The organism is Streptomyces polyasparticus (genome assembly GCF_014493765.1).
In the GTDB taxonomy this organism is placed as follows: Bacteria; Actinomycetota; Actinomycetes; order Streptomycetales; family Streptomycetaceae; genus Streptomyces; species Streptomyces polyasparticus.
Map to the genome: position 1 here is coordinate 683,349 of NZ_JACTVJ010000006.1, position 55,341 is coordinate 738,689.

Below are 55,341 nucleotides of genomic sequence, written 5' to 3' on the forward strand. Positions count from 1 at the left end.
GGACTGTGACGACGGCTGCGGCTGGTCGGAGGGTCTTCCACGGTGGTCGCCGAGCCGGTGAGTGAGCCAGACCAGCACAAGTGCGAGCAGGAGAACGGCCGGCGTCAAGGGCGAGACCGACGAGGGTGCTGCCGACCGTGAAGGCCAGGAACATGAGCATCGCCGCGAGTGCGTACAGCACCGCCTGGGCCGCCTACTCCGGAAGACGCGCAAGGGATGTCATGATGCCCTCCTCCAGGGAGGCCGTGTCTCCCAGCGTCGGCGACGGTGGACGGAGGAGGAAGCGGCCGACCGGCCCCACCGTCCCGCTGTCCGGTTCAGCCTGGGTCCTTGCGGTCGGATCTCCATCAACTCCGTGTCAAGTCTGGGCCGTTCGCCTCTGGCGCGGCCACTCGGGGCGGCTGCACTCTGAGGGCGGAGCGCATGGACGCGGCTCACCCGCTGAGCCGGTCCGGCCCGGCGCCCCGCACGGGTGACGCCCGCTGTCATTCAGGCGCCGGAAACAGGAGGGCGAGATCGATGGAAGCCAGAGGGTGGAGCATTCGGATTCTCGTCACTGAAGACGGGCGCGACGCTCTTGCCCGAGCCGTGCTGACCGCTTCGGACGATTCCACACTGACCGGACGAGATGCGGCCAGGCCCCCCTCGTCCGACTGCCCTCCGTCGACGATCAATGACGAACTGGCCGTCAGTCGCGCACTGGAGGATCTCGCTGTCCGCCTGCGCAGGGTCGCCGTGGAGGACCCGCACCTGACCGGCCTCAACCGGTGCACACCGTACGGATCGGGGGCGTAGTGATGAAGGAACTTTCGCCAGACATGCAGGTGGTCCTGCGGGTACTGCCCCTGCCGGGCGGTGACCTGGAGGACCTGGCGCGGGACACCGGGTTTCTGAGCGCCGAACTCGCCGATATGCCGGATGTATTGGTCCGCCCGCTGCCCGATGGGGCCGTTCCCGAGGACGCGATGGGCCTGGGCTCGGTCGTGGGCTGGCTGCTGGTGGATCTGCCGGCGAGCGGCGCCCTGACGGCCTTGCTCACCCTGGTGCACGACTGGGCCGGCCGCGTCCACCGCACGGTCGACATCGAGGTGAACGGGCACACCCTGAAAGCTACGGGCCTGACGGCAAAACAACTGGACGCGGTGATCCATGGCTACTTCGCCCGACTTGACGCCGGATGAGGGAGCTACGGCCTCCCGCAAGGACACCGAGGGGCCCAGGAGGGCCTTGGTGGTCGCGACGTCCCACTACGCGGACGCAGAGCTGAGCACCTTACGGGCGCCCGCGGGGAGCGCCGCCGCGCTGTACGACGTCCTGGGCGATCCGAGCATCTGTGGCTTCGAGGTCACCCGCGCGGTCGACCAGCCATGCGACCGCCTCCTGAAGACCATCGAACGCTTCCTGAAGCGTTGCGCGCGAGAGGATCTGGTGCTGCTGTACGTGTCGTGCCACGGTCTGCTGGACGCGCGCGGTCAGCTGTACTTCGCCGCCGCGGACACACACAAGGATGACCTCCTGTCCACCGCGATGTCCTCCACGTGGCTTCGCAATTGCCTGGGCGCCTGCGATGCCAACCGCCAAGTCCTGATTCTGGACTGCTGCTTCAGCGGCGCCTACGTGCGCGGGGTCATGGGGCCGCGGGAAGTTCCCGTGATCGCGAAGTTTGCCACCGCATCCCGCGGCCGTGCCGTCCTGACGGCATCCCGCGCCACCGAGTACTCCCTGGAGGGTGAGCCAGTGCCGGGCAAGGTCCAGCCCTCCGTCTACACGCGGCACCTCATCGACGGCATCCGGACAGGCGAGGCCGACCGGGACGGCGACGGTGTCATCGCCGTGGCCGACGCGCACGAGTACGTGGAGCGGCGCCTGCGCGAGGAGGATGTCGACCAGCACCCGGCTCTCCTGCTGTACGAGTCCGGGAACAAGCTCGAGCTCGCCCATTGCCGCCCTCGCGGCGCGCTGCCGCCCCCGAGCCCCTGGCCGGTCGTTGCGGGCAGGTGGCGCCTGCTGCGCAGGACCTGGGTCAGGGCAGCTCTGGCCACGGCCGTGATCGCCACGCTCACCGCCCTCGGCCTCATGCTCTTTGCACTGACTCGCCCAGATTCTGGTCCTGGCCGTGAAGGCGGCGACACAACCCCGTCCCCGCTGATGGTTTCGGGCGAGAGTGTGGTGTTCAGCCCCGATGGCCGGGTCCTGGCCGCCACCCACCCGGGGCGCGCCGACAGTTTGGGACTGACCAACAATGACAGCATCCGGCTGTCGAACCCCCGGACCGGGAAGGCCGTCAGGACCCTGGACAGTGACGACCACGACCCGGTCGCCTTGGCCTTCAGCCCCGACGGGCGCACTCTCGCCAGCGCGGGCTGGGACGGCCGGGTACTCCTGTGGGATCCGGCGAACGGCCGCATCATTCGCACCATGTCCGGCCACAGCCAGGTCAACGAGGTCGCCTTCAGCCCCGACGGCCGCCTTCTGGCCAGCGTTGGTGACAACAGGGAGGTACGCCTGTGGGATCCGCGTACCGGCAAGCTGGTGAGCTCCATCGTCGCCCATGCGGCCGGTGTCAGCAGCGTGGCCTTCTCTCCGGACGGCGCGCTGCTCGCCACGTCCGCCGACACCCTGCTGTACGAGGGCGACACGTCGGTACGCCTGTGGAATCCGGCCACCGGCACCAGGGTGCGTACCCTGTCCGGCCTCGAAGAGGGCATCCAGCGCCTGGCGTTCAGCCCGGACGGCCGCACTCTGGCCGGAGCGAGTTGGGACGGCTCCGTCCATGTGTGGAACACCGCAACCGGCAAGCAGGCCGAGGCAATCGATGCCGATGACCATCTGCCGGGCGCTATCGCCTTCAGCCCCGACGGTCGGGTCCTCGCCGGTGGCGGCTTCGACGGCACGGTGTCGCTCTGGGACCCCGCCACGGGCCGTGCCCTGCGCACCCTCACCGGCCACCAAGGAGCCGTCAACAGCGTGGCGTTCAGCGCCGACGGCGCCCTGCTCGCGACCGGCAGTGACGACCGGACGGTACGGGTGTGGAACCCTGATACCGGCAAGCTGCTTCGCACCCTGTGAGGCCTGACACGGGTTGGCCCGAGGGCACTCGTGCGGCACAACGGCGACCGGGCACGCGGGAGCCCGGCGCCGCGTCCTTCTGCCTACCCGGGCGCAAAACCCTCGGTATCGACTGCCGTACGCCGTCACGCCCGCCGCTCTCCGCAAGTCTGAGACCGACGGTGTGGAGGGTCTGATCGAGGCCGGAGCCGGATGCGCCTCTTGAAGACGTGGTGCCCGCGATGACCGGGAGAGATCACGCAGACGCCGTACTGCGGGCCGGTGGGAGGACGCCTATGGGCGAGGGGACCGGGGGTCTGGGCAGTTGCCGTGGTGGCGGGCGCGTCTTGATGAGCTGCTCGAAGAGCTGCACGTGTGGATCGCTGCCGTGCACGGAACCCGGGACCGGCTGCTGAGCCTGCTCGAGGCGGTTCCTCCGGTGGGTCGTGAGCTGGATCTCGCGCAGGTGCTGCGGCGCATCGTGGAGACCGCGGTGTTGTTGGTGGAGTCGGAGTAGGGCGCGTTCCCGAGTGGTCGCGCCCGGCGAGGTGTTCCCACCAGGGTCGGTGTCCGGTGAGCCGGTGTCGCCGCTGGCTCCGCGAGGATCCGTGGTGCCCGTACGGGAGTTGTCCGCAGGAGGTCCCGCCGTGCCGCTCTCGCTTCCGCACACGGACACCGCGAGCGGAAGGATCATGGTGGTCGGACTGCTCGCCGAGGCGCTCCGGGTCAGTAGAGCGAGCCGGGCCAGTTGAGCGCCACCGCGGTGATGACGCCAGCGTCGAGCAGCACGCCGAGGGACAGCCAGGGATGGAACCACAGGGCCTTGAGTGCCAATCCGGATGCGGCGGCAGTGAGCGCGGCGGCCGTCCAGCCGTTGGCCTGGGCGGCGGCCGCCGCACCCGCGATGAGGTAGAGAACGGTGGTGGCCGAGGCGAATGCGACGGAGGCGCGAGCGGCCCGCCCCGGGGGCACGCCTGCGAAGGTGAGTGCCCAGGAGTGCCGTGGGTCGAACGACGCCGGCTGCGGGGCGGACCGGCCGCCGGTTGGCAGCCAGACCGTGAGGTGGAGGAGTCCGTGCAGAAACAGGAAGACGGCGACCAGTGCGGTGGTCATGACTGTGCCTCCGGTTCCTGTCCGCCCTGGTCGAGGCGGAACGGCGGATAGACGTCCGTCAGGAGCGTGGCGTACGCGGCCACCCGCAGCACCCACCGGTTGAGGCCGATCACCAGGTCGAAGAGGCCGCGGGGGTAACGCCCTGTGAAGAGCAGGGCGATCCCGGCGAACAGCACGAGCGTGCCGATGAGACCGCCTGACGCCCAGGGGACGCGAACTCCGCTGAGCAGGAAGCCGAGGATCAGGTAGTGCGGGACGGCCAGAAGCCACCATTTCACCAGGACGAGGCCCCGGGAGAGCCGATCGGGGCACGTCACGTCCCAGTGCGCCGGGTAGTCCGGTACGTCGGCCAGGGTGAAGGGCCGATGGCGGTCGGTGCCGAGGGCGCCGTACGCGTAGTAGGCCACTCGCCAACTCCAGCGCAGTACACCGGTGGTGAAGTCGAAGATCGGGCGCGGATAGCGGCCGGTGATGAGGATGGCGAAGAGCGCGACGGCGCTGAGCACCAAGAAGGCGGCCCGGAGAAAGAGCAGAACGACGTAGTGCGGCAGCGCGAGGAGCCACTTCACCAGCCACAGCCAGCGGGACAGTCGCGGATCGAGTGCGGCGGTGAGCCTGACCGGGACAGGGTGTGGCGTAGCAACGGCATCAACAGCAGCATCAGCATCGGTAGTCATCGGGCGTCCCCTCGGTTTCGGTTCAGCGGTGGTGGCGCCGGCGGTCGATGCTCGCGACCAGCCCGACAAGACCGGCGATCAGCAAGGCCCGGCCCGCGACATGGGGCGCCGTGCCGAAGATCAGAACAGCGCCCAGCACTGCGACTCCGATCAGGACGATCGCGGTCATGAGGGCTGCCCTCCTGGTATCGGTAGGCGCTTCGGTTCTCGACATGACGCTGTCGCGGGAAGCGCCTGCACGCCCGGGGGTCGAGCGGGCACGACCTGGCGCCGAACGGCCCCGGCAGGGGCCGAACGGCCCCTGCCCGCCGCACCACTGCCGCGCGACGCTGGCGGCGGAGGAGGTGGGGACGATGCTCCGACCGATCGTGGTGGGCCTGGACGGCTCGCGGGAGAGCGTCGCTGCGGCAGACTGGGCGGCCAGGGAGGCCCTGCGCCGCGGACTGCCGCTGCGACTCGTGCACGCGTGGGAGGCGCCGCCGGACGGCGACGTACCGGCGACGCCTGACGAACTCCAGGTTCCGCGGTACTGGGCAGGGCGAGTGCTGCGCAGCGGCCTCGACCGGCTCACCGAGCAGCATCCGCAAGTGGCCATCACCGGGGAGCAGATCAATCGGCCCCCGATCCCGGCGCTGGTGTCCGAGGTCGACACGGCAGAACTCCTCGTCCTGGGCCATGAGGCATTCGGCGGGCTGGGCGGATACCTTGCGGGCTCGGTCGCGATGGCAGCGGTGACCCAGGTGAGGAAGCCGGTCGTTCTGGTGCGGGCGGGCTGGTCGGCCACGAGCGAGAACCTGCCGGACGGGGGCGACTGTGCCGTCAAGGGCACAGCCTGCCGCGACGTCGTCCTGGGAATCGATCTACGCCATTCGTGTGAGCCCCTGCTTGAATTCGCTCTCCAAGCAGCCCAGTTTCGTCGCGCCGCGCTTCGGATCGTCCACGTCTGGCAGCTTCCGCACGGTCGCGTCGGTGCCGGTGAGCGTGGACGGCGGGCACGGGAGGTCGACTGGGCACTGGACGCGCTGCTCGACCCTTGGCGGGAGAAGTTCCCGACCGTCAGCGCTCGGGGCGTGGCGGTCAACGGTCCGCCGGGCCAAGAGCTGCTGCGGGCCGCCCGCGACGCAGGGCTACTGGTGGTGGGCCGTCAGGTACGGCAGGTGGCGGTGGGCGCCCGCATCGGCCGGATCGGACACTTGGCGATCCGCCGGGCCAACTGCCCCGTTGCCGTCGTCGCCCACGACTGATTCACACAGCACTCCTGCGGGGTGAGGACATGAACATCCTGATCGGGTACGCCACCGCCCACGGCTCAACCCGGCAGATAGCGCAGCGACTTGGCGTCGGACTGGGGGAAGCGGGCCTGAAGGTCGAGGTGCGGCCCATGGCCGAAGTCGACGACGAGAGCGCCTACGACGCGTTCGTGCTGGGCAGCGCGGTGCACGGCCAAGCCTGGCTGGACGAGGCAAAGGACTTCCTGCGCCGCAACGGCGACCTGCTGGGCCCGCGCCCGGTGTGGCTCTTCAGTGTGGGGATGCCCGATGCCCTGCGGGGTCCGTGGAAGCGGATGGCCCGCAAGGAGGAGCCGGTCATCACCGAGGATCTGCCAGGGCACGTCGCCTACCGGGAGCATCGGCTCATGTCGGGTGTCATCAAGCCCGACCAACTGCCCCTGGCCGGTCGGGTGGTGTTCCGGCTGATGGGGAGCCGGTACGGCGACTTCCGTGACTGGCCGGCCATCGACGCCTGGGCTGCGCACATAGCCCGCGAACTGGCCCGCGTCTGACGGTTCGCCGACGGAACCTCACGTCTTGCGGACCGCCCCGGTGAACCCGGCGACGAACAGGGTGGCAAAGGCCCATGAGAGTTCTGGCGATGCTCGATGGTCACCCCGCTGCCGATGATGAGTTCACCGTTTACCTGAGCACCCCTCGAATTGAGCGTTCCAGACTTTCCGTCGCCGACCAGTTCGAGGTTGTTGCCCAGCGCCACGTTCAGTCTGGTGTTGAGGAAGGGAGCTGCGAGAGCCGTCCCGGACAAGCTTTCCATCGTGCTCTCATGACAGCGGAGTTCGCCGCCCAACTCCGCTCCGGCCAACCAGGTGGTGCCGGTCCTAGAGGTGGTGGACCTGAAGGAACTCTCACTGATGGCCACGGAACCGCGCACGTACAGGGGTGCCGAGCCGGCCAGGTGTCCGAACCTGAAGGTCCCTGCGGACATGGCCCGTTCGGTCCCCGATGCCGTCCCTGGTGGCTCCAGGCGTCCGGAGGCAGATGGAGGGACATTGGCCGGGGAGGCAGCCGATGGACGACATGACCCGTTCTGCCAGTGACGTGACCGGAGCCCGCAGCAACCGCCCGCGGAGCGGAACTTTGACGGCCGGTACGGTCCGGAACCCAGAGGCTTCCTGGCTGCTGCGCTTGTACCGGCGTACGGTCCCCGCACCCCTCAGACGCGGTGTGGCCGTGCGCATCCCGACGGAGGCACGAGCTCGGGTCAAACGGCGTTTCGCGGTGGTTCCCTCCGCACCCCACCTGCTCGGCACCGTGCGGGCGAGCTGTCTGGTGCACCGCTACCCGGGGCTCAGCACTGGGCCGGACCGTGCGGTGCGGCTGGTGCGGGGCGCTCCGAAGGCGGTGCTCGTACGGTCCGCTCCGTCGCCGCTGCAGGCGCGCAACTTCAACGAGGCCGAAGTGTGCCGGGCCCTGGACGCCGCGGGCCTCGACTACTTCTGTGTGCGTGGCCGCAGCCAGAGCTCGGCGGTCGTCGCCGTCGCCGCCGAGGACAGGGCAGCGGCCCGACGCGCCTTGGCGGGCGCCTGCCGTGTCCTGCCCGGATACGTCAACGCGGTGGACCGGACATGGCACCGGCGGCGGGTGACCAGGCCGGGCTTCGAGCGGGCCGCTTGGCGAGCTGTGGCCGGCGCCGACGTCCTCCGGCTGACCTGGTACCACAGCGACCCGCAGGGACAGCTGATCTTGGGGCCGAAGTACGGATGTGAGGTGGAATTCTGGTCGGGCGACGGAGAGATGTTGGTGGCCCCGCGACCCAACAGGACGGCAGACCGGGTGGCCCGTGCAGGCACGTCGATGCGTGTATCCGACTCACTCTTCACACAGCTCGCCCCCGCAGGCATCCCGCTGCCCGATGTCCGCACACGGAGGGAGTTCTCGCTCCCCGGTCCGGAGGACATCAGCTTCCCCATCGACGTCGTGTACACGTGGGTCGACGGACGCGATCCGGAGTGGCTGCGGCGTCGTGCGGACTGTGCCGGGCAGGCGTACCACGAGGAGTCGGCGAACGCCGCCCGCTATGTGAGCCGCGACGAGCTGCGCTACTCACTGCGCTCGCTGCGCCAGAACGCGCCATGGCTGCGGACCGTTTACCTGGTCACCGACGATCAGGTCCCGGCCTGGCTCGACACGGATGCCCCGCGGTTTCGGGTCTTGAGCCACAAGGAAATCTTCGGTGATCCGAGTGTGCTGCCGACGTTCAACTCACACGCCATCGAAAGCCAACTGCACCACATCGACGGCCTGTCCGAGCACTTTCTCTACCTCAATGACGATGTGTTCCTCGGCCGGCTCACCTCGCCCCAGGACTTCTTCCTGGCCAATGGTCTGACGAAGTTCTTCCCCTCGTCGGTGCTCATCCCGCCGGGGCCGCCGAACGACCAGGACGTGCCGGTCGCCGCTGCCGGCAAGAACAACCGGGCCCTCATCGAGGCCGCCTTCGGGACAAGAATCGCTCAGAAGATGAAGCACACACCGCATGCGCTGCGGCGCACTGTGCTGTACGAGATCGAGGAGCGGTTCGCGCAGCAGCATCAGGCCACGGCCGGCAGTCGGTTCCGGGGCCTCAACGACCTGTCCATCGTCTCGTCCCTGCACCACTACTACGCCTTCCACACCGCACGCGCCGTCCCGGGACATCTCCGTTACGCGTACCTGGACCTGTCGCACCCAGGCCTCGGTGCACGTCTGGACACCCTGCTGGCCAGGCGGGACCGGCACGTCTTCTGCCTCAACGACACGGTCTCCGACGAGGGCGAGTGGGACGCCCAGCAGACGCTGATCACAGAGTTTCTGGGGGCCTACTTTCCCGTACCGGGTGCTTGGGAGCTTCCCGCCGTGGTGGAGCAGGGCGATCCATGGTCGCAACTGGCCGAACCGCGTCGTGTAGTTGCATAGAGCGGCGGCAGGCAGCCGATGCCATCGGCCACGTGGAAACAGGGGCCGGATGTCCCCGGAAGAGGCCCATACGGACCGCCCTGCGCATGGCTGCCGCGCAGCACGATGAGGACGAGGGCACGATCCTGCGAAGGGGTCGTCTGAATTGCTGCACGTGTGCACAGTCCGGCGAGGAAGTACAGCGGGTGCGGGGCATGGGTCTGAGCGCAGGCCCGCGCAGGGCCCCGGCATAGGACGTGCCGAGTGTGCTGCGCACCTGAGGCTTCGGCGCCTCCCACCGATGAGGCAGGAGCCGGCCTGCGGACTCAACCAGGACCCGACCCAGGGGTGATGACGATGCGTAGCCGTTTCGAACCCGACCGGCAGCTGACCGCCCGCATGGTGGTCACGATGTTTCTGCTGGGGCTGGTGTACGTGGCGTTCATCGCCGCGCTGATCGTGCTGCTCAAGTCCATCGTCCTGGTGCTCGTCATCGCCGCCGTGTTCCTGGGCGCGCAGTACTGGTTCTCCGACCGGATCGCCCTGTACGCCATGCGAGGCCATCTAGTCAGCCGCGAGGAACAGCCCCGCCTGCACGGGGTGGTCGACCGGCTGTGCGCCACCGCGGACATGCCCAGACCACGGGTGGCCGTCTCGCACATGGACATGCCCAACGCCTTCGCCACCGGCCGCAATGCCGACCACGCCGTCGTCTGTGTCACCACGGGCCTGCTGCGTCGCCTGGAGCCCGAGGAGCTCGAAGGAGTCCTCGCCCATGAGCTCTCCCACGTGGCGCACCGCGACGTCGCGGTGATCACCATTGCGTCGTTCCTCGGTGTGATCGCGGGCCTCATCGTCCGCTTCGCCTTCTACTCCCAGTTGTTCGGCGGGCGCCAGCGCGACCAGAACACGGCCGTCCTGATCGCGGTCGTGATGAGCGTCTCCGCGCTCGTCTACGCCCTCAGCTTCCTGCTGATCCGGGCCCTGTCGCGCTACCGCGAACTGGCCGCGGACCGGTCCGCGGCGATGCTCACCGGGAAACCCTCGGCTCTGGCCTCGGCGCTGACCAAAGTCACTGGTGACGTGGCCCGTATCCCCACCAAGGACCTGCGTACCGCGCAGGCGTTCAACGCGTTCTTCTTCACCCCCGCACTCAAATCCGGCTCAGCCCTGGGCGGCTTGTTCTCCACCCACCCGAGCCTGGAACGTCGGCTGAGGGCGCTGGAAGAGATCGCCGCGAGCCTGAGCGGACCGGGCGGGCGGGATGGCAGGAGGCAGTGAGGAGACGGTGACTGGCATGGGTTTCTGGGATGCCGTGTTCGGCCGCAGCAAGCCGGTCGGGCCCGACTTGGACCAGCTCTTCGGGCTGCCCTCGGCGGCCGTCACCCTGGAGGCCGCTCTGGGCCTCACCCCGACCGGCCTGGGCTCGGTGTGCTTCGCCGCCATCGAAGGCGGCGCGTTCACGCAGGTGCGGGAGGAGGTGTGTGCCCTCCTGGACGCCGACTCCGCACGTACGGGTACGGCAGTGGAGTTCAGCAGTGACGATTACGGCTATTCATGGCTGCTGTCCCGCCGGGACCCGGGCGACCTGTCCGCCCTGGTGGGCGACCTGCACGCGGTGAACAGCGCCTTGCAGGACAGTGGCTTCGGCCCGCAACTCCTTTGCTCTCTGGTCTCCTTCCGCGACATGGACGAGCGTCGTCTCGCGCTGGTCTACCTCTACAAGCGCGGCACCTTCTACCCGTTCGCCCCGCTGCCCGGTGAGAAGCGGGACAGCCCGCTGGAGCTCCAGCTCACGGCTGTGGTCAAGGACGACCTGCGCATTGAGCAGGACCTGAGCCGCTGGTTCCCGGTGTGGGGCGCCCCTGGCTTGTGAGCAAAGGTGCAGCCTGCCTCAACCCCAGCCTCAAGGCGAAGCCGCGCCGGGGTCCTCGTGCGGGCCGCTCGACGATTCCGTCGGTGTGCCGCGAGGAGGCGGGCGGCGATGAAGTCGGTCCAGGCGTCGATCTCGTTCCAGTTCCGGTAGTCGCCGTAGCGTCCCCCTTGGAGCCGGAATTGAAGTCGGCCCAGGAGCCTGAAGTGTTCGGGCTGCACGGCGCCGGCGAACAGGCGGTGCCCCTGCGGCCCGATGGCGTCGCAGAGGTACGGCAGATGGTCCGGTTCAGGGATGCCCTTCTTGCTTCCGGGCCGGGTGACGTGCGCGATTCCGAGGCTGAAGAGCCAGCCGGGATGCCCGGCCGGCAGGGCGGAAGTGCGGCGGACGTATCGCGACGGCTCGGGGAGTCATGCCCCCTGGCGCAGGGCGCTGCCGTTTACGAAGGCGTCGTATGCGCCGATCTCCGGACAGGGCTTGACCGGCGCGGCCTCCGCCTTGAGGCCGCGTTCGACCAGGCCGGCGGCGATCCGCTTCGCGACGTCGCGGGTGGAGCCGTGCCTGCCGGCGAAGGGACCAGTACCGGCATGTGGCCTCCTGGACTCGGAGTGGGTGTTCATGTGTGCGACAGGGACACGGCCTTCCTCGGTGACCGTCGGCCGGCGACGGAGAAAGCGCCTGCGTCCGGCGAGGCGGCTTCACCCACCATCGGCCCCCTTCAGCCGAGCCGAGCCCTCGGAGCCGGCCGGCGGCGAGAGCCGGGTGCCGTGCGGCCGGGATCCGAGGCTTGCCCACCGTGGGTCACCGACGAAATGCACCGTGGGCAAGTGACGGATCGCGGTCGGCGGGCCGTTTCGGCTATGGCGTCGCCGGCCTCGAATGTCCTGCGCCATCGCACGTTGCGCGGGTGTCATCGAAGATTGAGCAGCATCACTGGAGCGCTCGTGGCCCGTCGTCAAGGCCGCTGCTCCCTCCGCCCCGGCGAGGCCGGGTACGGCGGCGAGCGGAGGAGCGGCCCAGCCACAGATACCCGAGAAGGGCCGGGCCGATCAAGGCTTGCGATAGAGCAGTCACCAGCAGCCCTGCCTGGAACGTCGCGTAACTGACCGCGGCCAGGCCGGCCGGTCCAATCGTCAAGACCATCCAGAACCGCCGGTCCGCGCCCTCAACGTGGCCGCCCTCGGCTGCCCATTTCTTGATGCCTTCCGCGATACAGAACGCGGCGAGAGCCGCCCCCTCCAGCAGCACGAGCACGGCCGCCAGGGCAATATCCGCGGACCACCACCACGCAGGCATGCTTCCGATCCTGACGGGATCAGGCCCGAGAGGACATGAGTACAGGTACTCAACCTTGGATCGCACGCGCTCAACCTTCGATGGCACAGGACATCGAAGTCGCTCCCACGGGAGGGAATCCGTGCCAACCTGCAGTGGATTCGCACGCGCTGGAGCCACGTCCCGGCAGGTCAGCGAAGTCCGTCGGTTGCCCACCGTGGGAGCGGGCCGCAGTGCCCGAACAGGCCGGTTCCCCGGTCAGGTGATGGGGCTCGCGTCATGAGCGGCACGGGCGTCGCGCCGCTGCGTGCTCTTCGACGGACAGCACGTTTTGGACGGGGCGTCGGGGGTCCGCATCGTCCAGTCGGTGTGGCCGAGACGCAGGATCATCTGTGGCGACGGTCGCGAGGCGATCATGGTGCGGACTTCTGCCCGCAGCGGCGGGTCTTCCAGAGGCCGCGTGTGGAATCCGGCTCCGACTTTGTGGGCAGCGGCGTAGAGCAGGACGCGTTGCAATGCCTGGCCGGCGCGCAGCCAGTCCTGTGGGGTGTCGTGCGGAGTGTCGAGCAGAGCCACAAGTTCTGTTCGTGCGGGCCAAGTCCACTTCGGGCCACCGGCGTTGCTGTGGCGGGCCCAGCCGGTGAAGTCGCGTCCGGCGAGGAGGGTGGAGTCCGGATGGAACCAGCTGGCTTCGGCGGGCACCCCGTCCAGGCGGCAGCTGCGGTAGGGCTGGGACCAACGGGCCGACACGGCGGCGTGGCCGGGGTCGGAGCGCTGGAAGGTCTCGGCCTCCTGGACCATGGCGGCAAGCCGTTGCTGTTCTGTCGTACCGGAGAGTGTGCGGCGCTCAGCACCCGCGGCCCGCGCGTGCCCGCGCAGTGCGCCGATGAGGTGCACCGGGAGCGGAGTGTGCCGGAACGGGCCACGACGGGTGTGCCGCCGCGCATCGCATGGTGCACAAGCTCTTCCTCCGGTGTGGCGCTCGCGTACGCTCCCCAGCTCGCCCGGGCCAGCAGTGCCGGCAGTCGGGGGTCGGGGGTCGGGGGTCGGGGGTCGGGACGGAGCCGTACGACGGGCTGGAAGCCGAGGTGCCGTATGGCGAGGCGCAGATTGAACAGGGCCGCGCCGCAACTGAGGACCATCTCCCGCCCACTCCGGTCAGTGGTCGGCGGCCGGCATCGGCGTACAACAGGATGCCGCTGACACGGTAAGTGAAGATCAGGGCTGCGATTTGTCGAAAGAGGGCGCGCTGACGGCCGCGCGGACGAGGTAGTCGGCCGCGGGGTCGCGTCGGGCTCGACGTGCGCTCATGGCATGCCCCGATTCTCGTCGGGCCTGACTTCTCGCTCCAGGGTCGTCGTCGGCCACCACATCGGGCAGGGGCCGGTTGGCCTCCGCTGGGGACTGTCCGGCTCCGGCCTGGGAACGCACGCAGGGCCAGGATGGTGGTGGAAGGGGTACGCGGTCATCGCATGAGATCCACAAGAAGGATCGAGGGAGGAAACGAGAGAGGTAAAGAAGGAAGGAGGCATGATGATGAACGGCTTGACAATTATCCACGGAGGGCGAGCCTTTCGCCCGGAAGTGCCGTCGCTCCCTGGCCGCATCGACGTCACGCACACCGCCGGGCAGGCTTACGTGCTGTCCGCGCGCGGCCATCAGCTGATCGTGGACCAGCCGGTCGAGGCGGGCGGTGCCGACGACGGGCCCACGCCGGTGGAGCTGTTCGTCTCCTCGCTCGCCGCCTGCGTCGCCTATTACGCCGGGAGGTTCCTGCAGCGTCACCATCTGCCGCGCGAAAACCTGCGGGTGCAGGCAGAGTTCGACATGGCCGAGGACCGTCCGGCCCGCGTCGCGGCCATCCGGATGAGGATCCTGTTGCCCGAACCGCTCAGCGCGGCCCGCTGCGAAGCTCTGCGCGCCGTGGTCAGCCACTGCACGGTGCACAACTCGCTGCGTGTGCCACCGCAGATCAGCATCGGTCTGGGCTGACGGCAGGATGGGGCCGCTCGGCCCGCAGACAGGGCTGATCAGCCTCTGTCGGTACCCGGGGGAGCGGGCCACTGTGGTGGCAGAACCACAGGATGCGGCGCGGGCCGCGAAACGTTCGTACGTCATCCGTACGACAACTCAGGAAGGCGGAGGATCTCATGTACGCGTTCGGGATGGTGGCCCTCTTGGGCCTGGCTGTGTTGGTCGTGGCAAAGATGGTGCCCCGCTTGGCCCCGGAGATCTGGGCCACGGTCCTGGTGGCGTTCGGCATGGGGGCGGCGTGGCTCGCCGACTTCAATCTCTTCGAGGCTTGGGGCCTCGTCGTGCGCAACGACACCATCGGCATCACCCTGACCGGATTCCTCATCGCGGGCGCGGGCTACTTCTGGCGCGAGGTGCTCCAATTCTTCGCCGGAATGGCCCGGAAGTTCACCGATGAGGCCAAAACCATCGAAATGACCGAGCAGCTGCGCCGTGTCGCCTGATGGACGGCTGCCGGGCGGGGCGAGGGGACGGGTCGGACTCTCCCGACCTCTCGCCCCACCCGGGTGACACCAGCGCCTGGGAGGCGATCATGGAGAAACCGTCGTACGGCAGCGTGATCGTAGGAGTCGACGGCTCGGCCGCCTCGCTCGCCGCCCTGCGCTGGTCGGCCGCACGGGCCGGCCTGCTGCGGACCCGTGTGGTCGCGGTGCGTGCCTGGCTGCCGACCGCGGCCCTGCGCGCCCCCTACGCACCCGCCGCAGGGCTGCCCACGCCCGAGGAGGACCGTCGCACGGCCGCCGCGGGGCTTGAGGCGGCGGTGGTCCAGCTCCTTGAGATGTATCCGCAGGCGCCGGTCAGCTGCACGCTCGATCAAGGGCCGCCCGCACCGGTCCTGTTGCACCACGCCCGGCACGCAGTGCTGCTGGTCCTCGGGAGAGGGCCGCGCGACGACATCTCCCGGCCCGCACTCGGGGCTGTGGCACGCGAGTGCGTCCGGCACGCGACGTGCCCGGTGGTCACCATCCCCGAGCCACCGGCGGATGCCAAGGAGACGGAACTTCTCTGGCTGACCGAAGACGCGACCGTCGGCGCCGCACGAACTTGAGCCGACTGCCTCGGCGATGGCTCAACCCGGTGGTGGGCCATGGTGCGGGCCGCCTCGGCGATCGTGTTCTCTGCGTGCGCGGTGATCGCCGGATGGGACATCAGCCGGCCGGCGGTGCGGGCGCGGGCCTTGGCCGCTTCGCGGTGTGAAACGCGGCCAGTGGACGCGGGGTCCGGGTAGGCCGGTGTCCACGGCCTGCCGCGTCATGAGGTCGGATTCGGAGCTCACTCCGATCACCTTTTCGTCGTTCAGCGGAGCCGCCGCAGATACGGGTCCTCGGCCTGCCGGGGTCTCAGGCGCACCCGGACATCGACGGCCGTGACACCACCCGGCCAGGCCAGCACGGGGTTGAAGTCGGCCTCGGCGAGCTGCGGCAGGTCGCTTGCCATGCACGAGACCCGGTGCAGCAGCTGTTCGAGCCCTTCGAGGTCGACGGGTCCGGTGCCGCACCGCCCGAACAGCAGCGGTGCGCAGCGCGGCGCGGTGATCAGGCCGTGCACATCGTGATCGGTGAGAGGGGCGAGGCGCGCGGCCTGGTCGGCGAGGACCTCCGTTGCCGTGCCGCCCAGGCCGAAGAGGACCAGCGGCCCGAAGACCTGGTCCTGGACGACGCCCGCGAACAGTTCGATGCCGCGCCGGGCGAGTGGTTGCACCACCATCCCGGTCATCAGATGGCCGAAGCGCACCTGGAAGTCCCGGTAGGCGGCCCGCACTTGGGCGTCACCACGCAGGTCGAGGTGGATGGCATGCTCCTGGCTCTTGTGCAGAAGGCCCGGCCAGTACGCCTTGAGTACGACGAGCCCATCTGAGCCCTTGATGCGCACGGCGGCGCGGACCGCCTCGTCCTCGGTGCGCGCCCAGGCCCACGGAAGCTGTGGAATGCCGTAGCAGTCCAGAAGTTCGGCGCAGGTGCGCGGGTCGAGCCAGCCGCCGGCCGCACCGTCGGGGTGTCCCTCCAGCCATGCGTCGACGACCGCGTGGGCCCGGGGCGTGTCGACGCCGCTGAGCGTGGGGACGGTGCCGGGCGGCAGGGCCAGCCAGGTGGTACGCGCCGCCGCATGCGCGAGGGCACGGGCGGCGTCCTGTGGATCTGCGTACGCGGGCACCTGCCCCTCGGCGGCGGGTAGCAGCCGCACGTGCGGTGGCTGGCCGGGAAGGACCGCGGCGACCGTTCGGGAGCGACGTCGACAGGGTGCGTGGGTGAGGGAGCGGACGAGATCGTCGCCGGTCGCCGCGGCGACCGCGGTGGGCACCAGGGCCACGAGGACCGCGTCCACGGCGCCGGTTGCCGTGAGCAGGTCCACGCAGACGCTCAGCTGTTCCTCGGTGACGGAGGCGGTGGTGTGGACGGGGTTGGTGGCGACGGCTCCTTGGGGCAGGAGGTCAAGCAGGTCGTCGACCAGCTCCGTTTCGAAGGCGGGCACGGCGAGCCCGGCCGCCGCGCAGGCGTCGGCGGTCAGCACACCCGCGCCACCCGCGTTCGTCACGATGGCCACGCGGATTCCGGACGGCAGTGGCTGGGAGTGCAACAGGGCCGCGGTGCTGAGGAGTTCGGGGATGGTGCGGGTGGCAGTGATCCCCGCCTGGGCGAACAACGCCTGCCGGGACATCGTGCGGGCGGCGGCCGCGGTGTGTGAGGCCGCTGCCCGGCGGCCGGTCTCGGTGCGGCCCGCGTCCACGGTAAGGATCGGCATCCGCCGGGTCACCCGGCGTGCCGTGTGCGAGAAGGCGTGCGGGTTGCCGAACGACTCGAGGTGCAGCAGCGCGAGGTCGGTGCGCCCGTCCGTATCCCACCACTGCAGCAGGTCGTTGCCGCTCACGTCGTACTTGTCGCCGAGCGAGACGAAGCTGGAAACCCCGACGCCCAGCCGTGCCAGGCCGCCGAGCAGGGCGATGCCCACCTCGCCGGACTGCACCGGTCGTCGACCCCGACTCGATGCCGGCCGGGCTGCGCCGGCGGTGCCCGGGCGGGGATGGGCGGCGGCGAAGGTTGCGTCCAGGCGTACGGACTGCTCTGTGTTGGCGATACCGAGGCAGTGGGGGCCGACCAGGCGCATGCCATGACGTCGGCACGCTGAGAGAAGTACCTGCCCTTGGCGTGCGTCCAGACCCGCGGAGATCACGAGGAGCGCGTGCGCACCCAGCTTGCCGCAGTCCTCGGCGACGCCTGGAACCTCGGCCCCGGGAACAGCCAGGACGACGAGGTCGGGTGCCTGCGGCAGTGCGGCCACGGAGGGGTACGCGCGGACGCCGAGGATCGAGGCGCCCTGTGGGTGGACCGCGTACAGTCGGCCGGTGAAGCCTCCGGAACACAGGTTCCGGAGAATGGCCCGGCCCACCGATCCGGGCTTGCGACCGGCTCCGGCCACCGCTACCGAGCCGGGCCGGAGCAGCGGCGTGAGGCTGGCCACGTCGGCGGTGCGGCCGCGTGCCTCGACTGCGCTGAAATAGTCCTCGCACTGGTCGAGAGGGATGGTGCAGCGCACCTCGCGCCCCTCGAAACGGCGCGCGGTAGGCAGCCCCAGTCCCGCGAAGACCTTCAGCACCTCGCGGTTCTCGGCGAGTGCGTCCGCGGTGAAGGCGGCGATGCCGTCCGCGCGGGCCGCGGACACCAGGTGTTCGAGGAGCAGGGTGCCGATGCCTCGGTGGTGCCACGCGTCGGCGACAGCGAGTGCGATCTCGGCGGTCGCCTCAAAGCCGGGCGCCGTGTCGCGTTCCGGGGTGGCCGTGGTGGTGGCCCGCTCGTACTCGGCGATCCCGATCAGATGTCCCTCGACTTCGGTCTCGGCGAGCAGCGCCCGGTAGGCCAAGGCGTGCGGGCGGCACAGCCTGTCCGCGGCCATCCGGGCCGAACTGCGGCTGATCCCGAAGAACCGAAGTCGTAGATTCTCCGCCGACATCCCCTCGTACAGCCGCAGCACCGCATCCCGGTCGGCTGTCCTTGCCGACCGGATGCGCACCGTCGTGCCGTCTGTGAGAAGAGCGTGGACGGGGGTGTCGGCCCGCGGTGATTCCGTCATCTCGACCCCCTTGCCGACTGTCTCAGCGTCCGGCGCCCGGCCTGCCGCCTGAAGGGGCTGCGCGGGCAGTTGGCAGGGCCGACCGGCCCCCTGCCTTGGGCAAGTCGCGAATCGGCCCTTGGGATGTCGCCGAGTTGGGTGAAAGTGACCGGGAGCTGTCCGGTGGTGCGCCGGTGCCCGTCGCACGGCAGGTGGTCCAGGCGCCCGACAGTTCAGTCCATGGCGTGAGGTCGGTCCCGGCGGGAAGCGGTGCCGCGAGCCGTGGCCGTGTGGCGGGACGGGGCGGGCCGATGGACCCGCGAGGTGTGGGCCGCTCGGCCCCTCGCGGTACCGCTCGGGGGCGGACACGCTTCCTCCCATGACTGCAGCGGTACGACCGAAGGAGACGGCGCCGCCGGCGGCCGGGGGCGTGCTCGAATGCTCGGGCCTGACCCGGAGGTTCGGCCCGCGCACCGCCGTCGACGACGTGAGCCTGAGCGTGGCGCCGGGCGAGACCTACGGTCTCCTCGGCCCCAATGGAGCGGGCAAGACCACGACCATCCGTATGGTCTGCGGGCTGCTGCGGGCCGAGACGGGCACGGTCAAGGTGGCGGGGCAGCCGATCGGACCGGCGGCGGGCGCGGTGAAGCGGCTGGTCGGCTATGTGCCGCAAGACGTGGCGCTCTACCCGGATCTGACAGTCCGGGAGAACCTCCGCTTCTTCGGCCGGCTGTACCGGATGCCGCGCCGGGAGCTGGACCGCCGGGTCACCGAAGTGCTGGAGCTGATCGACCTGGGCAGCAGGGCACGGGACCGGGTGGACTCGCTCTCCGGCGGCATGCGCAGGCGCCTCAACATCGGTGCGGCGCTGGTGCATTCACCGACTCTGCTGGTCCTCGACGAACCCACGGTCGGCGTCGACCCGCAGAGCCGGCACGCGATCCTGGAGAGCGTGAGCCGCTTCGGCGAGGAGGGCATGGCCGTCCTTTACACCACGCACTACATGGAAGAGGCGGAGCGCGTCTGCGACCGCGTCGGCATCATCGACCGGGGCCGGCTCGTCGCCGAGGGCACCACACGCGAGTTGGTGGCGCTGGTGGCCGGGCGCGACCGGGTCCGTCTGACTGCCGGCGGCGACCTCAAGGCGTACGCGGAAGCCTGTCTGCGTCTGCCCCGGGTGGAGGCCGCGGACGTGACCGGTGAGCACGGCGAGATGGTCGAGACAGTGGTCAAGGACGGCCGCAGCCTGCTGCCCGAACTGCTCGATCTTGCCCACCAGTGCCAGGTCCCGGTCCGCAGCGTGGAGATCGTCGAACCCGACCTGGAGACGGTGTTCCTGCATCTGACCGGCACCGCTTTGAGGGAGTGATCGGTTCATGCGCACCGTACTCGCCATCGCCGCCAAGGATCTGCGTCAGCGCCTGCGCGACCGCTCCGCCTGGGTGATCGTCTTCGTCGCCCCGCTGCTCATCTCCGGTTTGATGGCCCTGTCCTTCGCCGACTCGGCGGACTTCTCCGCGAAGGTCGGCGTGGTCGACCTCGACCGGGGACCGGCCGCCGCCGGTCTCGCGCAGGTCATGAAGAGCCCGGAGCTCGCCAGGACCGTGCAGGTCGTCGCGTACGAGAGCGAGGCCGCCGCGCGACGGGCGGTGGACGACGGGAAGGCGGCGCAGGTCGTGATCGTCGTGCCGGAAGGGTTCACCGCGGCGGTCGGCGGCTCCGGCAGGCCGCAGCCGGTGGCGGTGCTCGAGAACGCCGACTACCCGCTGCAGGCGCAGCTCGCCCGTGCGGTCACGGAATCCTATGTGGCGCAGGTCAATGCGGCCCGGCTGTCGGTGGGAACCGCGGTTGCCGCGGGTGCCCCCGCGAGCAGTGCGCCCCAACTGGCTGCCAAGGCAGCCCTGTTGAGGATGCCGGAGCAGGTGCGGCCACAGGGCCTGCCCGACGACCCGCTGAAGGTCATCAGCTACTTCGGGCCGAGCATGGGCATGTTCTTCGTCCTGTTCAGTATCGGCTTCGGCGCTCGCGGCTACTTCGCGGAACAACGGCAGGGCACCCTCGACCGGATCGCCGCCGCGCCCGTCGGCCGGGGTGCGCTCCTGCTCGGCAAGTCGCTCTCCACCTTCGTCTACAGCCTGGCCGGACTCGGCACCGTACTGATCGCCTCCTGGGCCGCCTTCGGCGCGCGCTGGGCGGACCCGGTCGCCGTCGCCGCGCTGTGCGTGGGCATGTCCGTGGCGGTGGTCTGCCTGACGGCCCTGGTCATCGTGGTGGCGCGCACCGAGCGGCAGGCGGAAGGGCTTTCCTCGATCGTCGTGTTCGCGCTCGTCCTGCTCGGCGGCAACTTCGTCTTTGCGGCGGCCGGGCCCCCGATCCTGCGCCGCCTCGCTCTGTACACCCCCAACGGCTGGGCCCTGCGCGGCTTCACAGACCTGGGCACGGGAGTGCGCGGCCTGCCCGCGGTGGGGGTGCCGCTGCTGGCGATCGCCGCCTTCTCGGCGTGCGTGGCGGCCGTCACCGTACTGCTGCTGCGACTGAGGAGGACGGGATGACCGCGCTCGCCGTGACCCGGGCCACCGTGGCCCGCATGCTCCGTGACCGCACGGCCCTGTTCTTCATGATCCTGCTGCCCGTGGCGATCATCGTCGTCATCGGTGCGACCGTCAGCGGTTTCGACCAGTTCCGCGTCGGCGTCGTACCGGCCTCCCGGCCGGGGCCGATCGCCACCGCTCTGGCCACGGACCTGGACCGGGCACCGGCACTCCGTACCCACCACTACAGCGAAGAGGCCGTGGCTCGCACCGCACTGCGCAGGGGCGAACTCGACGCTGTGGTGCTGGTTCCGGCCCGGCTCGACGAGGCGGTACGCCACGGGCGCACGATCTCCCTTCCGGTACTGGTCGAGCCCTCCGGAAGCAGCGGACACGCGGCCGTCTCCTCGATCCAGGCCGTGGTCGCCGACCACGCGGGGAAGTTGCAGGCGGCACGCTTCGCCGTCGCCGAAACCGGCGGCAGCTTCGACTCGCGGCTGGCGCTGGCCCGCGGCGCGGCGGACCGGGCGGCACCGATCACGGTGAAGTCCGGGATGGTGAACGGTCAGAGCCAGGTCCTGCCGCTCGGCTACAGCTACAGCACCCCGACCATGCTGGTGCTGTTCGTCTTCATCAACGCGCTGGCCGGCGGCGCCGCGATCGTCCAGACGCGCCAGTCCGGCGTGTACGCCCGCGCCCTCGCCGCACCCGTCAGCGCCCGCACTCTGGTGCTGGGAGAAACCGTTGCCCATCTCGCGCTTGCCCTGACCCAGTCGGCACTGATCGTCGGTATCGGTTCCCTCGCGTTCGGAGTCGAGTGGGGCGACCCGCTCGCCGCCGTTGTGCTCGTCGCCGTCTGGGCGCTGGTGGGGACGGGTGCGGGGGTGCTGTCCGGCGCGCTCTTCCGTACCCCGGAACAGGTCCACGCGATCGGGCCCGCCGTCGGCATCGGGCTCGGCATGCTCGGCGGCTGCATGTGGCCGCTGACCTTCGTGCCGGGCTGGCTGCGCGCAGCAGGGCACGCGGTGCCGCACGCCTGGGCTGTCGACTCCTGGACGGTACTGCTCTCGCAGCAAGGCGGCCTCAGTGACATTCTGCGCAACCTCGCGGTACTCGGGGCGTTCGCGGTGGGCCTCCTCACGCTGGCCTCGCTGGGCCTGCACCGGCGACTGACCTCGGCCGCACCGGTGCGGCGGAGCTGACCATGACAGTGGCGCGGATGCCCGGCCGCCATGGTTCCGGGGCCGACAGGCCCCGGACATGGCGCCCCTGACTCTCAGCTCCAGGCCTTTGGCCCCTCCCGCCGACCACTGGGGAGAGAGACCCTGACCATGAATCGACCAGATGCCCGGTCCTCCGCGGGGACCCCACGGGACCGGCAGCCAACTCCCGTCCACCCGCGGTCACTTGTGAGCGGTATTGTGTCCGCTCCCGCCAGGAATGGGCGCGAATCCGTGGCTACTGAAAGACGGCGTGCACCTCGCTCTCCGTCGCGGAGTGGGAGACCAGGAGGATTTCGTCACCCGCGGCGAGCACCAGCGCAGGTGTGGGAGGGACGGGACTGCCGTCGCGTACGACGGCGGCCACGACCGTGCCCTCAGGGATCGTGATGTCGGCGAGAGCGCTGCCTACGGCGCGGGACCGGGGCGTGATGGTCGTCTCGATCACATCCACCCCTGCCTTGCTGAGGCGTAGCAGGGCGACCGTGTCGTTGGCCCCGGTGGCCTCCTCGATGAGGGAGATCAGCGGAGTGGCGGCGGGTACGGCGGCGTCGACACCCCAGCTCCGGTTGAACAGCCAGGCGTTCTCGGCGTCGTTGACCCGTGCCACCACGCGCTGCACGGAGAACTGGCGCTTGGCGAGGAGGCTGATGACCAGGTTGTCCTCGTCCTCGCCGGTGGTCGCGATGACGAGATCGGCCGTGTGGGCGCCGGCGGCCTCGAGGACGGACGGTTCGCAGGCGTCACCGATCCGCAGCTGTACGGGCACGGGCAGCTGGTTGCGGAGGGCCGCGATGCGGTCCTCGTCCCGGTCCACGAGGGTGACCCGGTTGTGAGCGGCTGTCAGGACCTGGGCGATCTGCCGACCGAGCCGGCCGGCTCCGGCGATGAGTACCTTCATGTGCCGAGCTCCTTGTCGAGGAAGCCGCGCAAGCGGGTCAGGGCCTCGGCGGCCACGGCGAAGGTGACGAGGTCGTCGGGCTCGGCCGGTGTGCTCGGCGTCGGCAGGAACGACCGCCCCCCGCGCGTCACTTCCACCACGCGTGTCTCACCGTCGACCTCCAGCTCGCCGAGTCGTCGGCCGGTGAGATACGCGGGCAGCTGGGAACGGAGCAACAGGGTCTCGCCATTGCCGAAACTGAGCTCCGGTGTGAGATGACGGTGCAGCAGCATCTGGTGGAGCTGATGCACGGTCCAGCGGACGCTCGCGATGGTGGGGATGCCGAGGTCCCGGTAGATGTCGGCGCGCCGGGGATCGTAGATGCGGGCCAGCACGATCGGCACTCGGTAGGCCTCCTTCGCGGTTCTGGCACTGACGATGTTGCTGTTGTCGCCAGAGGTGACGGCGACGAACGCGTCGGCGTGCTCGATGCCCGCACTCTCCAGGATGCTGCGGCTGAATCCGTTGCCGTGCAGCACCTGGCCGGGGAAACGGACGGGCAACAGCCTGCGGGTCCTGGGGTCACGGTCGATGACGCGGACGTCGTGCCCCTCGTTGACCAGCCGGGAGGCGAGCGCGGAACCGACCCGGCCGCAGCCCACCACGATGACTCTCATGGCCTTCCCTCCTTCTTCAGTTTGGAGGGGAGCGGAGTGCGGCGCAGCCACCACTTCCGTGCCTCCTCCGCGCACAGGAGCAGCACGCCGAACCCGACCAGTACCACCCAGTCGACGGGGGCGAGCGGCGCCGTGTGGAACACGGCCTGCAACGGCGGCGCGTAGCTGATGGCCGCCATCAGTGCGACACCCCCACAACCCGCCACGATCAGACGAGGGTTGGAGAACAGCCCGACGCGGAAGATGCTCTGCCGGTCCGTGCGCACCGCCAGTGCGTTGAAGAACTGGCCGACCACGATCGCCGCCTGCGTCAGGGTGGTCGCCTTGCGATAGGCGGACGTGTCCGCGGTGAAGTCGGCGAACGGGATGCCCGAGGAACGCACCTGCCAGAAGAAGACCGCGCACACGCCGATGGACTGCACGGCCCCGAGGAACAGGAACCGCCGTACGAGCGCGGCGGAGAACAGCCGCTCGCGCCTGCTGCGAGGCGGCCGCTCCATGGTGTCCGCCTCGGGCGGCTCGGCGCCGAGCGCCAGGGCCGGCAGCACGTCGGAGCCGAGGTCGATGGCGAGGATCTGCACGGCGGTCAGCGGAACCAGCGGGAAACCCACGAAGGTGGCGACCAGGATCGGGGTCAGCTCGGCGATGTTGTGGCTGAACAGGTAGGTCAGGAACCTTCCGATGTTGCGGTAGACCGATCTGCCCAGTTCCACGGCGGCGGTGATGGAGGCGAACGAGTCGTCGAGCAGCACCATGACCGAGGCCTCGCGGGCGACATCGGTTCCCGTCGCCCCCATGGACACACCGATGTCCGCGCGTTTGAGCGCGGGCGCGTCGTTGGCTCCGTCGCCGGTGACCGCGACGACCTCGCCGCGCGCCTGTAGCGCGGCCACGACCCGCATCTTGTGCTCCGGGCTGACCCGGCACAGCAGCAGCTCGCCCGGGGACGCGAGCACCGCGTCGAGCGCGGCCGTGTCCATCCCGTCGAGCAGGGTGCCGGTGATCACGGTGGGGGAGGGGTGGGTGACGATGCCGACCCGGCGGGCGACGGCCTCGGCGGTCAGCGGATGGTCGCCCGTCACCATCACGATGCGGATCCCCGCCCGCTGGCAGGCCCCCACGGCATCGGAGACCTCCGGCCGCGGTGGATCGAGCATGCCGATGAGACCCAGGAGCGTCAGGTGGGACTCGGCTTCCTCGGAGGTGCCCGGGATCGCGGACACCGGGCGCAGGGCGACTCCGAGAACGCGCAACCCCCGTGTGGCCATGGCGTCGTCGGCCGAGGTGACCGTGGCTCGCAGTGCTTCGGTCAGCGGCCGTGACGCGGTGCCCGTGCGAACGCCGGCGCAGCGGGCGAGCAGTTCCTGCGGCGCACCCTTGACGCAGACGACGCGGCCCTCCGGCGTCTCATGCACCGTGCTCATCAGCTTGCGCACAGAGTCGAAGGGGAACTCCGCGATCCGGGGTGCGGCGTTCCGCAGCGCGTCCAGGTCCAGTCCGGCCTTGGCCGCCGCGACGTGGATCGCGCCCTCCGTGGTGTCGCCGAGCACCCGCCAGCCCACATGGTCGGCCGGCGGCACAAGACGGGCGTCCGAGCACAGCACACCGGCCCACAACAGGTCCCGTACGGCATCCGCGTCGCTCACGGTGCCGACGGGGGCGTACCCCACACCGGAGACCGCGTGTGGCTCGCCGCCGCTCCACAGCTGGGTGACGGTCATCTCCGCCCGGGTCAGCGTGCCGGTCTTGTCCGTGCAGACCACGGTGGTGGAGCCGAGTGCCTCCACAGCGAGCAACTGCTTGACCAGTGCCTGTCGGCGCGCCATGCGGCGTACACCGATGGCCAACGACACCGAGAGGGTCGCGGGCAGGCCTTCGGGTACCAGTGCGACCATCACACCGAGCGCGAACACGAAGGTGTCGACCAGCGGCTGCCCGGTCTGCAGGCGCACCGCGAGGACACACGCGCCGATCGCGACGGCAAGGGCCGCCACCCGCCGCGCCATGGCGCCCACTTCGCGCTGCAACGGCGTCTGCTGGCGGGGTGCCTCGTCCGTGAGCCGGAAGATCTTGCCGAACTCGGTTGTGGCGCCGATGGCGAACACGACGGCCTTGCCCGACCCGGCGACCACCGTGGTGCCCATGAACACACAGTTGCGGGACTCCAGCGCGGTGCGTGTCTCCGACGGCTCGGTGACCCGTCGTACGGCCGAACTCTCCCCGGTCAGAGGCGCGTTGTTCACCGTGAGCCCGTGTGCCTCGATGATCCGGCAGTCCGCGGACACCGCGTCCCCGGCCTCCAGGACGACGAGGTCGCCCGGTGTGAGGGAGGCGGACGGCAGCTCCTGGCGCTCCCCGTCCCGCAGCACTCGGCAGGTGTGCGGCACCATGGCCTGCAGCGACTGCGCGGTGCGCTCCGCCGAGTACTCCTGAACGAAGCCGATCACCGCGTTGAGGACGACCACGCCGAGGATCGCGAACGCCAGCTGCAGATTGCCGACGTCGCGCGGGTCCTGCAGTGCGTAGGCGGCGAACGTGAGGGCGGAGGCCGTGATCAGTACGAGCGCGAACAGGTCGGTGAACTGAGTCGTGAACCGCCGCCACAGCCCCTTGCGGCGCGGGTGCGGCAGCTCATTGGTGCCGTACTGCTGCTGTCGGCGCGCCGCCTCCGCCGTGCTCAGGCCCCGTGGTGAGGTGCCGAGCTCCGCGAACACCGCGTCGGTGCGCAGCTGTTGGAGGGGCGCGGTCGGCTCGTAGGGCACGCCCTGCCGGTCCAGGTCAGGGCCCTTGCGGTCCGCGATCTTGTCGTTGTGCACGAGGAGCCTCCCCGCCACCGATAGTGGTTCAGGACCAGTCGTCGAGGGTGCGTGCGGCCCATCTCCTGCGTACGGCGTCCTCGTGCTCGCCCTGCTCCAGCGTCAGGTCGGCCCGGACGAGTGCCGTCTGCAGCCGGGGGATCCAGTGACGCTGCAGGGCCCGCACCCGCTGACGCGTGCTGAGGACCTCGGCGCCGACGGCGCGGGCCGCTTCGCGGGCCGCGGCGTACTCGGCGGCGGCCCGTACCGCCTCCCGGTAGGCGGCCTCCGCGTGCACCAGAGCCGAGTTGGCGGGCGCGAGCGCGCCAGGTGCCCGTTCCGGTGTCATACAGGAAGCGGACTGCGGGTGGCGCACGCCCATGGTGGACGTCCAGACGACCGCCAGTGCGGCGGGGCGTGTGAAGTCCAGCGTGTCCAGGGCCTCTTCGCCATCGAGGAGCAGCCCGCGCAGCAGCCAGGATTCTGCCTCCCGCAGCCGCCGGTGCCAGCGCTCCTGCGCGGATTCCTGGGTGCGCAGTAGTTCGGCGTGGCGGGAGCGCAGGATGCGCAGCTTCTGGTCGAGCAGGTCCGCGCCGCGCAGTGCGACGTCCAGGCTGCGGCGCAGCCGCATACGGCCGGCCCGCCCGGGCGGGACACGCGGCTCCGTCATGGGATCACCCGCCCTCTGCCGCGCCATGGGCGTCGAGCAAGTCGCCCGGCAGCATGGCCAGTTGGCTGCGCGGCAAGGTGAGCAGCACCTGCCAGGACCGCTCCAGCGTCTGCTCCAGCGTGCGCAGTTCGTCGCGTCGCTGGTCGACCAGGCCATGGTAGAAGGCCTCGTCGAAGTCCAGATAGCGGCGATCGGTGGGGCTGAGGGCCGAATGCCCCACGAGGTCGGCCAGCTCCCGGATCTGTCGCGCCCGCGCGAGGGCGGCGAGGAGCTGCGCAGCGACGTCGAGATGGTCGTCGCGCGTACGGCCGGGGCCCGCGCCCTTGCGCATCAGGCGCGACAGTGAGGACAGTGCGTCGACCGGCGGGTAGACGCCCTTGGCGTGCACCTCTCGGGAGAGCACGATCTGCCCCTCCGTGATGTATCCGGTGAGATCCGGCACCGGATGGGTGATGTCGCCTGCGGGCATGGTGAGGAGCGGCAGGACGGTGACGGAACCCGGCAGGCCCTCGATCCGCCCGCACCGTTCGTACAGGGATGCCAAGTCGCTGTAGAGGTAGCCCGGATAGGCGCGGCGGGCCGGGATCTCACCGCGGGCCGCGGAGACCTCGCGCAGCGCCTCCGCGTAACTCGTCATGTCCGTCATCACCACGAGCACATGGCGGCCCCCGGTGAAGGCCAGTTCCTCTGCGACAGTCAGCGCGATGCGCGGGGTGAGGATGCGCTCGATCACCGGGTCGTCCGCAGTGTTCAGGAACAGCACCAACTCACCCGCCGCGGAGCGCTCTTCGAGTGCGTCACGGACGAAGTTCGCGTCCGCGTGGGTCACTCCCATGGCGGCGAAGACCACACAGAATGGCTCGCCGCCAGCCGTCGACTGCGCCGCGATCTGCGCGGCCAGCTCCAGGTGCGGAAGCCCGGCCGCGGAGAACACCGGCAGCTTCTGTCCGCGCACCAGGGTGGTGAGCGCGTCGACGGCACTGACCCCGGTCAGCACCGGGTCGGCGGGCGGCACGCGCCGGACCGGGTTGATCGGGTTGCCGCCGACCGCCGATGTGCCGGCGCCGAAGACGGGCGGCCCCCCGTCGAGCGGCTCGCCCCGGCCGTTGCACACCCGCCCGAGCCAGCTGGGGCCCACGGGAATGCGCAGCGGCGACCCGGTGAAGAGGGTGCGTATCCGCGCGGGATCCATGCCCGCGGTGTCCTGAAGGACCTGCACCACGGCCGTACCGCGGTCGACCTCGAGGACGAGCCCGTGCCGCTGCTCGCCCGAGCCGAGCGTGAACTGGACGAACTCGTCCCAGCCGACCCCGCTCACTTGGTCGATGACCGCGAGCGGTCCGCGCAGTTCCCGCACCGAGGTGTACTCGACGCGGCCCCAGTCCGACGTGCTGTTCACGACACCTTCCTTGGGCGTGCTGTTCACGACACCTCCCCGAGCCGCGCGAGCATGGTCGCGCCGAGCGCCTGAACGGTCGCCGCGTCGTGCGGGCCCGCTTCTTCGCGGGCACGCAGCACGGGGCCGAAGTCGATCTCTTCGATGCGAGTGGCCGGAACTCCGGAATCGGCAAGTTCCCGGCAGCGGTCGACCACGGCGAGCAGGGCTTCGGCGAGGGCGGCCGTCTTCTCGCTGCCGCTGTAGGCGTCCCGTTCGGACAGGGCGCTCTGCTGCAGCACACCCTCGCGCACGATCCGACCGCCCAGGACGCTCATGCGCTCCTGGGGCGGCAGCGCCGCGATCCCGACGAGGTCGACGAGGTCGGCGAGCCGGTCGGCCTCGGCGAGCAGGTCGGCTACGCGAGCGCGCCGGGCGGTCCAGGCCGGGTCGTCCGACGCGGCGTGGTGCTTGCCGATCGCCTCGGCGTCGCGGGAGAAGGACCCGGCCCAGGAGACGGCCGGATAGTGACGGGCGTAGGCGAGTTCACGGTCGAGGGTCCACAGGCAGCGTACGAAGCGCTGAGTGTGGGCGGTGACCGGTTCCGCCATGTCGCCGCCGGGCGGGGACACCGCGCCGATCACCGTGACCGAGCCGCGCCGGCCGCCGAGCGTGGTCACCGCTCCCGCCCGCTCGTAGAACGCCGCGATCGCCGAGGCGAGACCTGCCGGATAGCCCTCTTCGGCGGGCAGCGCGCCGGTACGAGAGGCGAACTCCCGCAGCGCTTCGGCCCATCGGGAGGTGGAGTCGGCGATGACGACGACGTCCAGGCCCATGTCGCGGAAGTATTCGGCGACGGTCGCCCCGGTGTAGATGCTGGCCTCCCTGGCCATCATCGGCATGTTGGAGGTGTTGGCGACGATCACGGTCCGGTCGGCGAGGCGCCCGCCGGTGCGTGGGTCCTTGAGCGCGGCGAACTCGTCGATGACATCGGCCATTTCATTGCCGCGCTCCCCGCAGCCGACGTAGACGATGACGTCCGCATCGCACCACTTGGCGATCTGCTGAAGGAGCACGGTCTTGCCGGTGCCGAAGCCGCCGGGCACGGCGACCGTGCTGCCGAGCGCCACGGGGAAGAGGAGGTCGATCGCCCGTTGTCCGGTGTTGAGCACCGCACCGGTGTCGAGGCGCTCCCGCACCGGCCGGGGTGTGCGGACCGGCCAGTCGGTGGTCATCCGGACCTCGGTACCCGCCACCGTCGCGACGACGGCGTCTGCACGCTGGTGGCCCTCCTCGGCGATCCGCTCCACCCGTCCCGCGTGGCCCACAGGCACCAGGACAAGCAGTGGCACCGGCCCGGCTTCCCGGATCTCGCCGAGGACGTCTCCCTCGGCCACGGATGCGCCGACCTTGACCCGGGGCGAGAACCGCCACGTGGGCCGTTCGTCCGCCCGGCCGCTCGCGACACCGGGCACCAGCCACGCGCCCTTGCCCGTCAGCGGGCGCAGCAAGCCGTCGTAGATCCCGCCGAGGAGCCCCGGACCGAGCGGCGCGGACAGCGGCTCGCCCAGCAGACGCAGAGGCATCCCAGGGGCGAGACCACCTGTGTACTCGTACGCCTGGACCGTGACGACACCTTCGCGGATCGCGACGACCTCTCCGGGCAGTCCGGGCTCCCCGAGTTCGACCAGGTCGTACATGGCGGCGCCGCCCGTGTACTCGGCTTCGATCAGAGGGCCGGTGACCCGCAGAATGCGTCCCATTCCCTCGGGTTCGGGCGCCGGGCGCGACTCGTGCCTCGTGTCCGGTGCGTACGTCATGGTGACCACAGCCCCTCTGCCTCCGTGCCGGTCCGCTCCAGTGCCCGGCGGGCGAACGCGGTCAGGCCGCAGTCGAGTCGTCGGCCCCGCACCTCACCGATCACGCCTCCGCCGGGCGCCTCGGTGATGTGGACGTCGGGACCCAGTACCTCGCGTACGTACGCGGTGAGTCGGTCATGGAGCTGCGGATAGGAACGGGCGCTCCGCAGGGCCTGGACCCTTGCCACGACCTGTCGGCCCAGCTCCTCCCAGCAGTCCTTGCGCGCGGCGAGTTCGCGGGCCCGCGCGGCCCGGCGGGTGCGGACGCCTGCCGCGTCGCGTGCCGTCTCGGCGTCGGCCTCGCCCTGTCTGCGGGCCTCGTCCAGGATGGCCGCGGCCTGAGCCTCGGCGGCAGCGAACGTGGCTGCGGCGTCCTGGTCCGCCGCGGCGAGCAGGGCATCGGCATCGGCCTTGGCGATGCGGAGCAGCTGCGCCCGCACCGGTTCGAGAGCGGCGCCGGTCCCGGCGGGGGTCGGGTTCCTCATGGCGGCATCACCGCAGTGAGCGGGCCAGCCCCGTCCAGGAGTTCGGGGCCGAGCGCGTCGGCCGCGGCCGGGGTGAGCATCACCAGACCCACATCCGCGGGCAGCGCCCGCCAGGCCGCACGTACCGCCTCCGGGTCCTCGGCGGGGAGGACCACGACCCCGGCCGCCGCCGTCCCGACGACCCGCAATCGTTCTCCGATCGCCGCGACATGACTCATGGTCAGGCCTTCCCGAGCAGGATGATCGCGACGACCAGGCCGTAGATGGCGATCCCTTCGGCGAGACCGACGATGACCATGGCTCGGCCGAAGAGCTCGGGCCGTTCACTCATGACCGCGAGCGCCGCGGCTCCCGTATAGGCGACGGCGATCGCCGCCCCGATCGAGGCCCCGGCGACCGCGATGGCCGCCCCGATCAGGGCCGCCGATCCGGAACCTGAACTTTCGGCGGCCGCCGCAGCCGCGTCGGCCTGCGCCGATCCGCCGCTCAACGCCACTATGAGGACCGCCAATGCCCCCGCGAACAGGGCCCCGTCCACCGCGAGGAGCGAGCGCAGGGCCTTGGGGCTACGGCGCCGAAGCAACCGACGGGTGGCGGCGAAGGCCGCCACCACCACCGGCAGGGCGACCAGCCAAGTGATCATGTTGCCACCTCCGAACTGCGTTGAGTCGGGACGTGCCAGGGCCGGAAAGGCCGGCCCTCGGAGTCGAAGACGCGCGAGAACAGCTCGTAGAACTCAAGGCGCAGGGCTTGTACGCCGGCCACCAGCGCCTCGAGCGCGAAGGCGAGCGCATTGCCGACGGCGAAGACGAGGAGCGCGGCGACTGCCGCCGCGGGCCCGAGCGCCGCAAGCCCCGTGGTGCCCTGCCAGACGATCTCGCCGAGCGCGGCATGGGTCAGTCCGAACGCGGCCAGCCGTGCGAAGGAGATGGTGTTGGACCCGATTCGTACGACTACGTCGAAGAGTTGGATACCGGTCTGCAGCGCGCCTGAGGCGCCGCCGCCCGACCCGGCGAACAGCCCGGCACCGGCCAGCACAAGCCCGGCGGCGACGATCACCGAGCCGCTGACCACGGACGCCGGCCAGTGCAGGGCGACGCCCGCCGCGAGCACTGCGAAACCCAGGAAGACCGTGGCACCGGCGATGCCCGACGCCGCGTACAGCGCACCCCGGGGGCCGCCCTCCCGCCACCGGTTGACGATGCCCGCCGCGTACGCCAGAGCCAGCAGAAACGCGCCGAAGCCGACCGCGCTCCCGAGCAGCCGCACGGGTTCGTCGAGCGGGTCCAACCACAGGACGGGCAGCACGCCAGTGGGGCCGAAGAACTCCCCGTACGCGAATCCTGCGAGCGTGCTCATCAGCCCCGCCCCGGCGACGAAGGGCCACATGGGCCGCAGGGACGCCAGCCGCCGGGGGTGCCCGAACCGCAGCAGCAGCGCCCCGAGCAGCAGCAGGGCGCCGTGCCCCGCGTCGCCGAACATCATCCCGAACATCACGACGTACGCGATGCCGGCAGGCACCGAAGGGTCGACATCGGCGTATGGAACCGTTCCGTACGTCCGCACGAGAGGGACGAGGGAGCGGCGGACCGTGCCGGTGTCGCGCAACAGGGTCGGCGGATCGATCCCCCGGGGCTCGCGCAGCGGCACCAGAGCACCGCCGGCCTCGGCCAGACGGGTGCTGAGCCGGTCGACCTCGGCCGCGGGACACCAGCCGGCCAGCGCGGCCACGGCCTCGCGGCGCACCGCCACGTCGTGGTGCGCCTCGAGCTGTGCCTCGCCCGCCAACAGGTCTGCTCGGCCCGCCTGTTGCAGTGCGTCGAGATCGGGCTCGGTGAGGGACAGGCGGGGGGCGGCGGGTTCGGAGCGCAGCAGGTGAAGCCGTCGTGCCGCCGCACCGTGCAGGCCGCCCTGGCCGGTGTCGTCGGCGCGGTCGAGTTCGACACAGCCCGCGTCGGCGACGCGCACCAGGACGTCCCGCAGTCCGCTGCGCGGCGCGACGATGGCCACCCGCTGCATACGGGCCGGGGCCAAGGAGTCCATCCAGTCAGTCCATGAGGGCATCGAAGGCCTCCAGCGCCCGGCCGCCGTGCGCGGCCGACTCCAGACCGGCACGCACCCGCCACGCGTCCACGGACAGTACCGTGACCGCGCCCACGACGGGCGACACGTCGAAACGCGCCCGGCGTAGCATTTCGAGACCGTCCTGCTCGACTGCCGGCCACCAGCGGGCCTCGGCCCGCCACAGCCGTTCCGTCTCCGGTGCGTCCTCCAGGGGCCAGCGGGCCGCCGACGGCAGGCGCTCGCGGAAGTCGCCGAACGACGGTGCCCGCAAGGCCTCCTGACCGAGGATCCGAGCGGCGTGGCGCGCGGCCGGCGCGGCCAGCCCACGGCCCATGAGGAAGACTTCACGCGCCACGAGCAGGGCGGCCTCGCCGGTGGCCCACCGGGCCGCCTCAGGAACGTTCGCCACGGTGCGGGCGGCCGCCGACAGGCGCATCCCGGTGACCACCGCCGCCGGGGAGTCGGCGCCGGGGTCTCCCCACGCGGAGGAGGCCAACACGCCTCGCACTTCGCTCGCGGACACCGTGGCGGCCAGCCTGGGCCAGGCGGTCGACAGCGCTCCCAGCCGGTACGGCGGGGGCGGCGGCGCGCCGGACAGGGCGCGCAGGTGCTCGCGTGTGTTCGCGATCTCGAAACCGGCGCTGAGCAGCCGTACGGCCGCGGTGCCCGGTCGGGGCTGCCATCCGGCGAGTACCCGCAACTGCCACAACAGGGCCGCTGAGACCGCTCGTTGGGCGTCCGCGGCACCGGCTGCCAGGTCGAGGCCTCGCCGGTACGGGGTCCCGGTCAGCTCGCGCAGCGCGTCGGGAAGAGTCGCCGCGGCCGCCAACTCCCGTGCTCGGACGGGTCCGACGCGCCGTGCGGCCATGGCCCTGGCCCGTGTCACTCCCGCGACCCAGCCCGCTCCCATCGAGGCCCCCTCAGCGTGTGCCGGTCGGATCGGTGCCCGGTGCGGTACCGGTCCGGCCTTCGACAGCGGCGAGTTCGCCGGCGACTTGCGACACGATCCTGTCCGCGAAGTCGGGCATGCGCACACGCGCGCGTTGCAGTACCAGCGTCACGGTGCGGTCCGCCGTGGCTTCGGCGGCAGCGGACTCAGCGGCGATGTCCGCGCGGATCCGGGCCGCGGCTTCGTTCCTGACCTCCAGCGCACGCGCATGTGCCGCGGCCACGATCTCGTCGGCCCGGGCGGCCGCCGCCTGGCGCCGCTGTGCCGCCTCGCGGGCGGCGTCGTCACGTATCCGTGCCGCGTCGGCCGCCGAGTCGTCCAACAGAGCTAGTGGAGGATCCAGTTCCGCCATGAGTTCGGCGGACCGGTCAGCGGGAACGCCTCCCGCGACCGCCGGGCCGGGCGAGCCGGCCGGCCGGAAGCGCATGAGGAACTCGCGGAACCCTGCCATCAGACCTCCCGACCCGCTTCCAACGTCTGCTGTCCTCCGGCGTCTTTTGTCCTCCGGCGTCTTTGTCTGGCCTTCACGGTAGAAAAGCGGCGCAGAGCCGAACAGGGGCTGAATGTCCCGGGATTGGGGACTGGCGGCCCCTGTCGCGTACTCGCGGAGCTCGAGACGGTGTAGGTGGGAGAGGTGTGCTGGCCCTGCCGCCTCGTCGCCCCCTGGAGGTTGCCATGAACGACCGGGAAGCACGCGAACACTGGGCCGCGTCGGCGGAGGCACGGGGAGCGGTGCCGGACCTCGCCCCGAAGCGGGCCGAGGGATTCCGGCAGGACATGATGGTGCGCTACCTGACAGCCATGGCCTCCCACGCCTCACGGGAGGAGGCACCCGCCGAACCGGCAGTGCGCAAGAGGACCCCGCCCCAGCGCCCGGGTCCGCACACGGTGGCGGAGCGGCGGGTGCGCGACCTCATGAAGCGCTCCGTGGCCGGCGTTTCGGCCGACACTCCGTTCCTTGACGTCGCACGTCAGCTGTCGCACCTCCAGGTGGGTGCCGTACCAGTGGTGGACGAGACCGAGCATGTGATCGGCGTGATCGCTGAGTCCGACCTCCTTGCCCGTGCGGCAACCCTTGCCGCGCCGGGTGAGCGGCCCGGCGCGCTCGCCAGGGTTCTCGGCCTGCGGCCGCGTGCCCGGGACACAGGGCAGACGGCGGCTGAGCTGATGTCCGCGCCGGTGCACACGGCCCACCCGGGGACGACAGTGATCGAAGCGGCCCGCATGGCCGCTCGCTCCAGGATCAGGCAGCTGTTCGTGACCGACTACAAGGGACGGCTGGTCGGCGTCGTCAGCCGTGGTGAACTGCTGCGGGCACTCGTCCGGGACGACGCCGCCATTCGGGCCGAGATCGCCACTCGTATCGTCAAGGGAGAGTTCGGCATCGACCCAGGGAGCCTGGAGATCCACGTCCTGGACGGGGCGGTGACCCTGAGGGGCAAGGTGGACACGGTGGTGATCCCGCAGCTGACCGAGGAGGTGGCGAAGATCGCCGACGTGGTCGAGGTGGTGGACCAGCTCACCGCGACCTGAGACCCCTGAGACCGAGGCCGGCCGGCTGTCACGCGGGCCGGCCTCGATGACGAAGGTTCGCCGGCCGCTGGGCGGCCCGGCCGATGTCCGAGAGTGACACGATGCCGACCAGCCGCCCGGCGTGGAGGACCAGCGCCCGCCGTTCGGCACTTGAGCTGAGGCGCGGCAGCAGGTCGGCGGCGGAGTCTTCGGGCTCGGCCGTTTCCAGATTTCCGAGTGGGCGCATCACCGCATCCACCGGTGTGGTGGAACGGGCCTTCAAGGGCATGCGATTGATTCGGGTAACGGACACCAGCCCGACCGCGGATCCGTCGGGAGCGAGGACGGGGAACGCCGAGTGGCGAAGGCGCCCGAGCGGAGCGTCCGCGAGGAACTGTGCGACTGTGCTGCCGGACGGCGCGGTGACCGGCCAGAGCGTCATGACTTCCCCCACCGTCGTTCCTGCCAGCTGGTCGCGCAGCCTTTCCTGGCAGGCCTCCGCAGTGGCAGCGGCGATGATGAACCAGCCGACGAGTGCGGGCCACAGCCCGGCCGCGCTCCCCCCGGCGAGCACGGAGACGAATCCGGTCAGCACCAGGAACCAGCCGACGAAGCGTCCTGCCGCCGTCGCACCGAGCGTGGCCCGCAGGCGGTCGCCGGTGCGGCGCCACAGGAATGCGCGCAGCACGCGGCCACCGTCCAAGGGGGCCGCGGGAAGGGCGTTGAAGACCGCGAGGACCACATTGATCCCCGCCGGCCAGGACACGGCCGTGACCGCGAGATCCGGTGCGCCGAGCGCGTTCATCCCCGCCGCGACCCCGGTGAACAGCACGCCGAGCACCGCACTGATCGCCGGCCCCGCCCCGGCGATCCGCAGCTCGGTGCGCGGGTCCCGTGGCTCCGTACGCAACTGGGCGACCCCGCCGAGCATCCACAACGTGATGCCGCGCACCTCGATGGCGTGGCGGCGGGCCACGACGGCGTGGGCAAGCTCATGTGCGAGCAGTGAAGCCAGGAGCCCCGTCGCTGTCGCGAGCCCGAGAGCCCAGTAGACCCAAGTGGGGTACCCGGGGTGGGCGTACGGGTAGAGGCCTCGTGCCGGCAGCAGCGTCAAGAGCGCGGCGGTGACCGCGACGCTCCAGTGCAAGCCGATTCTCACGCCCGCGATCCGCCCCAGGCGGACAGTCCCCTTCACTGCGCCCCCTCTCCGGCGTCCTGTCCGGTCGGGGGCCGCGTTGTCCGGTCTTCCCATCCGCCCGGGCGCCTCACGTCGATGTTCCTGGGGGCACGGATCGCCTCAGGGCATGACCGTGCCCCCCGCCTTCCATGGTGGTGCGTCGAACTCCCGCTTCAGTCGTGCGGAATGACAGCGACGGGGCAGGGGAGGTGGTGCAGCGCTCCGTGCGCGACGGGCCCCAGGTGCCAGGTGTGGTGGGAGGGGCGTCGCCGGCGCCCTACCACTGCGAGCCGGGCGTGTGGGGCTGTGGCCAGCAGTACATGGGCGGCGGGCCCGACGGCGATGTGCTCGACCACCGGTACGGTCGGGAACTTCTCGCGCCACGGCGCCAGGGCGTCGGCGAGCCTGGTTTGCTCCTCGGCCTTGTATCGGTCGCCGGGATGCTCAGTGGCCATCAGGTGCGGGTCGGTCACCAGGCCCAGCAGCGGGCAGGCCCGTACGGCGCGTATGCGGGAGCCGTTCAACTCGGCGTCAGCGAAGGCGAATTCCAGCAGGGCGCCGGCGGCAGGCCCGAGCTCACCCATCCCGACCACGACCTCGTTGCGGTCGGCCGCGGCAGGGTGCCCCCAGCCGCATTCGACGCTGGGATCTTCGCTCCGCACGGCGACGGCCGGGCAATGGGTGCGGCCCAGGACGTGCAGGCTCGTGGAACCGAGCAGGAATCCCGTCAGGGTTCCATGCCCCCGGGAGCCGAGCACGAGCATGGCCGCGCTCCGGCTGCGTTCGACGAGGACCCGCGAGGCGGGGTCGGAGACCAGTTGCGTGGTCAGGGTCAAGTCGCCGTAGCGGTGCAGGATTTCGGCTTCGGCTCGATGCAGTACCTCGCGGCCGTACTGCTGTTTGCTGGGGGCCGCCTGGGCGATGGGGACGTCGAGCGGCTGGGTGGTCCAGGAGTGGAGCAGGAGGAGCGACAAGTTCCGCTTCAGCGCTTCGCGGGCGGCCCACCAGGCGGCGGTCAGGCTTGCGGGGGAACCGTCGAGTCCGACGACGACAGGGCCGGTCATGGCGCACCTCCGGAGTGTCAACGGCGGGCCGGCAGCGCTCTGACGCGCACGCGACCCCGTCCTACAACTTCAGTGATATCGCCGGGCTGCCGTCGAGAAGAGGGCCGCATGGGGGCATTCCTGGGCCCATGCGGCCCTGTTCGGGCCCCCGTGGACTGGGAGAGGGTGAGACCCGAAGTCGGCGAGACGAAGGTGTCCGGCCGATGTCCGCGAGCCGCCTGCCGGAGCGGACGTGGCCGCCGTCGCCGTGTCCCGCGCATGGCCTGGCTGCGCCCCGGTCCAGGACTGCGCCTGGCCCATGGGGAGTTGTGATGAGCGGTCCGGTCGTGGTGGGAGTGGACGGCTCGCCGTCGAGCCTGGCCGCGGTGGAGGTCGCGGCACGGGAGGCCCGACTGCGAGGATCGGGGCTGCGGTTGGTGCATGCCTTCGGGTGGCCGTCCGGGCACGTGCCGCCAGGCGTGCCGCCGTGGAATCCGGCGGACGTCGGGCTGCGCGTGCTGGTGGACGGCACGCTTGCCGATGCGGAGCGGCGTGCCCAGGCTGTTGCGCCGCAGGTGGATGTCACACGCGACGTCGTCGTCGGTGAGCCGTTGACGGTGCTGGAGATCGAGTCGCGCACCGCCGAGCTCGCCGTGGTCGGCACTCGGGGGCTGGGCAAGTTCGCCGCCCTGCTACTGGGGTCCACCGCTGTGCATCTGGTCACCCATGGACGCTGCCCAGTTCTCGTCGTGCGCGGCAGGCCGGACCCCGAAGGCCCCGTCCTGCTGGCGGTCGACGGCTCCCGGGGAGCCGTGGGGGCCGTCGAGTTCGCTTTCGCCGAAGCCTCGCTCCGCGGTGCGGAGTTGCTGGCGCTGCACGTGTGGAACATCTGCACCGAGCGGGCGTACGACCATCCAGCCGATCCGCCCTTCGCGAGCTATGACGAGGAACGGCTCCGTGCCGTGGAAGAGCGTTTGCTCGCCGAGTCGCTGTGCGGGTTGCGGGACAAGTACCAGGACGTTGCCGTGCGGCACCGGCTGGTCCGGGGCCGCATCCGGCCTTCCCTCATCGAGGCCGGCGGCGGCGCCCAACTGGTCGTGGTCGGAGCGCGCGGCCGGGGCGGTTTCGCGGGCCTGCTCCTTGGCTCCGTCAGTCAGGCCGTCCTGCAGCATGCCCACTGCCCTGTCGCCGTCGTCCGTACCGGCAAGGAGTGAACATGGTCAGGCAGACGAAAGCCTCGGTCGAGGGGACGGGCTCTGCCCGGGTGGGATTCCTGGAGGTCCCGGACGGCTACCGCCTCGCCGCCACGTTGGTGGCGGACCGGCTCGATGTCGACCCGTGCGCCGGACTGAGTACGCGGGAGGCCACCGAGCGGGCGGCGGTCTGCGGGCCGAACCGGCTGGCCGAACCCGCCCGGCGCCCGGAATGGCGCAAGTTCCTCGACCAGTTCCGCAACTGGCTCATCGGCATTCTGCTGATCGCCGCCGTGGTGGCCGGGGCGATCGGCGACATCAAGGACGCCGTGGTGATCACCATCGTCCTGCAGATCAACGCGGTCCTGGGGTATCTGCAGGAACGGCGCGCGGAACGCAGCCTGGAGGCGCTGCGCCGGATGCTGGTGGCCACCGCGCGGGTCCGTCGCGACGGCCGGCAGCAGGTGGTGGAGGCACACACGCTCGTCCCCGGGGACGTGGTTCTGCTGGAGGCGGGCGACCGCGTACCGGCCGACGGGCGCCTGACCGTCGCGGAGTCGGTCGAGGTGGCCGAGGCGGCGCTGACGGGGGAGTCCCAGCCGGTCGCCAAGAGCGTGGCGGCCGTGCACCTGGACGGAGCGGCCCCGGCGCCGCTCGCCGAGCGCACCAGTTCGCTGTTCATGAACACCGCTCTGACCCGGGGCCGGGCCGAGATGATCGTCACGGCCACCGGCATGCGCACCGAACTCGGGACGATCGCCGAGGCGCTGCGCACCAGCACGGAACCGGCCAGCCCGCTCCAGGTTCAGCTGGACAGCCTCGGCCGGCGGCTCGCGCTGCTGAGCGGCGTGGCGATCGTCGCCTACGCCCTGACCACCCTTGTCCGCGGCGAGGCCTTGGCGGACCTCGCGCTGCGGGCCGTGGCCCTGGCGGTCGCAGCGATCCCCGAAGGGCTGCCCGCCGTGCTGGCCCTGACGCTGGCACTCGGCGTATACCGCATGGCCCGCCGAGGTGCGATCGTCAAGCGACTGTCGGCAGCGGAGTCGCTCGGCTCGGCGACCGTCATATGCAGCGACAAGACCGGCACGCTGACCCTCAACCAGATGACCGTACGAGCGCTGTGGACCGCCGGGACGTTCTACGACGTCATCGGCGAGGGCTACGGGACGGCAGGTGCTGTCCGAACGTCGGACACCGGCAACTCCCCGTCTCCGGACGACCTGAGGGAGGCGGTGCTGCCGCTCGCCCTGTGCAACGACGCACGCCTGACCGACGGGGACTTCATCGGGGACCCGACGGAGGCGGCACTGGTGGTGCTCGCGGCAAAGGCCGGAGTGGACGCCGACCGGCTGCGTGAGAGCCGGCCCCGCTCCGGCGAGCTGCCCTTCGACGCGGCCACCAAGTACATGGCCACCTTCCACACCCAACCCGACGGCCGTACCCGCATCCACGTCAAGGGAGCGGTGGATGTCCTGCTGGGGCTGTGTACCGCCGTACTCACCGAGGAAGGCGTACACGATCTCGACGACCGGCACAGGGGTGAGATCCTCGCGGTGACGTCGCGTCTGGGTGGCGCCGGACTGCGGGTGCTGGGCGCGGCCACCGCCGTGACCGACGGCGCGCCGCCCACATCCGCCCCGGACGGCCCGGCCGCGCTGCCCGGGCTCACGCTGGTGTCGATCGCCGGGATAGCCGACCCGCCCCGGCCCCAGGCCCGGGACGCCATCGCGCTGTGCCGTACGGCGGGCGTCGCCGTCAAGATGATCACTGGTGACCACGCCGACACCGCGTCGGCCATCGCGCGCGAGCTGGATATCGGCGGCGACGCCGTGACCGGGGCCGAGCTGGATCGTATGACCGGCGAGCAACTCGCCGCCCGCATCGACGATATCGGGGTGTTCGCCCGCGTCGCACCGGAGCACAAGGTCCGGCTCGTGCAGGCGCTGTCGAGCCGGGGACACATCGTGGCCATGACGGGCGACGGTGTGAACGACGCGGCCGCGCTGAAGGCCGCCCACATCGGCGTGGCCATGGGGATCACCGGTACCGACGTGGCGAAGGAAGCCGCCGAGATGGTCCTGACCGACGACGACTTCTCCACGATCGTGCGCGCGGTCCGCGAAGGCCGCGCCATCTATGCCAACATCGTCAAGTTCGTACGCTTCCAGCTGACCACCAACGTCGGCGCGATCCTCACCCTGCTCGGTGCCTCCCTGGCCGGACTGCCCGCCCCGCTCACGGCCGCCCAGCTGCTCTGGGTGAACATCATCATGGACGGGCCGCCCGCCATGGCGCTCGCCGTGGATCCGGCCCGTGACGACGTGATGCGCCGGCCACCGCGCGACCCGGCCGAACGGATTCTGGACCGCCGACGCCTCGCGGCCATCACCCGGGCGGGCGCGGCCATGGCGGTGAGCACCGTGGTCCTGCTGGCCCTGGCCCGCCCGCGCGTCGGCACGGACGCCGCCCTCACCATGGCGTTCACCACGTTCGTCCTGTTCCAGCTGTTCAACGCGTTCAACGCCCGCGCGGACGAAGGTCCGATCCTGGGCCGCCATCAACTGCGCAACCGGACCCTGTGGCTGTGCCTGGCCGGCGTCCTCGCCATACAGGTCACCGCCGTACACCTGCCCTGGGCCCGCACCGTCTTCGGCACCGTCCCGCTGACGGCGACGCAGTGGGCCCTGTGCCTGGCTACCGCATCCACCGTGCTCATCGTCGAACTCGCGTGGCGTGCCGTGCGGTCGGTGGTCGGCCCGCACGGCCGGTCCGCTCATGACTGATGGCGATGGCTCCCACAGACAGGCGCAGGCGGCGTCGGGGTGCGGAGCAGAGCCCACTCGGGCTCACCCGGCACGCTGCGATCTGCGATCTGCCGTGGGCCACTTCGGGCCGCATGGCCCCACCCCGGGGACACCAGGCCCTGCCCACGCATTCGGGAGGGCGCTCATCCTGGAGGTGAGACGTTGGCGGTGGCTCGCCGACCACTGTGTGTGTCGTGGGTCCCCGCTCGATCGAGGGAGGGGTCGTGCAAGTCCAATACGCCATGTCCGCCTCACCCGTCATCACGCCGGTGATGACGCCGGTGCAGGACGTCGCACGCACCATGAGAGATCTCGGAGTCGGCTCCGTCTTCGTGACCGACGATGAACGCCTCGTCGGCGTGGTGACCGACCGCGATCTCGCCGTCCGGGTCGTCGCCCCGGCCAGGTCGCCCCACACGGGGGTCGAGGCAGTCATGACCAAGGACCCCGTGTCCGTTGACGCCGACGCCGACATCATGGCCGCGTACCGCGCCATGCGAGAACGGCGGGTCGGCCGGATCCCGGTCGTGCACGGGGGGCGCCTCGTGGGTGTGGTGACGTTCGACGACTTGTTCTGGTTGGCCATGCAGAGACTCGGCGACCTGGTCGGGGTCGTGGACGAAGGCCGGGACCTTGTCGCTCCGTTGCGCGGCCGCCGACCGGACACGACGCCCGACGGGCGGCAGGGTCCCGAACACCACGAAGGCCCGGTCGAGTCGGCACAGTCGCATGATCCGGACCGTGAGGGGCTTGGTGACCATCCCCTGCAGGCCGCGGCCCGGACGGTCACTGAGATCTCGCACGCAAGACCACAGAGGTGCTGCCGCGAGAACGTCGAACTCACCGTGGGGTTCGGCCACGGCGGCGTCGTCGAGCCCCCGGAACATCCAGAAGAAGGCTCCCCGCTGGGACATGAGAGTGCAGAGTTCTCGCCGCAGGGGGAGTCGGGAACGTGCCACCCGCACCAGGAGTGACCATCGGGCCGTCGCAGAGAGTGACGGCGGACGAGCGGGTGTCGAGAGGAAAGGCGGTATCGGTCATGGCCATCACCGGCGCGCGGCCCGATCGCGCGACGCACTACCTGGTCCGGGCGGCCGTCACCGCGCCCTCCGCGTTCAACACCCAGCCCTGGCGCTTCGCGTATTGCAAGGGCGAGTTGCACTTGTGCGCCGATACCACCCGTCGGCTCAGGGTCGCCGATCCGGAGGGCCGGGAGCTGCTGATCAGTTGTGGTGCGGCGCTGTTCAACGTCCGTCTCGCCATGCTGCACCTCGGCTTCCGGGCGCGAGTGCGCCTGCTGCCCGTCGCCGCCGACCCTTGGCTGCTCGCCACCGTCAGCTGGGGGCCGTACGCGCGTGCCTCATACGACGATGACCGCATGTTCCGCGCCATGGAACTGCGTCACACCCACCGTGGCCCCTTCCAACCGGACCCGCTCCCTGCGGTCCTGATCGACGAACTGCGCGAGCAGGCTCGACGTGAAGGCGCCGACCTGTACGCCGTGGCCGGTGCCCACGAGCTGCGCCGCCTCGCGGAGCTGATCGGAGCGGCCGAAGACGTCCATCGCAGGCACCCCGGCCTCACCGCCGAGCGGGCCAACTGGGCGCCCGGGCAAGGAAGCGGGCGCCTCGACGGTGTCCCCGGCCAGACCTATCCGCGTGATCCGGACACCGTCGCCTTCGCCGGCCGGGACTACGCGGGCCGCGCCAGGCTGGGCTACCTGACCAGGCCCGCCGCTTCCTGCCGGGGCGTCCTCGGACTCCCGGCGGTCGTGCACACCCGGCGCGACGGCCCGCACGACTGGCTGCGGGCCGGGCAGGCGCTGCAGCGGGTGCTGCTGCACGCGGCCGCCCAGCGGGTGGCGGCGGCCTTCCACACCCAGCCGTTGGAGTTGCCGGAACTGCGTGCACAGGTTGAACGGCATGTTCCAGGCGGTGGGCATCCTCAGTTGATCCTGCGGTTCGGATACGTCGACGAGGTGCGCCCGAGTCCCAGGCGCCCTGTCGGCGATGTCCTGGCCGGCACGTCGCGCGCCTCAGCAACGCGCAGTGCCTCCCCGCTCAAGTCCGGGGCCTTGGTCCGGTTCGCACCGCCGTGCTGACGCCGGCCGATAGAGAGGGCCACCCGCTCCTGTCCGGGACCGTATGGCGCCTGCCCTGATGTCGATGCCGCGCCGAAGCTGGTGAACTCGAGGCCACAGGTACACAGGGGTAGGTGAACGGGCATGGGCCCCTTGGTCGTTGTGGGAAGATCATTACTTCGGGCCATCCCGGTCCGGCCATGGGCGCGGTCGGCGAAGCGGGCGTCCTTGTCGATGCCGCAGTTGTCACCGGGGCGACGGCACGAGCGCCCATCGCGGTCGTGCGCCGCAGAGGCGCCGCCCGCATCGTGCTCGCGGTTCCCGTCGCTCCCGCCGACGTACGGGACGCGCCGCGGCCGTGCTTGAACGATGGACGCCCCAGGGGGTACCGCTGCCCCGGTCGGCCTTCGCCATCGCCGGGCTGCGAGCGCCGTTCACCATGAGGTTCGCCGGCCGTCGGACCTTGGGTTCACCGGAGAGGCGGTGCGGGATTCACGGGCCCGGTCAACTGGACGATGTCGTCGGAGGCGACGTCGTGCAGCCGGAGAGCGAGGTCCTCCAGCGCGCGGCTGACGGCGAGTTCGTCGCCGATCTCCGGGATGGGGCGGTCGATGGGATTGCGTCGAGCCACTCCCCTGCCGGTGAGGGACGACGTGTCCGCTCCGGTCAGGACGGCGCGGGCGTGGGTGTCGTCACCTTCTTCGGAGATGTAAATCTGTACGGTCCACCGTTTGGATTCCATCACTGATCACCTCTGTGCGGGAAGGGCGGAGCGGGTCACCGCCCGCGAATCGCTGTGTCTCCGCTCCTCGGGCCCGGCGCGTACTCCGTACTTTGAGAGTGCTCCTTCGCGCGACTCCGGTACAGGGCCGAAATTCCCTCTCTGCAGAACTGGTTCGATCCGATGTGCGGCTTTGACGCCACAGCAGGACGGCCGGCCGCCATCTGCTGTCGAAGATGTCCCAGTCGCCCGTTGCGACGGCAACCGCGACCACGATCACAACGGCGAGCACCGCAAGGCCGAGCAGCCCCTGCCCATGATCGGGCCCGTAGTCGCGAGGGCCCGAACGAGGTGGTGCCGCGGTTCGCCTGTCGGTATCCCCTGTGGTGCCAGGTGGCGAGTTGCGGAGGGTACTTCTCGATGGGCTCGCGCGGCCACACGCCGAGCACTTCGCCCTGCTCGGCGTGGGACTCCAGCAGCGGCAGCAGGTCGGTCCCCGCGCTCTGCGCGTAGGCGGTGGTGAGATCGGACAGCGGGCACATCACTGCGCTCACCGGGATATGTGAACGGTCGTACACCGGGACGCGGTTGATGCGTGCGACGGTCACCAGGCCTACCGGAGTGCCGTCCGGGGCCAGGATCGGGAACGCCGCGTGCCGGTAGCGGCCGAAGGGTGCGTCCGCCAGGAAGCGGGCGATCGTGCCGGATGCGGGGACGGTGACGGGGGCGGGCGCCATCAGCCGGCCGACCGGGATGCCGGCCAGGGTCTCGTTCAGCACGGCCTGTAGGCCGTCCGCCGTTTAGCGGCGCTGCGAGCAGGAAGTTGAACACGGCCGGGGCGACGTTGATCACGGCGAGCCGGGCGACCGTGGGGCGACGACGGCGTGGGCGAGTTCGTGGGCCAGCAGCGAGGCGACGAAGACCAGCGCGGTGATTGCGGCAAGTCCCCAGTGGGCCCGAGGTGATTGACCGGGATGAGCGTCGGGGAGAGCGCCGCGCGCGAGGATCATCGTCACCAGGGTGACGATGACCAGCACGCTCCAGTGCAGCCCGACCCGGGCCCCGAAGATCCGCCCCAGCGAGAAGCTCTGCTACACGGCACTCCGCCCCGGGGCCCGGCCGGGGGCCGGTTCCCTTCCCGCCAGGCCCCCGGCCGTGCTCCTGCCTCAGTGGCTTTCACCGGCCGGCCCGTCAGCCGACCGATGCCAGTGGCGCTGTCGAGACGGAGCTCTCCGCCTCGTAGCACTGCACATACGTCATGTGACGTGCCTTGCGTGGTTCGTAGCTCGGGCCCATGCCCGCGATACGGCGTACGTCCTCGTCGCCGACGCGCAGGTGCTGGGCGCAGACCCCGCTGCCGCAGTGGCGGCACACGGCGACCGCGTCCTCGTCCCTGCCGATCTGTGTGCAGTCGTAGCACTTCATGACGATCCCCCTCTCCTCGCTCGGGACCGTATCGTTCATCTCCCTCCCTCCTCATCGTGCTGCTGAGGAGGCGCCCCGAGCGCGGGCCGCTCGGCCCTGTGTGGGGGCATATGGTCCCGCTCCTGCCCGGCGGCGGGTGGTGATGCTGCGGGATGTCGCGCGCATCATGCGTGGCCGCTTATCGCGCCATGCGGGACATGAGGGTGCGCGGCATCCCTGTAGCTCGAAGTGCTCATCACAGGTGAGCCGTTCATAGACGACCGGTTCCTGCGGGCAGTAGCCCGGCCGCCCGGTGCGGGTCACCGTCCCGGCGTCGGCCGCCGGCGCCCCCACCAGGATCTTCAGCAGGGTGCTCTTGCCGGATCCGTTCTCCCCGACCAGACCGACCACCTCACCCGGCGCCAGCCTCAGGTCGACGCCGTGCAGGACTCGTGTCCGGCGCCTGACAGGCCAGAAGCCGCGCCGGTACGCCTTCTCGATCCCGGCCGCGTCGAGCACTGTACGGCCGGTGACGGTGTGCGATCCGTTTTCGCGGCGGACCTCGGAACCTGTCATGTGGTCACTTCTCCGTGTCGGGTGGGTTCGCCGACGCCGGCAGGCCGGGGCTCCCCAGAGCGGAAACCAGCGGCTGAGGTCCTCCTCGATGCGCACGTCGCCCTTGACCGTGGTCAGGCGAGGGCAGCCAGTGCCGCGTCGAGACGGCGGGCGGCTTCGGCCGCGATGGGTTCGAGGGCGGGCAGACCGGTGAGGGCGACCAGGGTGGCCGGGTCGAGGGCCTGGACCACGGTGGTGGTGCCTTCGGTGCGGACGACGACGTTGCAGGGCAGCAGCAGGCCGATGCTGCGGTCCGCCTCCAGGGCCCGGTGGGCCAGGGGCGGGTTGCAGGCGCCGAGGATGAGGTAGTCCTCCATGTCGTGGCCGAGTTTGGCTTTGAGGGTGGCGGCCACGTCGATCTCGGTGAGGATGCCGAAGCCCTGTGCGGCCAGGGCCTCTCGGACGGCGGTCACGGTGGTGGCGAAGTCGCGGTCCAGACGGACGGTTCGGTCATAGCTCATGGCGATGGACCTCTTTGTGGCCGGAGGGGGCACGCGGTGCCGTGTCCCGCTGCTGTTTGCGGGGGGTGGTGCCCGGCTGTCGTGGCCAGAAGGCCGGTGTGCGGGCCGAGTAGGCGTCCCACCGTTCGCCAAACCGGGCTGCGACCTCGCCTTCCTCGTTGCGGGCGAGTTGGGCGTACATCTCGGTGAACAGCGGGACCAGGAAGGCGGTGTAGGCGCCCATGGCCCGCCCGTCGCGTTTCGTACGCGGGTGGAAGATGCTCGCGCCGAACACCACGAACAACAGGGTGTTGACCACCATCAGCGGCCACAGGTCGTACGCGGCATCCGCCGTTACCTCTCCTCGGCTCTGTCCGCCGGCCGCGGAGCCGGGCCAGGGGAGGCCACCGGCTCTCGGACGGTGTGATCAGGCGGGCCATCCCGGCGACCGGCGCAATGCCGACCGCCAGGGCCATCCGTGCGATCAGCGCATCCATGCCGCGTCCCTGGCCGTTGCCGTTGCCGAGCGGCCTCAGCGGTAGTGCTTGTGGTCATGCGGTTCTTCGTCCTTGGACGACGTCTTGTGCTGGTCGTGGCCGCCGCCGTGCATGCCGCCGCCACTGTGCATGCCCCGCATCATGAAGATCATCATCAGCGGGCAGGCCATCACCAGGACGAGGAAGGTGAGCGTGCCCAGGGGCACGCCGATCCAGAGTGCGCCGACCACCGCGATGGCCAGGGCGATCGCGTACAGGCCGTAATTCTTTGTGTTCATGGTGATCCCTTCCCAGCGGGGCCGTCGGCTCCTCGGGATACCTCCACCGGGTAGTGGTGGGCTGATTCGACACTGCTCCGGCGTGGGTCCTGCGGGGATGGGCCGGACGGGCCCTCAGCGGGCCGATGGTCCCTGCGTTTGCGGGCGATCGAGGTGCGGGGGTCACTGCTTGATGGGCGTGCGACCGGCTGAGTGCAGCACCGCGAGGTGCCGCCGGTACTCGTCCTCGTCGATCTCACCGCGGGCGTGGCGTTCGGCGAGCGGCTGCTCCGGTACGGGACGAGGCTCGGCCGTGTTCGAAATGCCGGGCCGATCGGGCTGGTTGCCGGAGCGCAGGAACAGCACCAGAGTGGCTTCGGTGTTCGGCGCGCACGGCCCGTGTCCATGAGGCTCCTCCCGGGCTCGGGGCTTGCCCAGGGGCCATTTGGCCCCTGGGCCGGGACGGGTCGGCCCCTGCCGAGCAGCCGCCGCGCGCGGAGATCCTGGGACCCTGCACAGCGCAATGCCCCTGCTCCGTAGGGGCATTGACCGGTACCACACGTGGAAACGGGGTGGTCCGCACCCCTGAGGAGGGGCTCATGCAACTCCTGATCTTCCTTCTGGTCGTCGCCTTCCTGCTGGTTCTGGTGCTGCTGGCCATGGCCGTCAAGGTCGTCAAGCAGTACGAGCAGGGCGTGCTGTTCCGGTTCGGCCGGCTGCGCGGAACTCGCGCCCCCGGCCTGCGGTTCATCGTCCCGGTCGTCGATGTCATGCGCCGGGTGTCGCTGCGGATCGTCACGATGCCGATCCAGTCGCAGGGCATCATCACCCGCGACAACGTCAGCGTCGATGTGTCCGCGGTTGCCTACTTCCGGGTGGTCGACGCGGTGAAGTCGGTCATCGCCATCGAGAGCGTCTACGCGGCGATCGACCAGATCGCCCAGACCACCCTGCGCAAGGTTGTCGGCCAGCACACGCTGGACGAGACGCTGTCCGAGACCGACCGCATCAACCTGGACATCCGCGAGATCCTCGACGTCACCACCGTCGAATGGGGCGTCGAGGTCACCCTGGTCGAGCTCAAGGACATCCAGCTGCCCGACAGCATGAAGCGCGCGATGGCCAAGCAGGCCGAGGCCGAGCGCGAGAAGAGGGCGAAGATCATCAACGCCGAGGGCGAATCGCTCGCCGCAGCGGCACTCGGCGACGCCTCGGACACGATGATGGCCCACCCGCTGGCACTTCAACTCCGCAATCTGCAGAGCCTGGTGGAGATCGGCGTGGACAAGAACACCACCGTGGTCTTCCCCGCTCCGCTCATGAGCACGATCGGCGAACTCGGCACCTTCCTCGCCCGCGAGAAGGCCGCAGCCGAATCCCCGTCGGCACCCACGGCCACCGCCCCGGCCGAGCTCACCAATGCGCTGCCCGGGCTGCCGAACGGGGCGCCCGAGCCCGTGTAACCGGTGCCGCCCTATGAGGAGTCCGTGATGAACCTGGCCGATCTGGTCGTCGTAGCCGCCTCCGTGGCACTGATCGCCCTGCTGGGCTGGTTCTTCTTCGGGCCCCGGCGGGCGCGCACCGCGCAACTACAGGACGGGGTGCAGCGCATCGAGGTGACCGTGCAGGGTGGCTACAGCCCTGACGTCATCAAGGTTCGCCAGGGGACCCCGGTGGAGCTGGTCTTCGACCGTCAGGAGAGCGGGGAGTGCACCAACCGGATCGTCTTCCCCGACCTCCGCATCAGCGCCGGGCTGCCGGCGTACACTCGCACCACCGTGCGCCTCAGCCCGGACAAGGCAGGCGCCTTCGGCTTCGCCTGCGGGATGAACATGATCCACGGCATGCTCCTCGTTGAACCATGCGGAGGGGAGCGGGCGCCGGATGACGGTGGAGGGGGCCGGACCACTCCTGAGCCGATTCCGTCAGGGGGCAATGGCTCAGCCGCCGATACGGAGGCCGCGGAGGCCGCCGAGCGGCGTGCGGAGATCACCGACCTGACCCGCCGGGTCGGCCTCGGCGCGCTGCTCACCGCGCCGGTGCTGTTCGCCGTGATGGCGCACGAACTCTTCGGAGCCGACTGGGTGCCCGGCTGGATGCTGAACCACTGGCTGCAACTGGCCCTGATCACCCCAGTGATGCTGTACACGGGGTGGCCGATCCACAAGACCGGCTGGCTGACCCTGCGCCATCGTGCCGCGGACATGAACTCCCTGATCACTCTGGGCACTTCGGCCGCATACGGCTACAGCCTGCTGGTCACGCTGTTGCCGGGGGCGCTGCCCGAGGACGTACGCGAGGTCTATTTCGAGGCCGTTGGGGTGATCCTCACCCTGATCCTGCTCGGACGGCTCCTGGAGGCCCGCGCCAGGGCCGGTACCGGCGAGGCCATCAGGGCACTTCTCGGTCTGAGGGCTCGTACCGCCCGGGTGGTACGCGAGGGTGCCGAGGCCGAAGTCCCCGTCGAGGACGTCGTGGTGGGCGACGAGATGGTCATCCGGCCGGGGGAGAAGATCCCGGTCGACGCCGACGTGCTGTCCGGGAACTCGGCGGTGGACGAATCCATGGTGACCGGCGAGCCGATGCCGGTCACCAAGCACGAGGGCGACACCGTCATCGGTGCCACCGTGAACACCACCGGATCACTACGGGTCCGCGCCAGCAAGGTCGGCGCCGACACGATGCTGGCCCAGATCATCCGCCTGGTGCAGCAGGCCCAGGCGTCCAAGGCGCCGATCCAGCGGCTCGCCGACGCGGTCTCCGCCTACTTCGTCCCCGCCGTGATCGCCATCGCCGTCGCGGCCTTCGCCCTCTGGTACACCCTCGGACCGCCCCCCGCGCTGACCCTCGCTCTCGTCTCCGCGGTCGCGGTGCTGATCATCGCCTGCCCGTGCGCGCTCGGCCTCGCGACCCCGTTGTCCATCATGGTGGGAACCGGCAAGGGGGCCCAGGCGGGCATCCTCATCCGGTCCGCCGAGGCCCTGGAGACCGCCCACAAGCTGGACACCGTGGTGCTGGACAAGACCGGCACCGTCACTGAAGGCAAGCCTGTACTCACCGACATACGCCCTGCTGCCGGTTTTGGCGCGGACGGCCTGCTCGCGCTGGTGGCGGCGGCCGAGGCCGACAGCGAGCATCCGCTGGCGACCGCGATCGTCGCAGCAGCCCGGCAGAGCCGACTCACCGTGCCTGTCGCGAGCGGTTTCGACTCCATCACCGGCAAGGGCGTACAGGCCACCGTGGACGGCCGCGCCGTACTGGCCGGCACCGCACGGCTGCTCGCCGACGTGGGTATCCACACCGGCGAACTCACCCTCATCGCAGAGGAGTTCTCCACTCAGGGCATGACCCCCGTACTGGCCGCCGTCGACGGCCGGGCAGCCGGGGTGCTGGCCGTGGCCGACACCGTCAAGGACGACTCGGCCCAGGCCATCGCCGCCCTGCGGCAGCTTGGCATCGACGTGGTCATGCTCACCGGCGACAACGCCCGCACGGCAACCGCCATCGCCGCCCAGGTCGGCGTGGACCGTGTCCTGGCCGAGGTCCTGCCCGAGCACAAGGCCGACGAGATCCGCCGCCTGCAGGGCGAGGGCCGCACGGTCGGCATGGTCGGCGACGGCATCAACGATGCCCCCGCGCTGGCCGCCGCCGACGTCGGTCTCGCCATCGGTACCGGCACGGACGTGGCCATCGAGGCCGCCGACGTGACCCTCATCTCCGGTTCCCTGAGCGGAGTGGTCACGGCGATCCGGCTCTCGCGCGCCACCATGCGCAACATCCGCCAGAACCTGTTCTTCGCCCTCGTCTACAACGCCGTCGGCATCCCTCTCGCCGCAGGCGCCCTCCCCCCGGCCTGGGGCATCCGCCTCAGCCCGATCATCGCGGCCGCCGCGATGGCCCTGTCCTCCCTGTCCGTGGTCACCAACTCCGGCCGCCTGCGCCGCTGGCACACCACCGCACTGCCGGACGCAGCGCCCGCGAGTGTCACCGAGCCCCGCGTCGAAACCGCCGCCCATCGCACCCTGGCCGCGCACCAGACGGACAGCGGGCGAGCACCTCATCCGGTCGGCCCCGGACACGAGGGACAACACGGCCGTCACGCAACCGTCGTGGACCCGGTGTGCGGCATGCGCCTGAACTCGGCGGAAGCAGCCGAGCACCGCGACACCCCCCACGGCACCGTCTTCTTCTGCTCCCCGCAGTGCGCAGCCACCTATGGCGCGAACCCGGAGCGCTACCGGCCACCGGCCACCGACGCGCCACATGAAGGGAGTGAGCCCAAGTGACCACCGTCTGCGGTGAAGTGAGCACCCCGGCCGAGACGCCTCGCGGCTACGCGGACCACAAGTGCGGCCACCTGATCCGGCTGCACAAGATCGAGGGACAGGTGCGCGGCGTGACCCGCATGGTGGACGACGAGCGCTACTGCATCGACATCCTCACCCAGATCGCCGCGATCACCCGAGCTCTCCAGGAAGTCGCCCTCGGCCTGCTCGACGACCACATTCGCCACTGCGTCCACGAGGCTGTACATGCCGACCCGACCGTCGCGGGAGAGGCCAAGTACGCCGAACTCACCACCGCCCTGCGCCGCGCGCTACGGCTCTAGGCAGCCGGACTACCCGCCGGTTCCACCCAGCAGGGGACTTCCGGCTCCACCCCTCGGGCCGATGCCGCGCAGCCCTCACGTTGTTGTACTGGACGTGTGATCCGCTCCCTGACGCGCACGCTGCCGGTACCACCCGGCAGGGGCATCCCGCCCACCGAACAGGCCGCTGCCTTCCCCGGGTTTGCCCGCGACCTGGCCCGGAACGGAGGGTCTCTGCTCACCGGTATCCGTCCACCGAACAGGACCGAGCGCATCCACCCGGTCCCCGAGTGGAGCCGATCAGCCCCCTTTCGCGGGCCCGATCGGCGGTGACCCGCAACCCCGGCACATCGGGAGGGGCCGCGGCTCGTACGCACAAGATCGGACCGAGTGCGGCTGCCCCCGCTCCGCGCCGCAACGGTCCCACGCCGGTGAGCATGTCGGCGCTGCGCATGGCGCATGTACCGACCACGCGCACCTGGCGCTTACGGTCACCACTCCTTCATGAGGCGCCTTGGCCGCGACATATCCGACTACGGGACATGCAATAGCCGTCACCGCGTCCTGTGGCCTATGACGCGCTGATATGACTCGTTCCTGGTGCTTGCTCGTGCCCTGGCTTGAGTACGCCCCCCCGCATCCGTGTGGGGGATGCCGTCGGCTCTCGTGACGCGGGCCGCCGGGAGCTGGCAGCGGAGGGCCCAGTGGAACGCGACAAGGCAGCCGCAGCAGAGGACTGGGACGAACTGAGGGCGGAAGACCGTGACGCCGACTGTGCGGCGCACACCGTGCGCAACCCGGTGGGCCTGGCGCAGCTGCTGTACGACCGCGTGGGCCCCTGGGGCGCCACGACGGTGCTGTTGGCGGTCATCGACGGTGAGGGAGGGCTTCGGATGAGCGGCGTCGCCGGAGCCGCGACCCGGGCGGTCAGTGACTGGTCACGCATTCCGCTGAGCTGTCTGTTCCCTCTTGTCCGGTTGGCGCCGAAGGAACAGGTGCTGTGGCAGTCCGACGAGAGTGGCGAGCGGGTCCTGACCTGGGTGACCGCGTGGAACGGCCCGGCCGGCGCGCGCATTGCGGGAAGGACACCGGCCGCCGGGGGCGCCGACGAGCGGTTCCTCTGTGTGGTGAGTGTGACCTGGCCGAAAGGGGAGCCGCTGGAACCGTCGGTGGCCGACAGCGCGCGGTTGCTGGTCGGCGACGTGGGACGGGCCTTGCGCGAGCTGGCCGTAGTGGCCCTGCCCGACGAGGAGTTCGCGGCGCCGTGGCTGGTGGCGGTCTTGGACGCGATCCCCATTCCGGCGGCGTTGCTCTTCCCGGTCCGGGACGAGAGGCAGCGAGTCGTGGAGTTCAGGATCGAGCGGTGCAACGGACGCGCCACGGACGTTCTGGGGAGGCCCTCCGATCGCATCGCCGGGGGCGGGTTGCTGACGGTGTTCCCCGGACTTGCCCCGGCCGGCGTCTTCGACGCCTACGTCAAGGTTCTGGAGAGCGGGGTTCCACTGGAACAGGGCCCCTTCTTCTACGAGGAGCCGTTGCGTGGCGTCCGGTTTCCCGCCGTGATGAGCGTGCGGGCGCAGCGGGTGGCCGGCGGCCTCCTGGTCAGCTGGCAGTTCCACGACGAACAGGCCCGGATGGCGGCCCGCATCGACGACGCCGAGCGGCTGGTCAACCTGGGGTGGGCGGAGTGGAACCTGGTCACGGGGGACGCCACCTGGTCGCGGGGCGTCTACGAGGTAATCGGGGCCGATCCGGTCAGTGGGCCGTTGCCGTTGGACGCACTCTCCCGGTTTGTGCACAAGGACGACCTCTCCACTGTCACCGCGGCGATGGAGACCCTTCGCGCGCGAGACGAGCCCGCGACGTTCGAAGTGCGCACCGGGAACACCGGGGAGACGCGACACGTCAGCGTCACCGCCGAGCTGGTGCGCGACAGTCTCGGCAACATGATCGCCGTGCATGGCGTGGTGCAGGACGTCACCGCCACCCGCCGGATCGAGGCCGCCTTGGAGGCATCCCGGCGGGAGGCCGAGCGCCACCGGATGCGGATGGCCGAGGACCTCCAACTGGCCCTGCTGCCCAGGCCGTCCGCCCGATTGCCCGGACTGCGGATCGCCCTGCGCTACCGGCCCGCGGAGGACAGTGCACGTGTCGGCGGGGACTGGTTCGAGGCGGCGCCGATACCTGACGGGCGGGTGCTCATCGCCATCGGGGACGTCAGCGGGCACGGCCTGCGGGCCGCCGCCTCCATGGCCCGGCTGCGCAACGCCCTGCTGGGCATCGCCCACACCGGAGCCGACGCGGCAAAGATCCTGCACTGCCTCAATCTCGTCACCCTCCACAGTGAGGAGGAGTCTGTGATGGCGACCGCAGTGGTCGGCCACTTCTGCCCGGGAGAGCGGACCCTGGTCTGGGCTCGGGGCGGCCACCCTCCCCCCGTACTCGTGCGTGACGGACGCGCCAGAGAATTGGACAACGACGGCGGGGCCTCACTCGGCGTCGTCCCCGACCCCGGTTATCGCCTGGTGACCACCCGGCTGCGGCCCGGGGACCGCGTGATCCTGTACACCGACGGCCTGGTGGAACGCCGTGACGACCACCACGACCGACGTCATGCACTTCTCCTCGACGCCGCGCGACGGGGCGCGCGTGGCGACCCGGGGCACCACCTGGGCACGCTGCTGTCGACCTTGGACACCAACTCGGAGGACGACACCTGCGTCATCGTCCTCCATGTGGAGGGGTGAGGGTATGACCGAAACCAGCGAGGCGTGGGAGGGGGCGGTCCACCGCGTCTTCGCCCGTCGGGAACCCGCTGTGCACGGCATCGCCGAGCAGGACTGGCAGTTGGGGGAAGTCTGCCGGGACATGGCGGCGAGGTTCCGCCGGGGCGGCCGCCTGATCACGTTCGGCAACGGCGCCGCAGCCACGGACGCGAGTCATCTCGCCGTCGAGTTCCTGCACCCGGCCGTCGTCGGCAAGCGCGCCCTGCCGGCGATGGCCCTCGGCAACGACGCGCCGACCCTCAGCGGGATCGCGACACGTGACGGGATCGCGGCGACCTTCGAGCACCAACTGCGCGCCTTCGCCGGCGAGGGGGACATCGCCCTGGGCATCTCGCCGGACGGCCGCTGCCGCAATGTCCACCGAGCCGTGGCGGCGGCCCGTGAACTCGGCCTGCTGACCGTCGTCCTGAGCGGTGGCGTCCGCGAGGCAGCCCCGGCTGCCGACCATCTCCTGGTGGCCCGCTCCGCCGACCCGCTGGTCGTGAA

Annotated in this window: 54 protein-coding genes and 1 pseudogene (1 of these 55 cut by a window edge); 25 read left to right on the forward strand and 30 right to left on the reverse strand. The window is 70.7% G+C overall.

Annotation, left to right across the window (positions count from 1 at the left end; all coding sequences use genetic code 11):
* The first annotated feature begins 519 nt into the window (after positions 1–519).
* The 4 genes and pseudogenes from H9Y04_RS14965 to H9Y04_RS14980 form a co-directional block, all read left to right on the forward strand.
* Entirely contained in the window at positions 520–795 is a 276-nt protein-coding gene (locus tag H9Y04_RS14965; protein WP_187814304.1) for a dsRBD fold-containing protein, read from the forward strand.
* 23 nt (positions 796–818) lie between these two features.
* Positions 819–1,181 (forward strand): hypothetical protein, encoded by a 363-nt coding sequence (locus tag H9Y04_RS14970; protein ID WP_187814305.1) that lies wholly within the window; start codon positions 819–821, stop codon positions 1,179–1,181.
* Between the two features lie 49 nt (positions 1,182–1,230).
* Positions 1,231–3,069, forward strand: a complete 1,839-nt coding sequence (locus tag H9Y04_RS14975) for a caspase, EACC1-associated type (RefSeq protein ID WP_187814306.1) — start codon at positions 1,231–1,233, stop codon at positions 3,067–3,069.
* 304 nt (positions 3,070–3,373) lie between these two features.
* Positions 3,374–3,562 (forward strand): annotated as a pseudogene (locus H9Y04_RS14980) (histidine kinase); the annotation flags it as partial.
* A 212-nt stretch (positions 3,563–3,774) separates the two neighbouring features.
* Here H9Y04_RS14980 and H9Y04_RS14985 read toward each other — a convergent pair.
* From H9Y04_RS14985 to H9Y04_RS14995, 3 genes are read right to left on the reverse strand one after another with little or no spacing between them, the layout of a single operon-like run.
* A complete protein-coding gene (locus H9Y04_RS14985; protein WP_187814307.1) occupies positions 3,775–4,161 on the reverse strand; it encodes a hypothetical protein in 387 nt (128 codons plus the stop codon).
* Positions 4,158–4,838, reverse strand: a complete 681-nt coding sequence (locus H9Y04_RS14990; protein WP_187814308.1) for a DUF4389 domain-containing protein — start codon at positions 4,836–4,838, stop codon at positions 4,158–4,160. The genes H9Y04_RS14985 and H9Y04_RS14990 overlap by 4 nt, the downstream gene beginning before the upstream one ends.
* A 22-nt stretch (positions 4,839–4,860) precedes the next feature.
* Positions 4,861–5,007 (reverse strand): hypothetical protein, encoded by a 147-nt coding sequence (locus H9Y04_RS14995; RefSeq protein ID WP_187814309.1) that lies wholly within the window; start codon positions 5,005–5,007, stop codon positions 4,861–4,863.
* A gap of 184 nt (positions 5,008–5,191) precedes the next feature.
* On the opposite strand from H9Y04_RS14995, the gene H9Y04_RS15000 reads away from it, so the two are divergent.
* From H9Y04_RS15000 to pspAB, 5 genes are all read left to right on the forward strand, one after another.
* Positions 5,192–6,082 (forward strand): universal stress protein, encoded by an 891-nt coding sequence (locus H9Y04_RS15000; protein ID WP_187814310.1) that lies wholly within the window; start codon positions 5,192–5,194, stop codon positions 6,080–6,082.
* A gap of 29 nt (positions 6,083–6,111) precedes the next feature.
* The gene (locus H9Y04_RS15005) at positions 6,112–6,621 is read left to right on the forward strand and encodes a flavodoxin domain-containing protein (RefSeq protein ID WP_187814311.1); all 510 of its coding nucleotides are present in this window, start codon (positions 6,112–6,114) and stop codon (positions 6,619–6,621) included.
* Positions 6,622–7,300: 679 nt separating this feature from the next.
* A complete protein-coding gene (locus H9Y04_RS15010; protein ID WP_438818104.1) occupies positions 7,301–9,025 on the forward strand; it encodes a stealth family protein in 1,725 nt (574 codons plus the stop codon).
* A gap of 336 nt (positions 9,026–9,361) precedes the next feature.
* Positions 9,362–10,285, forward strand: a complete 924-nt coding sequence (gene htpX / locus H9Y04_RS15015; RefSeq protein ID WP_187814463.1) for a zinc metalloprotease HtpX — start codon at positions 9,362–9,364, stop codon at positions 10,283–10,285.
* Between the two features lie 16 nt (positions 10,286–10,301).
* Positions 10,302–10,880 (forward strand): PspA-associated protein PspAB, encoded by a 579-nt coding sequence (gene pspAB, locus H9Y04_RS15020; protein WP_187814312.1) that lies wholly within the window; start codon positions 10,302–10,304, stop codon positions 10,878–10,880.
* Positions 10,881–11,287: 407 nt separating this feature from the next.
* On the opposite strand, the gene H9Y04_RS15025 is transcribed toward pspAB, so the two are convergent.
* The 3 genes from H9Y04_RS15025 to H9Y04_RS15035 form a co-directional block, all read right to left on the reverse strand.
* Positions 11,288–11,497 carry a hypothetical protein gene (locus tag H9Y04_RS15025; protein ID WP_187814313.1) on the reverse strand — a complete coding sequence of 70 codons (210 nt, stop codon included), beginning with the start codon at positions 11,495–11,497 and terminating at the stop codon, positions 11,288–11,290.
* A gap of 310 nt (positions 11,498–11,807) precedes the next feature.
* A complete protein-coding gene (locus tag H9Y04_RS15030; protein WP_187814314.1) occupies positions 11,808–12,173 on the reverse strand; it encodes a DUF6234 family protein in 366 nt (121 codons plus the stop codon).
* Positions 12,174–12,410: 237 nt separating this feature from the next.
* Entirely contained in the window at positions 12,411–13,049 is a 639-nt protein-coding gene (locus H9Y04_RS15035; RefSeq protein WP_187814315.1) for a hypothetical protein, read from the reverse strand.
* A 633-nt stretch (positions 13,050–13,682) separates the two neighbouring features.
* On the opposite strand from H9Y04_RS15035, the gene H9Y04_RS15040 reads away from it, so the two are divergent.
* From H9Y04_RS15040 to H9Y04_RS15050, 3 genes are all read left to right on the forward strand, one after another.
* Positions 13,683–14,144: an OsmC family protein gene (locus tag H9Y04_RS15040; protein ID WP_236070805.1), complete on the forward strand. Its 462-nt coding sequence runs from the start codon at positions 13,683–13,685 to the stop codon at positions 14,142–14,144.
* Positions 14,145–14,302: 158 nt separating this feature from the next.
* Positions 14,303–14,629: a hypothetical protein gene (locus H9Y04_RS15045; protein ID WP_187814316.1), complete on the forward strand. Its 327-nt coding sequence runs from the start codon at positions 14,303–14,305 to the stop codon at positions 14,627–14,629.
* An 89-nt stretch (positions 14,630–14,718) separates the two neighbouring features.
* A complete protein-coding gene (locus H9Y04_RS15050) occupies positions 14,719–15,234 on the forward strand; it encodes a universal stress protein (RefSeq protein WP_187814317.1) in 516 nt (171 codons plus the stop codon).
* 248 nt (positions 15,235–15,482) lie between these two features.
* Here H9Y04_RS15050 and H9Y04_RS15055 read toward each other — a convergent pair whose 3' ends face one another.
* Entirely contained in the window at positions 15,483–18,254 is a 2,772-nt protein-coding gene (locus tag H9Y04_RS15055; protein WP_187814318.1) for a bifunctional acetate--CoA ligase family protein/GNAT family N-acetyltransferase, read from the reverse strand.
* Positions 18,255–18,612: 358 nt separating this feature from the next.
* On the opposite strand from H9Y04_RS15055, the gene H9Y04_RS15060 reads away from it, so the two are divergent.
* From H9Y04_RS15060 to H9Y04_RS15070, 3 genes are read left to right on the forward strand one after another with little or no spacing between them, the layout of a single operon-like run.
* Positions 18,613–19,602, forward strand: a complete 990-nt coding sequence (locus tag H9Y04_RS15060; RefSeq protein ID WP_187814319.1) for an ABC transporter ATP-binding protein — start codon at positions 18,613–18,615, stop codon at positions 19,600–19,602.
* 7 nt (positions 19,603–19,609) lie between these two features.
* Positions 19,610–20,785, forward strand: coding sequence for an ABC transporter permease (locus H9Y04_RS15065; RefSeq protein WP_187814320.1), 1,176 nt, complete (start codon positions 19,610–19,612; stop codon positions 20,783–20,785).
* Complete coding sequence (locus H9Y04_RS15070) at positions 20,782–21,966, forward strand: ABC transporter permease (RefSeq protein WP_187814321.1); 1,185 nt, start codon at positions 20,782–20,784, stop codon at positions 21,964–21,966. The genes H9Y04_RS15065 and H9Y04_RS15070 overlap by 4 nt, the downstream gene beginning before the upstream one ends.
* 256 nt (positions 21,967–22,222) lie before the next feature.
* Here H9Y04_RS15070 and H9Y04_RS15075 read toward each other — a convergent pair whose 3' ends face one another.
* Genes H9Y04_RS15075 through H9Y04_RS15130 form a run of 12 tightly spaced genes read right to left on the reverse strand, consistent with a single transcriptional unit; the run spans position 22,223 to position 34,189 of the window.
* A complete protein-coding gene (locus H9Y04_RS15075) occupies positions 22,223–22,885 on the reverse strand; it encodes a potassium channel family protein (protein WP_187814322.1) in 663 nt (220 codons plus the stop codon).
* Entirely contained in the window at positions 22,882–23,541 is a 660-nt protein-coding gene (locus H9Y04_RS15080; protein WP_187814323.1) for a potassium channel family protein, read from the reverse strand. Before H9Y04_RS15080 ends, H9Y04_RS15075 begins: the two co-directional genes overlap by 4 nt.
* Positions 23,538–26,357, reverse strand: coding sequence for a cation-translocating P-type ATPase (locus H9Y04_RS15085; protein WP_308800984.1), 2,820 nt, complete (start codon positions 26,355–26,357; stop codon positions 23,538–23,540). Before H9Y04_RS15085 ends, H9Y04_RS15080 begins: the two co-directional genes overlap by 4 nt.
* A gap of 28 nt (positions 26,358–26,385) precedes the next feature.
* Positions 26,386–27,006, reverse strand: coding sequence for a V-type ATP synthase subunit D (locus tag H9Y04_RS15090; protein ID WP_187814324.1), 621 nt, complete (start codon positions 27,004–27,006; stop codon positions 26,386–26,388).
* A gap of 4 nt (positions 27,007–27,010) precedes the next feature.
* Positions 27,011–28,405, reverse strand: a complete 1,395-nt coding sequence (locus H9Y04_RS15095) for a V-type ATP synthase subunit B (RefSeq protein ID WP_187814325.1) — start codon at positions 28,403–28,405, stop codon at positions 27,011–27,013.
* 23 nt (positions 28,406–28,428) lie between these two features.
* Positions 28,429–30,201, reverse strand: coding sequence for a V-type ATP synthase subunit A (locus H9Y04_RS15100; protein ID WP_187814326.1), 1,773 nt, complete (start codon positions 30,199–30,201; stop codon positions 28,429–28,431).
* The gene (locus H9Y04_RS15105) at positions 30,198–30,725 is read right to left on the reverse strand and encodes a hypothetical protein (RefSeq protein WP_187814475.1); all 528 of its coding nucleotides are present in this window, start codon (positions 30,723–30,725) and stop codon (positions 30,198–30,200) included. Before H9Y04_RS15105 ends, H9Y04_RS15100 begins: the two co-directional genes overlap by 4 nt.
* Positions 30,722–30,943, reverse strand: a complete 222-nt coding sequence (locus H9Y04_RS15110; protein WP_187814327.1) for a V-type proton ATPase subunit F family protein — start codon at positions 30,941–30,943, stop codon at positions 30,722–30,724. Before H9Y04_RS15110 ends, H9Y04_RS15105 begins: the two co-directional genes overlap by 4 nt.
* 2 nt (positions 30,944–30,945) lie before the next feature.
* Positions 30,946–31,368 carry an ATP synthase subunit C gene (locus H9Y04_RS15115; protein ID WP_187814328.1) on the reverse strand — a complete coding sequence of 141 codons (423 nt, stop codon included), beginning with the start codon at positions 31,366–31,368 and terminating at the stop codon, positions 30,946–30,948.
* On the reverse strand, positions 31,365–32,768 hold the full coding sequence (locus H9Y04_RS15120; protein ID WP_236070806.1) for a V-type ATPase 116kDa subunit family protein: 1,404 nt from the start codon (positions 32,766–32,768) through the stop codon (positions 31,365–31,367). The genes H9Y04_RS15115 and H9Y04_RS15120 overlap by 4 nt, the downstream gene beginning before the upstream one ends.
* Positions 32,769–32,772: 4 nt before the next feature.
* The gene (locus tag H9Y04_RS15125) at positions 32,773–33,699 is read right to left on the reverse strand and encodes a hypothetical protein (protein WP_187814329.1); all 927 of its coding nucleotides are present in this window, start codon (positions 33,697–33,699) and stop codon (positions 32,773–32,775) included.
* 10 nt (positions 33,700–33,709) lie between these two features.
* Entirely contained in the window at positions 33,710–34,189 is a 480-nt protein-coding gene (locus H9Y04_RS15130; RefSeq protein WP_187814330.1) for a hypothetical protein, read from the reverse strand.
* Between the two features lie 224 nt (positions 34,190–34,413).
* Here H9Y04_RS15130 and H9Y04_RS15135 point away from each other — a divergent pair, with 224 nt between their 5' ends.
* Positions 34,414–35,271 carry a CBS domain-containing protein gene (locus tag H9Y04_RS15135; RefSeq protein ID WP_187814331.1) on the forward strand — a complete coding sequence of 286 codons (858 nt, stop codon included), beginning with the start codon at positions 34,414–34,416 and terminating at the stop codon, positions 35,269–35,271.
* Between the two features lie 28 nt (positions 35,272–35,299).
* On the opposite strand, the gene H9Y04_RS15140 is transcribed toward H9Y04_RS15135, so the two are convergent.
* Positions 35,300–36,409 carry a site-2 protease family protein gene (locus H9Y04_RS15140; RefSeq protein ID WP_308800985.1) on the reverse strand — a complete coding sequence of 370 codons (1,110 nt, stop codon included), beginning with the start codon at positions 36,407–36,409 and terminating at the stop codon, positions 35,300–35,302.
* Positions 36,410–36,600: 191 nt separating this feature from the next.
* Entirely contained in the window at positions 36,601–37,491 is an 891-nt protein-coding gene (locus H9Y04_RS15145; RefSeq protein ID WP_187814333.1) for a universal stress protein, read from the reverse strand.
* Between the two features lie 311 nt (positions 37,492–37,802).
* Here H9Y04_RS15145 and H9Y04_RS15150 point away from each other — a divergent pair, with 311 nt between their 5' ends.
* The 4 genes from H9Y04_RS15150 (at position 37,803) to H9Y04_RS15165 (ending at position 43,568) form a co-directional block, all read left to right on the forward strand.
* Positions 37,803–38,684: a universal stress protein gene (locus tag H9Y04_RS15150; RefSeq protein ID WP_187814334.1), complete on the forward strand. Its 882-nt coding sequence runs from the start codon at positions 37,803–37,805 to the stop codon at positions 38,682–38,684.
* Between the two features lie 2 nt (positions 38,685–38,686).
* Positions 38,687–41,446: a cation-translocating P-type ATPase gene (locus tag H9Y04_RS15155; protein ID WP_187814335.1), complete on the forward strand. Its 2,760-nt coding sequence runs from the start codon at positions 38,687–38,689 to the stop codon at positions 41,444–41,446.
* 263 nt (positions 41,447–41,709) lie between these two features.
* Positions 41,710–42,441, forward strand: a complete 732-nt coding sequence (locus H9Y04_RS15160; protein WP_268980476.1) for a CBS domain-containing protein — start codon at positions 41,710–41,712, stop codon at positions 42,439–42,441.
* A 65-nt stretch (positions 42,442–42,506) separates the two neighbouring features.
* Positions 42,507–43,568: an Acg family FMN-binding oxidoreductase gene (locus H9Y04_RS15165; protein ID WP_187814336.1), complete on the forward strand. Its 1,062-nt coding sequence runs from the start codon at positions 42,507–42,509 to the stop codon at positions 43,566–43,568.
* Between the two features lie 448 nt (positions 43,569–44,016).
* Here the strand turns inward: H9Y04_RS15165 and H9Y04_RS15170 are convergent, their stop codons facing one another.
* The 9 genes from H9Y04_RS15170 to H9Y04_RS47735 all read right to left on the reverse strand — a co-directional run bounded on the left by H9Y04_RS15170 (position 44,017) and on the right by H9Y04_RS47735 (position 47,847).
* The gene (locus H9Y04_RS15170) at positions 44,017–44,289 is read right to left on the reverse strand and encodes a DUF1876 domain-containing protein (protein WP_187814337.1); all 273 of its coding nucleotides are present in this window, start codon (positions 44,287–44,289) and stop codon (positions 44,017–44,019) included.
* 35 nt (positions 44,290–44,324) lie between these two features.
* On the reverse strand, positions 44,325–45,047 hold the full coding sequence (locus tag H9Y04_RS15175; RefSeq protein WP_187814338.1) for a CBS domain-containing protein: 723 nt from the start codon (positions 45,045–45,047) through the stop codon (positions 44,325–44,327).
* A 69-nt stretch (positions 45,048–45,116) separates the two neighbouring features.
* On the reverse strand, positions 45,117–45,305 hold the full coding sequence (locus H9Y04_RS15180) for a zinc metalloprotease (RefSeq protein WP_187814339.1): 189 nt from the start codon (positions 45,303–45,305) through the stop codon (positions 45,117–45,119).
* 154 nt (positions 45,306–45,459) lie between these two features.
* The gene (locus tag H9Y04_RS15185; RefSeq protein WP_187814340.1) at positions 45,460–45,732 is read right to left on the reverse strand and encodes a DUF2180 family protein; all 273 of its coding nucleotides are present in this window, start codon (positions 45,730–45,732) and stop codon (positions 45,460–45,462) included.
* A gap of 12 nt (positions 45,733–45,744) precedes the next feature.
* Positions 45,745–46,248 (reverse strand): ATP-binding cassette domain-containing protein, encoded by a 504-nt coding sequence (locus tag H9Y04_RS15190; RefSeq protein ID WP_187814341.1) that lies wholly within the window; start codon positions 46,246–46,248, stop codon positions 45,745–45,747.
* A 113-nt stretch (positions 46,249–46,361) separates the two neighbouring features.
* Positions 46,362–46,748 carry a DUF302 domain-containing protein gene (locus H9Y04_RS15195; RefSeq protein WP_187814342.1) on the reverse strand — a complete coding sequence of 129 codons (387 nt, stop codon included), beginning with the start codon at positions 46,746–46,748 and terminating at the stop codon, positions 46,362–46,364.
* Positions 46,738–47,049, reverse strand: coding sequence for a hypothetical protein (locus H9Y04_RS15200; protein WP_236070807.1), 312 nt, complete (start codon positions 47,047–47,049; stop codon positions 46,738–46,740). Before H9Y04_RS15200 ends, H9Y04_RS15195 begins: the two co-directional genes overlap by 11 nt.
* Before the next feature lie 210 nt (positions 47,050–47,259).
* Positions 47,260–47,502 carry a DUF2933 domain-containing protein gene (locus tag H9Y04_RS15205; protein ID WP_187814343.1) on the reverse strand — a complete coding sequence of 81 codons (243 nt, stop codon included), beginning with the start codon at positions 47,500–47,502 and terminating at the stop codon, positions 47,260–47,262.
* Between the two features lie 162 nt (positions 47,503–47,664).
* Positions 47,665–47,847, reverse strand: a complete 183-nt coding sequence (locus H9Y04_RS47735) for an SHOCT domain-containing protein (protein WP_306660137.1) — start codon at positions 47,845–47,847, stop codon at positions 47,665–47,667.
* 233 nt (positions 47,848–48,080) lie between these two features.
* Here H9Y04_RS47735 and H9Y04_RS15215 point away from each other — a divergent pair, with 233 nt between their 5' ends.
* From H9Y04_RS15215 to H9Y04_RS15235, 5 genes are all read left to right on the forward strand, one after another.
* A complete protein-coding gene (locus H9Y04_RS15215) occupies positions 48,081–48,944 on the forward strand; it encodes a slipin family protein (protein ID WP_187814344.1) in 864 nt (287 codons plus the stop codon).
* 27 nt (positions 48,945–48,971) lie between these two features.
* Complete coding sequence (locus H9Y04_RS15220) at positions 48,972–51,767, forward strand: heavy metal translocating P-type ATPase (protein WP_187814345.1); 2,796 nt, start codon at positions 48,972–48,974, stop codon at positions 51,765–51,767.
* The gene (locus H9Y04_RS15225) at positions 51,764–52,090 is read left to right on the forward strand and encodes a metal-sensitive transcriptional regulator (RefSeq protein WP_187814346.1); all 327 of its coding nucleotides are present in this window, start codon (positions 51,764–51,766) and stop codon (positions 52,088–52,090) included. The genes H9Y04_RS15220 and H9Y04_RS15225 overlap by 4 nt, the downstream gene beginning before the upstream one ends.
* A 683-nt stretch (positions 52,091–52,773) precedes the next feature.
* The gene (locus H9Y04_RS47950; protein ID WP_187814347.1) at positions 52,774–54,816 is read left to right on the forward strand and encodes a PP2C family protein-serine/threonine phosphatase; all 2,043 of its coding nucleotides are present in this window, start codon (positions 52,774–52,776) and stop codon (positions 54,814–54,816) included.
* Positions 54,817–54,820: 4 nt separating this feature from the next.
* On the forward strand, positions 54,821–55,341 hold the 5' portion of the coding sequence (locus H9Y04_RS15235) for a D-sedoheptulose-7-phosphate isomerase (protein WP_187814348.1). Its footprint extends 85 nt past the window's final position; only the first 521 of its 606 coding nucleotides appear in the window; it begins with the start codon at positions 54,821–54,823; the stop codon falls past the right edge of the window.

Bases quoted from the DNA above. Each gene is read 5' to 3' on its own strand.
- H9Y04_RS15130 (WP_187814330.1), bottom strand. From the start codon at position 34,189: ATGGCAGGGTTCCGCGAGTTCCTCATGCGCTTCCGGCCGGCCGGCTCG.
- H9Y04_RS14985 (WP_187814307.1), bottom strand. From the start codon at position 4,161: ATGACCACCGCACTGGTCGCCGTCTTCCTGTTTCTGCACGGACTCCTC.
- htpX (WP_187814463.1), top strand. From the start codon at position 9,362: ATGCGTAGCCGTTTCGAACCCGACCGGCAGCTGACCGCCCGCATGGTG.
- H9Y04_RS15000 (WP_187814310.1), top strand. From the start codon at position 5,192: ATGCTCCGACCGATCGTGGTGGGCCTGGACGGCTCGCGGGAGAGCGTC.
- H9Y04_RS14995 (WP_187814309.1), bottom strand. From the start codon at position 5,007: ATGACCGCGATCGTCCTGATCGGAGTCGCAGTGCTGGGCGCTGTTCTG.
- H9Y04_RS15030 (WP_187814314.1), bottom strand. From the start codon at position 12,173: ATGCCTGCGTGGTGGTGGTCCGCGGATATTGCCCTGGCGGCCGTGCTC.
- H9Y04_RS15200 (WP_236070807.1), bottom strand. From the start codon at position 47,049: ATGGTGGTCAACACCCTGTTGTTCGTGGTGTTCGGCGCGAGCATCTTC.
- H9Y04_RS15155 (WP_187814335.1), top strand. From the start codon at position 38,687: ATGGTCAGGCAGACGAAAGCCTCGGTCGAGGGGACGGGCTCTGCCCGG.
- H9Y04_RS15025 (WP_187814313.1), bottom strand. From the start codon at position 11,497: ATGAACACCCACTCCGAGTCCAGGAGGCCACATGCCGGTACTGGTCCC.
- H9Y04_RS15145 (WP_187814333.1), bottom strand. From the start codon at position 37,491: ATGACCGGCCCTGTCGTCGTCGGACTCGACGGTTCCCCCGCAAGCCTG.
- H9Y04_RS15080 (WP_187814323.1), bottom strand. From the start codon at position 23,541: ATGAGAGTCATCGTGGTGGGCTGCGGCCGGGTCGGTTCCGCGCTCGCC.
- H9Y04_RS15100 (WP_187814326.1), bottom strand. From the start codon at position 30,201: ATGACGTACGCACCGGACACGAGGCACGAGTCGCGCCCGGCGCCCGAA.
- H9Y04_RS14970 (WP_187814305.1), top strand. From the start codon at position 819: ATGCAGGTGGTCCTGCGGGTACTGCCCCTGCCGGGCGGTGACCTGGAG.
- H9Y04_RS15005 (WP_187814311.1), top strand. From the start codon at position 6,112: ATGAACATCCTGATCGGGTACGCCACCGCCCACGGCTCAACCCGGCAG.
- pspAB (WP_187814312.1), top strand. From the start codon at position 10,302: ATGGGTTTCTGGGATGCCGTGTTCGGCCGCAGCAAGCCGGTCGGGCCC.
- H9Y04_RS15105 (WP_187814475.1), bottom strand. From the start codon at position 30,725: ATGAGGAACCCGACCCCCGCCGGGACCGGCGCCGCTCTCGAACCGGTG.
- H9Y04_RS15185 (WP_187814340.1), bottom strand. From the start codon at position 45,732: ATGAACGATACGGTCCCGAGCGAGGAGAGGGGGATCGTCATGAAGTGC.
- H9Y04_RS15055 (WP_187814318.1), bottom strand. From the start codon at position 18,254: ATGACGGAATCACCGCGGGCCGACACCCCCGTCCACGCTCTTCTCACA.
- H9Y04_RS15160 (WP_268980476.1), top strand. From the start codon at position 41,710: ATGTCCGCCTCACCCGTCATCACGCCGGTGATGACGCCGGTGCAGGAC.
- H9Y04_RS15090 (WP_187814324.1), bottom strand. From the start codon at position 27,006: ATGACGGAGCCGCGTGTCCCGCCCGGGCGGGCCGGCCGTATGCGGCTG.
- H9Y04_RS15115 (WP_187814328.1), bottom strand. From the start codon at position 31,368: ATGATCACTTGGCTGGTCGCCCTGCCGGTGGTGGTGGCGGCCTTCGCC.
- H9Y04_RS15170 (WP_187814337.1), bottom strand. From the start codon at position 44,289: ATGGAATCCAAACGGTGGACCGTACAGATTTACATCTCCGAAGAAGGT.
- H9Y04_RS15060 (WP_187814319.1), top strand. From the start codon at position 18,613: ATGACTGCAGCGGTACGACCGAAGGAGACGGCGCCGCCGGCGGCCGGG.
- H9Y04_RS15165 (WP_187814336.1), top strand. From the start codon at position 42,507: ATGGCCATCACCGGCGCGCGGCCCGATCGCGCGACGCACTACCTGGTC.
- H9Y04_RS15120 (WP_236070806.1), bottom strand. From the start codon at position 32,768: ATGGACTCCTTGGCCCCGGCCCGTATGCAGCGGGTGGCCATCGTCGCG.
- H9Y04_RS15135 (WP_187814331.1), top strand. From the start codon at position 34,414: ATGAACGACCGGGAAGCACGCGAACACTGGGCCGCGTCGGCGGAGGCA.
- H9Y04_RS15205 (WP_187814343.1), bottom strand. From the start codon at position 47,502: ATGAACACAAAGAATTACGGCCTGTACGCGATCGCCCTGGCCATCGCG.
- H9Y04_RS15110 (WP_187814327.1), bottom strand. From the start codon at position 30,943: ATGAGTCATGTCGCGGCGATCGGAGAACGATTGCGGGTCGTCGGGACG.
- H9Y04_RS15190 (WP_187814341.1), bottom strand. From the start codon at position 46,248: ATGACAGGTTCCGAGGTCCGCCGCGAAAACGGATCGCACACCGTCACC.
- H9Y04_RS15070 (WP_187814321.1), top strand. From the start codon at position 20,782: ATGACCGCGCTCGCCGTGACCCGGGCCACCGTGGCCCGCATGCTCCGT.
- H9Y04_RS15125 (WP_187814329.1), bottom strand. From the start codon at position 33,699: ATGGGAGCGGGCTGGGTCGCGGGAGTGACACGGGCCAGGGCCATGGCC.
- H9Y04_RS15220 (WP_187814345.1), top strand. From the start codon at position 48,972: ATGAACCTGGCCGATCTGGTCGTCGTAGCCGCCTCCGTGGCACTGATC.
- H9Y04_RS15040 (WP_236070805.1), top strand. From the start codon at position 13,683: ATGATGATGAACGGCTTGACAATTATCCACGGAGGGCGAGCCTTTCGC.
- H9Y04_RS14990 (WP_187814308.1), bottom strand. From the start codon at position 4,838: ATGACTACCGATGCTGATGCTGCTGTTGATGCCGTTGCTACGCCACAC.
- H9Y04_RS15065 (WP_187814320.1), top strand. From the start codon at position 19,610: ATGCGCACCGTACTCGCCATCGCCGCCAAGGATCTGCGTCAGCGCCTG.
- H9Y04_RS15075 (WP_187814322.1), bottom strand. From the start codon at position 22,885: ATGAAGGTACTCATCGCCGGAGCCGGCCGGCTCGGTCGGCAGATCGCC.
- H9Y04_RS14965 (WP_187814304.1), top strand. From the start codon at position 520: ATGGAAGCCAGAGGGTGGAGCATTCGGATTCTCGTCACTGAAGACGGG.
- H9Y04_RS15150 (WP_187814334.1), top strand. From the start codon at position 37,803: ATGAGCGGTCCGGTCGTGGTGGGAGTGGACGGCTCGCCGTCGAGCCTG.
- H9Y04_RS15050 (WP_187814317.1), top strand. From the start codon at position 14,719: ATGGAGAAACCGTCGTACGGCAGCGTGATCGTAGGAGTCGACGGCTCG.
- H9Y04_RS15195 (WP_187814342.1), bottom strand. From the start codon at position 46,748: ATGAGCTATGACCGAACCGTCCGTCTGGACCGCGACTTCGCCACCACC.
- H9Y04_RS15215 (WP_187814344.1), top strand. From the start codon at position 48,081: ATGCAACTCCTGATCTTCCTTCTGGTCGTCGCCTTCCTGCTGGTTCTG.
- H9Y04_RS15045 (WP_187814316.1), top strand. From the start codon at position 14,303: ATGTACGCGTTCGGGATGGTGGCCCTCTTGGGCCTGGCTGTGTTGGTC.